43 protein-coding genes, 1 pseudogene and 2 riboswitches are annotated in these 42275 nt (G+C 26.4%); of the genes and pseudogenes, 6 read left to right on the top strand and 38 right to left on the bottom strand.

Annotated features, from left to right (window positions below; translation table 11 throughout):
* Nucleotides 1-255 precede the first annotated feature (255 nt).
* The 3 genes from ACYUEW_RS07030 to ACYUEW_RS07020 form a co-directional block, all read right to left on the bottom strand.
* Complete coding sequence (locus tag ACYUEW_RS07030) at nt 256-768, bottom strand: DUF2179 domain-containing protein (protein WP_003488581.1); 513 nt, start codon at nt 766-768, stop codon at nt 256-258.
* 400 nt (nt 769-1168) lie between these two features.
* The gene (locus tag ACYUEW_RS07025) at nt 1169-2035 is read right to left on the bottom strand and encodes a DegV family protein (protein ID WP_003488579.1); all 867 of its coding nucleotides are present in this window, start codon (nt 2033-2035) and stop codon (nt 1169-1171) included.
* 353 nt (nt 2036-2388) lie between these two features.
* Nucleotides 2389-2652 (bottom strand): hypothetical protein, encoded by a 264-nt coding sequence (locus ACYUEW_RS07020; protein WP_042386160.1) that lies wholly within the window; start codon nt 2650-2652, stop codon nt 2389-2391.
* Between the two features lie 264 nt (nt 2653-2916).
* Nucleotides 2917-3018, top strand: a riboswitch (purine riboswitch).
* Between the two features lie 95 nt (nt 3019-3113).
* Here ACYUEW_RS07020 and ACYUEW_RS07015 point away from each other — a divergent pair.
* Nucleotides 3114-4528, top strand: a pseudogene (locus ACYUEW_RS07015) (NCS2 family permease).
* Nucleotides 4529-4617: 89 nt separating this feature from the next.
* Here ACYUEW_RS07015 and ACYUEW_RS07010 read toward each other — a convergent pair.
* Entirely contained in the window at nt 4618-4902 is a 285-nt protein-coding gene (locus ACYUEW_RS07010) for a YciI family protein (protein ID WP_003488573.1), read from the bottom strand.
* A gap of 104 nt (nt 4903-5006) precedes the next feature.
* Between ACYUEW_RS07010 and ACYUEW_RS07005 the strand changes: the two genes are divergently transcribed.
* A complete protein-coding gene (locus ACYUEW_RS07005) occupies nt 5007-5600 on the top strand; it encodes a TetR/AcrR family transcriptional regulator (protein ID WP_003488571.1) in 594 nt (197 codons plus the stop codon).
* Between the two features lie 156 nt (nt 5601-5756).
* Here ACYUEW_RS07005 and ACYUEW_RS07000 read toward each other — a convergent pair whose 3' ends face one another.
* The 21 genes from ACYUEW_RS07000 to ACYUEW_RS06900 form a co-directional block, all read right to left on the bottom strand.
* Complete coding sequence (locus tag ACYUEW_RS07000; RefSeq protein WP_242850907.1) at nt 5757-6149, bottom strand: GNAT family N-acetyltransferase; 393 nt, start codon at nt 6147-6149, stop codon at nt 5757-5759.
* Nucleotides 6150-6763: 614 nt separating this feature from the next.
* A complete protein-coding gene (locus tag ACYUEW_RS06995) occupies nt 6764-7444 on the bottom strand; it encodes an ABC transporter ATP-binding protein (RefSeq protein ID WP_003488567.1) in 681 nt (226 codons plus the stop codon).
* A 14-nt stretch (nt 7445-7458) separates the two neighbouring features.
* The gene (locus ACYUEW_RS06990; RefSeq protein WP_043031377.1) at nt 7459-9927 is read right to left on the bottom strand and encodes an ABC transporter permease; all 2469 of its coding nucleotides are present in this window, start codon (nt 9925-9927) and stop codon (nt 7459-7461) included.
* A complete protein-coding gene (locus ACYUEW_RS06985) occupies nt 9924-10403 on the bottom strand; it encodes a GNAT family N-acetyltransferase (RefSeq protein WP_460276511.1) in 480 nt (159 codons plus the stop codon). The genes ACYUEW_RS06990 and ACYUEW_RS06985 overlap by 4 nt, the downstream gene beginning before the upstream one ends.
* 22 nt (nt 10404-10425) lie before the next feature.
* The gene (locus tag ACYUEW_RS06980; RefSeq protein ID WP_460276510.1) at nt 10426-11175 is read right to left on the bottom strand and encodes a DUF4097 family beta strand repeat-containing protein; all 750 of its coding nucleotides are present in this window, start codon (nt 11173-11175) and stop codon (nt 10426-10428) included.
* A 97-nt stretch (nt 11176-11272) separates the two neighbouring features.
* Nucleotides 11273-12985 carry an ABC transporter ATP-binding protein gene (locus ACYUEW_RS06975; protein ID WP_460276509.1) on the bottom strand — a complete coding sequence of 571 codons (1713 nt, stop codon included), beginning with the start codon at nt 12983-12985 and terminating at the stop codon, nt 11273-11275.
* A gap of 34 nt (nt 12986-13019) precedes the next feature.
* Nucleotides 13020-13517 carry a GNAT family N-acetyltransferase gene (locus ACYUEW_RS06970; RefSeq protein ID WP_043031372.1) on the bottom strand — a complete coding sequence of 166 codons (498 nt, stop codon included), beginning with the start codon at nt 13515-13517 and terminating at the stop codon, nt 13020-13022.
* A 36-nt stretch (nt 13518-13553) separates the two neighbouring features.
* Nucleotides 13554-14144, bottom strand: coding sequence for a M1 family aminopeptidase (locus tag ACYUEW_RS06965; RefSeq protein ID WP_045517466.1), 591 nt, complete (start codon nt 14142-14144; stop codon nt 13554-13556).
* Nucleotides 14137-15489 (bottom strand): radical SAM/SPASM domain Clo7bot peptide maturase, encoded by a 1353-nt coding sequence (gene ctpM / locus ACYUEW_RS06960; protein WP_043031369.1) that lies wholly within the window; start codon nt 15487-15489, stop codon nt 14137-14139. The genes ACYUEW_RS06965 and ctpM overlap by 8 nt, the downstream gene beginning before the upstream one ends.
* A 327-nt stretch (nt 15490-15816) precedes the next feature.
* Complete coding sequence (locus tag ACYUEW_RS06955) at nt 15817-15927, bottom strand: Clo7bot family Cys-rich peptide (RefSeq protein ID WP_078983337.1); 111 nt, start codon at nt 15925-15927, stop codon at nt 15817-15819.
* 188 nt (nt 15928-16115) lie between these two features.
* A complete protein-coding gene (locus tag ACYUEW_RS06950; protein ID WP_003400449.1) occupies nt 16116-16235 on the bottom strand; it encodes a Clo7bot family Cys-rich peptide in 120 nt (39 codons plus the stop codon).
* 42 nt (nt 16236-16277) lie between these two features.
* Complete coding sequence (locus tag ACYUEW_RS06945) at nt 16278-16424, bottom strand: Clo7bot family Cys-rich peptide (RefSeq protein ID WP_003400447.1); 147 nt, start codon at nt 16422-16424, stop codon at nt 16278-16280.
* A gap of 139 nt (nt 16425-16563) precedes the next feature.
* A complete protein-coding gene (locus ACYUEW_RS06940; RefSeq protein WP_003493127.1) occupies nt 16564-16668 on the bottom strand; it encodes a Clo7bot family Cys-rich peptide in 105 nt (34 codons plus the stop codon).
* Between the two features lie 73 nt (nt 16669-16741).
* Nucleotides 16742-16849: a Clo7bot family Cys-rich peptide gene (locus tag ACYUEW_RS06935; RefSeq protein WP_071647788.1), complete on the bottom strand. Its 108-nt coding sequence runs from the start codon at nt 16847-16849 to the stop codon at nt 16742-16744.
* A 267-nt stretch (nt 16850-17116) separates the two neighbouring features.
* On the bottom strand, nt 17117-17242 hold the full coding sequence (locus ACYUEW_RS06930) for a Clo7bot family Cys-rich peptide (RefSeq protein ID WP_003488547.1): 126 nt from the start codon (nt 17240-17242) through the stop codon (nt 17117-17119).
* A 39-nt stretch (nt 17243-17281) separates the two neighbouring features.
* Complete coding sequence (locus ACYUEW_RS06925) at nt 17282-17401, bottom strand: Clo7bot family Cys-rich peptide (protein WP_003359862.1); 120 nt, start codon at nt 17399-17401, stop codon at nt 17282-17284.
* Nucleotides 17402-18012: 611 nt separating this feature from the next.
* The gene (locus tag ACYUEW_RS06920; RefSeq protein WP_021107374.1) at nt 18013-18714 is read right to left on the bottom strand and encodes a LytR/AlgR family response regulator transcription factor; all 702 of its coding nucleotides are present in this window, start codon (nt 18712-18714) and stop codon (nt 18013-18015) included.
* A gap of 931 nt (nt 18715-19645) precedes the next feature.
* Nucleotides 19646-20254, bottom strand: coding sequence for a signal peptidase I (gene lepB / locus ACYUEW_RS06915; RefSeq protein ID WP_045517461.1), 609 nt, complete (start codon nt 20252-20254; stop codon nt 19646-19648).
* Nucleotides 20255-20306: 52 nt separating this feature from the next.
* Entirely contained in the window at nt 20307-20744 is a 438-nt protein-coding gene (locus ACYUEW_RS06910) for a hypothetical protein (RefSeq protein WP_003488541.1), read from the bottom strand.
* The gene (locus ACYUEW_RS06905) at nt 20734-20946 is read right to left on the bottom strand and encodes a helix-turn-helix transcriptional regulator (RefSeq protein ID WP_003488539.1); all 213 of its coding nucleotides are present in this window, start codon (nt 20944-20946) and stop codon (nt 20734-20736) included. The genes ACYUEW_RS06910 and ACYUEW_RS06905 overlap by 11 nt, the downstream gene beginning before the upstream one ends.
* Before the next feature lie 141 nt (nt 20947-21087).
* Entirely contained in the window at nt 21088-21438 is a 351-nt protein-coding gene (locus ACYUEW_RS06900) for a tRNA-binding protein (protein ID WP_003488537.1), read from the bottom strand.
* A 331-nt stretch (nt 21439-21769) separates the two neighbouring features.
* On the opposite strand from ACYUEW_RS06900, the gene ACYUEW_RS06895 reads away from it, so the two are divergent.
* Nucleotides 21770-22624 carry a pentapeptide repeat-containing protein gene (locus tag ACYUEW_RS06895; protein WP_460276508.1) on the top strand — a complete coding sequence of 285 codons (855 nt, stop codon included), beginning with the start codon at nt 21770-21772 and terminating at the stop codon, nt 22622-22624.
* Nucleotides 22625-22937: 313 nt separating this feature from the next.
* Here ACYUEW_RS06895 and ACYUEW_RS06890 read toward each other — a convergent pair whose 3' ends face one another.
* From ACYUEW_RS06890 to ACYUEW_RS06880, 3 genes are all read right to left on the bottom strand, one after another.
* On the bottom strand, nt 22938-23942 hold the full coding sequence (locus ACYUEW_RS06890; protein ID WP_460276507.1) for a CPBP family intramembrane glutamic endopeptidase: 1005 nt from the start codon (nt 23940-23942) through the stop codon (nt 22938-22940).
* A gap of 34 nt (nt 23943-23976) precedes the next feature.
* Nucleotides 23977-24414, bottom strand: a complete 438-nt coding sequence (locus ACYUEW_RS06885) for a GNAT family N-acetyltransferase (RefSeq protein ID WP_003488531.1) — start codon at nt 24412-24414, stop codon at nt 23977-23979.
* A gap of 480 nt (nt 24415-24894) precedes the next feature.
* On the bottom strand, nt 24895-26145 hold the full coding sequence (locus ACYUEW_RS06880; RefSeq protein ID WP_460276506.1) for a dicarboxylate/amino acid:cation symporter: 1251 nt from the start codon (nt 26143-26145) through the stop codon (nt 24895-24897).
* Between the two features lie 386 nt (nt 26146-26531).
* Here ACYUEW_RS06880 and ACYUEW_RS06875 point away from each other — a divergent pair, with 386 nt between their 5' ends.
* Nucleotides 26532-27401, top strand: a complete 870-nt coding sequence (locus ACYUEW_RS06875; protein WP_096044688.1) for an AraC family transcriptional regulator — start codon at nt 26532-26534, stop codon at nt 27399-27401.
* Nucleotides 27402-27717: 316 nt separating this feature from the next.
* Here ACYUEW_RS06875 and ACYUEW_RS06870 read toward each other — a convergent pair whose 3' ends face one another.
* The 8 genes from ACYUEW_RS06870 to ACYUEW_RS06835 form a co-directional block, all read right to left on the bottom strand.
* Complete coding sequence (locus ACYUEW_RS06870) at nt 27718-29562, bottom strand: extracellular solute-binding protein (protein WP_172819811.1); 1845 nt, start codon at nt 29560-29562, stop codon at nt 27718-27720.
* Nucleotides 29562-30521, bottom strand: a complete 960-nt coding sequence (locus ACYUEW_RS06865) for an ABC transporter permease (protein ID WP_003488527.1) — start codon at nt 30519-30521, stop codon at nt 29562-29564. The genes ACYUEW_RS06870 and ACYUEW_RS06865 overlap by 1 nt, the downstream gene beginning before the upstream one ends.
* Entirely contained in the window at nt 30521-31603 is a 1083-nt protein-coding gene (locus ACYUEW_RS06860) for an ABC transporter ATP-binding protein (RefSeq protein WP_043031350.1), read from the bottom strand. Before ACYUEW_RS06860 ends, ACYUEW_RS06865 begins: the two co-directional genes overlap by 1 nt.
* A gap of 664 nt (nt 31604-32267) precedes the next feature.
* On the bottom strand, nt 32268-33965 hold the full coding sequence (locus ACYUEW_RS06855) for a methyl-accepting chemotaxis protein (RefSeq protein ID WP_460276505.1): 1698 nt from the start codon (nt 33963-33965) through the stop codon (nt 32268-32270).
* 337 nt (nt 33966-34302) lie between these two features.
* Entirely contained in the window at nt 34303-35064 is a 762-nt protein-coding gene (locus tag ACYUEW_RS06850) for a hypothetical protein (RefSeq protein WP_025776265.1), read from the bottom strand.
* On the bottom strand, nt 35064-35759 hold the full coding sequence (locus ACYUEW_RS06845) for an ABC transporter ATP-binding protein (RefSeq protein WP_460276504.1): 696 nt from the start codon (nt 35757-35759) through the stop codon (nt 35064-35066). Before ACYUEW_RS06845 ends, ACYUEW_RS06850 begins: the two co-directional genes overlap by 1 nt.
* Nucleotides 35752-36132, bottom strand: a complete 381-nt coding sequence (locus ACYUEW_RS06840) for a GntR family transcriptional regulator (RefSeq protein ID WP_043031348.1) — start codon at nt 36130-36132, stop codon at nt 35752-35754. The genes ACYUEW_RS06845 and ACYUEW_RS06840 overlap by 8 nt, the downstream gene beginning before the upstream one ends.
* A gap of 332 nt (nt 36133-36464) precedes the next feature.
* Complete coding sequence (locus ACYUEW_RS06835; protein WP_460276503.1) at nt 36465-37601, bottom strand: YecA family protein; 1137 nt, start codon at nt 37599-37601, stop codon at nt 36465-36467.
* A gap of 593 nt (nt 37602-38194) precedes the next feature.
* Here ACYUEW_RS06835 and ACYUEW_RS06830 point away from each other — a divergent pair.
* Nucleotides 38195-38425, top strand: a complete 231-nt coding sequence (locus ACYUEW_RS06830) for a ground-like protein (RefSeq protein ID WP_460276502.1) — start codon at nt 38195-38197, stop codon at nt 38423-38425.
* Between the two features lie 94 nt (nt 38426-38519).
* Here the strand turns inward: ACYUEW_RS06830 and thiT are convergent, their stop codons facing one another.
* Nucleotides 38520-39203 (bottom strand): energy-coupled thiamine transporter ThiT, encoded by a 684-nt coding sequence (gene thiT / locus ACYUEW_RS06825; RefSeq protein ID WP_460276501.1) that lies wholly within the window; start codon nt 39201-39203, stop codon nt 38520-38522.
* Nucleotides 39204-39258: 55 nt separating this feature from the next.
* A riboswitch (TPP riboswitch) is annotated at nt 39259-39364 on the bottom strand.
* Nucleotides 39365-39439: 75 nt separating this feature from the next.
* The gene (gene mscL, locus ACYUEW_RS06820; RefSeq protein WP_003359836.1) at nt 39440-39841 is read right to left on the bottom strand and encodes a large-conductance mechanosensitive channel protein MscL; all 402 of its coding nucleotides are present in this window, start codon (nt 39839-39841) and stop codon (nt 39440-39442) included.
* A 635-nt stretch (nt 39842-40476) separates the two neighbouring features.
* Here mscL and cplR point away from each other — a divergent pair.
* Nucleotides 40477-42135, top strand: a complete 1659-nt coding sequence (gene cplR, locus ACYUEW_RS06815) for an ABC-F type ribosomal protection protein CplR (protein WP_460276500.1) — start codon at nt 40477-40479, stop codon at nt 42133-42135.
* The last annotated feature ends 140 nt before the right edge of the window (nt 42136-42275 follow it).

Raw genomic sequence — 42275 nt, 5'->3', positions numbered from 1 at the left:
AGCATAAAATTTCCCTATGTATATGGTTTAAATAAAATATTAAAATTTCTTTAATATTTCTCCCTTGATTATTATATATGTTTATATATGGATTATGCAAACTATAAATAAAACCTTATACATAAACATAAGGTTTTTTATGAAAAAACTACCTAAAAATATATTTAATTTTAATATAGCAAATAAAAAATACACTAATAAACATATGAGTTTATTAGTGTATTTTTTATTTGCAGTGTTAAAACTAAATATATTTTATTTTCTTATACCATATCCCCCATAAACGGTCTTTATATCATTTATAGATATCATTGCATTTATATCGCTACCTTCTATGGTTCTTATGATTTCCTCTCTTCTCTTCCTCTTAGCGTGTATTATAAGCATTTTCTTTTGTTCTATTTTCCCTTCTGCATCTACCATGGTTACTCCTACATTTTCATCTCTTAATATTTCTGCCAATCTTTTACCATCTGATTCTGAAGTTATAACATTTATAGTTAATAGGCCTATAGCTAATTTTTCTTCTATAACACAGCCCATATAATTACCACAAGTAAAACCTAAAGCGTAAACTACCATTCTTATAGGGTCATCTTTAATTCCACTTAAAACAGAACTAGTTACATAAAGCCATATAGTTACTTCTATAAAACCTATAATTGACCCATATAATTTTTCACCACGAGTAATTAAAACGGTTCTAACCGTCATTAGTGCCACTTCCATAATTTTAGCAAAAAATATAAATGCATAATATGATAACATTTAACCAGCCCCCCCTATCTCCTTATTTTTAATACAAAATATAATTCCTAGTCATCAACCATAACATATTATATATGGAAAATGATTAATTGTTAATAGTATTTTTTAAAAATATATGTTAATTATTTAAAATAAAAAATTACTATCAACACTAAATTTATATAAATTTTAAATATGAATTAAAAGCTTCAAACATACCATTAAAACAAGTGTATAAACGCAAGTTTTAGGTCAAATTTAATCCATATTTCCAACCAACTGCTATACTATAACACAAAAAAACCTTAATATAAAGTACTTTTTTTAAAAAATTCACTTTATGATTAAGGCTCCTAATTTATTTAGTTTTTCATTATATTTACTTAGATAATTTACTAATATTTTTATTTGTAAATCTAAATTAATTTCCACAATAATCCATATCTCTAAGACATGCAACACCCACTAAACCTGGACCACTATGGGCACCTGAAACTGGGCTTATACATCCTCCAAGCATAGCAAAAGTAACATTAGGTAAATTTTTAAGAACTTCAAAAACTGTCTTAGCTTCTTCTTCTGCATTTCCATGCATAACATAAATTTTACATTTACCCTTTTCCAAAAATTCTTTAGCTATATCTATAAGTTTAGCTAGAGATTGTTTTCTTCCTCTTACTTTTGTATATGTATAATATTTACCGTCTTCATTGTCTATAGAAATTATAGGTTTAATATTTAAAAGCTCTGCTATAGTTCCAGCAACTTTTCCTATTCTTCCACCTTTTTTTAGATATTCAAGGGTTCCAACTACAAAAAATGTTTTAACACTTTCTCTTATTTTAGGGATAGCTTCAACTATTTCATTAAAACTTTTACCCTCTTCTAGCATTCTTGCAGATTCCATTAGTAATACGCCTTCACCTAAGGATATAGATTTAGAATCACATATATATGTTGTAAGTTTTGGATGGTTTTCACTTACTATTTTCATTCCATTATATATTCCTGATAATCCACTGGATAAAACTACAGCTATTACATGGGTATATCCTTCTCCCTCTAACTGTGTAAAAAGATTATCCATATCCTCCATAGATGGTAGTGAGGATGTAGGAACTTCTACTTCTAAATTTTCATAAACCTCTTTGGAGCTTATATCAAATCTATCTTTAAGTTCCCTATCTTTATATATTATTCTAAAAGCTAGCTGCTTTATGTTATATTTTTCTAGTATATCTTCTGGTAAATCACTAGTTGTATCAGTAATCAATGCAATTTTTTCCAATTGAAATTCCTCCTAAATAACCATATATGAATATAGGTTAATTATAACACTTTAATATTATATGACAATAGATTCAAAAAAAATAAGATATAATAAATTTTATATCTTTATTATACCTTAATTTCTTTATTTTATTATTTATTATAAAAAATATAGCCTATGTAAAAATTTAATTAATTTTATTATTACAAAAATAATTAACATAAACTATATTAACCACTCACTATATTAATCAATTATTAACTAGGCTTAAACTAAGTTTTCTCATTGCTCTTTTAAATGCATTTTACTTATGCTTAAAGGCCTCTTTATGGCTACTAAATCATTTATATAAATTAAATTTTTATTATAGCTTAATTTAATATTTTAGGTACTGCTAACAACTTGTAGCTAACATCTTTTTCACTACTTATTTCCTTTATGTCCTCTATACTATTTATTTTTAAAATTAGTGTTGATCCGTTTCTATTTAAAATTCCACCTCCAATAAGATATCTTTCACCTAATACCTTATTGTTTAAATGAGTTTTTATTTTGCTTAATATTTTGTCATCACCAGATTTATAATTAATTTTAACGAATAAATTATAATTATCTTTCACTTCACAAATATTCATTTTTTCAACCCCTAATTTCATAATAATTTTTATTACAATCCTATTGTATCGAACATATGTTTAATAGTCAACTTTTTTTATCTATTTTTAAATATTTTATTTTAATAATGTAAAAAATTCGTACTTTTTTTAGAATTATGTACATTAATAWTATAGGAATTAATAATTATAAAAATTACTTTTTTACTTTTATTTGTTAGCATTTATTAAATTTTTCTTTAAATAAATATTGACTTATTTATTATTAAATGTTATTATTTCTACTAAAATTGTATAGATATCATCCATATAATTCTGATAATAAGGTTCAGAAGTCTCTACTTAGGTACCACAAATACCTTTTCTATGGGTGAATCCTTTATATATTATATTTATATATACATATTTATATGCATAAAACTATCAAGGATTTACTTATATCCTGGATAGTTTTTTTATGTTTATTATTTAGGAGGACAAAAATGGAATCAAAACAAAAGACAAATTCTTTATTTGAAAAAATTTTTAAACTTTCAAAAAACAAAACCAATGTAAAGACAGAAATTATTGCTGGCTTTACAACTTTTATTACTATGGCCTATGCTTTACTTGTTATTCCTAACATCCTAAAATTTTCTGGAATGAATTCTTTAGGATTAAAAGGAGATGAAGCAGCTAAACTTTCTACTTTAAATGATCCTGTAGTAGCTGCTATATTTACAAGTATGTGTATTACATCAGCTATAGGAACTATAATAATGGCCTTTTATGGTAACTTGCCCTTTGCTGTAGCTCCTGGTATTGGACTTACTGCATTCTTTACTTATAGTGTATGTTTAACATTAGGATATACTTGGCAACAAGCTTTAGCAGCCGTATTCATCTCTGGAATTATATTTATAATTATTACTGTTACCTCCATAAGAGAAAAAATAGTAGAAGCTTTACCTGAAAATTTGAAAATAGCCATAACAGGGGGTATTGGTCTTTTTATTGCTTTAATAGGGCTAAAAAGTGGTCATATTATTATTTCCAATCCAGGAACCCTTATTAGCTTTGGAAGCTTTTCTGATTCTAAAGCTATATTAACTCTTATTGGAATATGTTTAATGGGAATATTAGTAGCAAGACAGGTTAAAGGTGGTATGCTTATATCTATAATTATAACTACTATTATAGGAATACCTATGGGAATAACTAATCTTTCTGGACTAAAAATATTAAGCACTCCTGCTTCTGTAGCACCAACATTTTTAGCCTTTGATTTTAATGGACTTATAAGTCATAATGGTACTGGATTTATAGGAGCCTTAACCAGTATAATAATGGTTATATTAACTTTTAGTTTAGTAGATTTATTTGATACTATAGGAACTTTAGTAGGAACAGCCCAAAAGGCAGATATGATTTTACCAAATGGAAAAATTAAAAATATGAATGAAGCCCTTTTATCAGATGCTATTGCTACGACTGTAAGTTCTATGTTTGGAACTACAACTACAGCAACCTATGTAGAATCTACAGCAGGAATTGCAGAAGGTGGAAGAACAGGATTAACTTCTTTAGTAGTAGGAATATTATTTTTACTATCCCTATTCTTTAGCGGATTAGTAGGGATAACCCCTGCTGAAGCTACTGCCCCAGCATTAGTAATAGTAGGGGTGTTAATGGTAAGCTCCATTAAAAATGTAAACTTTGATGATTTTACAGAAGCTCTTCCAGCCTTCTTTACCATAGCAATTATGCCTTTTAGTTATAGTATAGCTAACGGAATCGCCGCAGGTATAATATTCTATCCAATAATGAAGCTACTGGAAGACACAAAGAAGTACATCCTATAGTTTATATATTAGCTGTATTGTTTATAATAAGATTCATAATGCTACCAAGTGCATAAAATAAGGAAAGTGCGTCGCACTTTCCTTATTTTATAACCTAAAGATTATTTATGAAGTTGTCAAACAAGCTGTGAATTTTTCATTGCCCTTAAATAAAATATTTGAAATTAGTTGCATATTTGGTGGGAATAAATTCTATAATTTCATAACTAGCGATTTTTTCTTTGTAAAAGGGGTCTTCACTTAGTATAGAATTAACTTCATTAATGTCTTCAGCATTACAAAGAATAATTCCACCTGTACGTGGATTTTTTCTTCCAGAACAAATAAATTTTTCTGCATTATAATACTTGTCTAGAAATAATATATGATTAGGCAAATATTTTTCCACTTCCGTAATAGGTTTTATGTATGTAATATTTACTATAAACATGTTGATTTTCTCCTTTAAATAGTTTATTATAATAATGACTATGGTCAGTGACTACAGTCATTATTATACACTTACAATGAAAAACCGTCAAGAAAGGAATAAATATGTTAAGAAAAGAAAAAGCTATTCTTACTAAAAACAAGGTTTTTGAAACCGCTATTGAACTAATTAAAGAAAAAGGATATAACAATGTTACCATAAGCCAAATATGCCAGAAAGCTGGAGTTGCAAAGGGTACTTTTTATGTTCACTATAAATCCAAAGAAGATATTATAAAAGAAAGTTACTATTCCGATATGGGGCAATTCGTTCTAGAACAATATGAAAAGTTAATTTCAAAAGATAAAAATATGAATATTAAGGATAAAATAGAAAAATTTCTTATATCAGAACTTATATTTACTAATTATGCTGGACATGAAATGACATGTCGGGCTTATGTAACTAATTTAACAGAAAGTATATCAGAAGATAGCAAACATTTTGAAAGAAGAGGATTTACAAAAGACTTAAAACTATTAATTTTAGAAGGTATTAACCAAAAGGTATTTGAAACAAAACAAACAGCAGATGGCATATTTTTATATTTAGAAAGTTTTGTAAGAGGACTTATGGCTTCATGGTGTTTTTCCAACGGAGAATTTGACATTGTGGAAAAAGGAGAAATATATATTCATGAAATTTTAAAAAAGTTATAAGCATATTTTATGCTTAAATTTAAAGTTAGATAAAAGTATCAAATAGTAACTTCCCTATTTGATACTCTTTTCTTATACATCATATTTGTTCCTATATCTTTAAAATTAACTCACACCACTATATATATTAGTTAATTAAAAACTTTGGACTTATGTTTATAGCACACATCTCATAGTCTGCATTGCATTTTTAAATTCCTGTTTTTCATATAGCTTTATTGCATTAATATTTTCTGGTAGGACGTTTAATTCTACATATTCTAAATTACGATTTTTAGACCATTTCTTCACTTCATTTATTAAAATTGTGCCAATACCACTGCCACGGTAGGACCTTTTTACAATCAGATCCATTAAATAGGTATACTGATGTTTTACTAAGCAATTAAAAGGCGGTGTTTCCTGTTCCTGAATAAGAGCGAACCCTAAAATAACTTCATCATTATCAATGGCCATTAAAATATCAGATTTTTCACTAGCAATAATACCTTCTAAAAATTCTTTATCCTGCTTTGCACTCTGAAAGTAGGTTGGCTGTAAATTTCTCATATCTCAAAATAATTCTTCATACAACTTACGAATATCTTCTATATTATTTTTTGTAGCAACTCTAATTTCCATTTTTGCATCCCCCATTCTTTATAAACAGATTTCTTAGCTTCAGAGGGAGTTTTTACCCCGGCTAAAGTTCAGAAATCGTTATCCGAATACGTAGGCTCATCACTCTCACTTTGAAGAATATGGGAGTATCAGAGCGGGTAGTCATCAGATAAAATATAAATAATTTTTATTTCTAAATATTGTACAAATGTACAATATTTAATAATTCAATTGTATCCATTATAAATATTAATTTCAACAACTCACCTAGAAAACTGCCCCGTAAGAGAAGTTATACCATATCCTATTAAAAAGGGATATGTACCCAGAAGCTAAGACATTCTAATTTGTTTTTTCATAAAATATAATTTCCTGTGAGAAAGAAGATCAAAATCATCCTTTTGCAGGGTTCCCTTTTAGTTAGAAATTATTATAACAGCTTTTAAAGTTATTAAAACAAGAAATACTTTTAGAGAAAATAGATATCTAGAAAAATAATTAGAATACTTTATTTTTATAGCTATCTATTGACTAAAAGTATTTCTTGTTTTAATTCTTACTCTTTATTTATTACTAATATCAATCTTTCCATCTTTTATTTCTATAATTCTGTTACTAAATGAAGCTGCATGCTTATCGTGAGTAACCATCACTATAGTTTTCTTATCATTTACATTCAAAGATTTTAATATTTCCAACACATTGTTACCAGAGTTGGAATCCAAACTTCCTGTGGGTTCATCTGCAAATATTATTTTAGGATCTGTAATTAATGCTCTAGCTATAGCTACCCTTTGTTGCTGCCCTCCTGATAATTGATATGGATAGCATTTTCTTTTTTCATATAGTCCAACTTTATTAAGTAAAAAATCTAATTTTTCCTTATACTTTTTTTTAGGAACTCCTTCATATTCAAATATAATTGATATATTATCCTCAACATTTAAACCTTCTATTAGATTATAAAACTGAAAAATAAACCCAAAATTTTCTCTTCTTAACTTACTAAGCCTGCTATCCTTCATATTGAAAATATAATCATTTTCAAACAATACGCTACCTTCGCTTGGTTTGTCTAAGCCACTAAGAATATATAATAATGTACTTTTGCCAGCTCCAGATTGTCCCATTATACTTAAAAATTCTCCCTCATTAATTCCTAAGTTAATACCCTTTAATATATCATAGGAATTATCTCCTATATTAATTTTCTTTTTAATATTAATACCTTTTAATATACTCATAATCAATCACCCTATTATTCATCTGACTTTATTTCATCTATTATATTTATTCTATATATTTTTCTCATAGGATAAATATAGCTAATAACAGTAATACCTATAGAAATCAGAACTAAAATCACCATTATTTTGTAATCCTTAATAAACATCATATCTCCAATGTAATAAGATAAGATTTTATTAATATAATTACTTAATGTAACTCCTAAACCTAATCCAAATATTCCACTATAAGAACCTAAGATTATAGCTTCGAATAAAATACATTTACTCAAATAACCTTTAGATATGCCTAAAGCTCCTTTAGTTGCATATACTTTTTTTCTAGATAAAAGATTTATAGTAACATTGTTGCTCATGCTAATTATGCATATAATTGTTGAGATACATATTAAGACATTTACTATGGTAAATGTTTTTTTGTTATTATTATTGTTTTCTTCATTAAGAACAGTTAATTCTTGTATAGAATATTTATTTTCATATTTGTCTTTAAATAATTTTTCTATTTCATTTGTTGTAGACTTTATTTGTTTACTATTAACTTTTATAAGACATAAATCCTTATCCTTTACCTTTATGTCCTTATTGAAATTATCTTTGGATAGGAATAATACTTTTCCCATATTTTCAAAACTACTAACAACTCCAATTACCTTATAATTAACTTCATTGATTTTTAATGAATCATTTAAATTAATGCCAGTATTCTTACTAAATGTTGTTGTTATTATAATGTTTTTTCCATCATCAAGTTTATCAAATATATTATTTCCACCTTTTTTAATAATTTCTGTTGAAAAATCTTTCTTATACTGAGATCCATCTATTCCTGCAATATCTACCTTTGTATCTTTTATGACCTCTGTTGTTCTTGATTGTAGTAGAGAGTTCTTAATATATTTTATATTCTTTATTTTATCTGTAAAATCTTCCTCTACTGTCCCATCAATACTTAGCATTAAATCTGCATTACCGTATACATTCATTACTCCATTGTTTATCATATTTTTAAGTGTAACACTTACATAAATTGAACAAATAATTATTGATGTAATTATTACTATATCTACTATATTAGAAAATTGCATTACAAGCTCTTTAAACAAAATGCTAACCGAACCTTTAAATGTAGAAAATATTTTTTTGTAAATCCAATTAAACATTATAAGTAGCAGTTTTGCTAAAAATACAAAAGAAATAATAAAGAAAAGAGCCCCTAAAATTAATGCTAATGTTCCATTTTCTCTTTTATATTCACTAATTAAAATAACTATGGATACAATTAATAACACAACTCCAAAAGAAGATTTAAATATTTTCCCTATTTTATTTATATAATATTTTTTCCCAATACCTTTTAAAAGATTTATAACAGACATATTTAATATCTTCCTTAAAGAAACTAATATTACTAGTACACTAAAAATCATAATTATTAAATCAATGAATAAAAATTTTCTCAAATCTAAAGTAAAATATCCATCCCGCACTATATAGTTTAAAATTAGCTTTACGAAAGGAACAGTTAATATACTCCCTATAACTATTGAACTTAATACTATAAGTAAGTTTTCTACTATAACACTTACTTTAATATCCTTCTTTGATATACCTAAACTTCTCAATATACCAATTTGATGCAACCTTTCATAAATTATAAGTGAAAATGTTGAATAGGTTAGAAACAATGTTATAAATATAGACAACACACCAATTATCTTTAATGCCATATCTATAGTTCCTACATAGGATTTAAAATAATCCATATCATATCGTTGTTGGATTATAAATTTTGATGATACTTTAGGCTTTATTTTCTCAATCATATTATTTATATCATCTAAATTTTTTATTGTTATTCCAATTGAATAAGCATTATCCTTTTGGTCTAAAAGGTACTGGGCATTATCAATACTAATCATTGCAGTATTCATACTAGGATCAAATACCCCTGTATTTTTTGATATTCCGCTTATAATAAATTCTTTATTCTTATTTCCGATTACTAGTTTTATCTTAGATCCTACTTTTAAATAATTTTCCTTTGCATACTTTTCATTAATTATAATCTCATTTTCTTTATCTTTAACCTTATATTTATCTATCAATTCTATTGGGAATGCTGCTTTCTGTTTATTAAGATCAACCCCAATAATATTTACATCTTTTAAAGTTTTATAATCCTTTGCCATACCTCCTATTCTAGGTACAATATGACTTATTCCATCTATATTCTTGATAGAATTTATAATATCTTTAGGATTGAAAAAAGGGTTTTTTTCATCTGCAGTTGTTATCACCAGTTGGCTATTTAAAGTTGTCTTTCTTAGCTGATCTTCTCTGATTTTAATTGCAGAATCTTTTATTATAGATGTAGATAACATAATAATTGTAGACAAAACTAAGGTACAAGTTAATAGTATATATCTAATTTTATTTTTCCTTATACTGTTAAATGCAATTTTAAAAAACAACTTCATATTTTTCTCACCATTCGTGTTTTATATTTAGATACTCCTACTCTCTTTAAAAATTTAACTATTCTCTCATTATGTTCAAAAGCATCCGAAATTACATAAGACTTTCCTTTGCCTATGGCCCACTCTTCCGCAATTTTATAAAGATGATATATAATAGAGAAAATATTTCTTACATTTCTACCTTTTTCATTTATATAGTAATGTAATATATAAGCATAATCATTATGTTCAAAGGAAAAATCCTTTCTATTTATCCATACTTCTACAAATCCATGAATTTCTTCATTATACTCTACAACAAATATTCCACAATTATCATTTATTATAGACTCTTTAATTTGACCATCTCCACAATTAAATTCTAAACTTCCTTTGTAATAGTTATCCTTTCCTAATTGATCTACAGATAGCTCTCTCCATAGTTCTAATATATTATCTAAATCAGATAATTTTGCTTCTCTAACTATAAAGTCCATAAGCGCTCCCCCTTATCTTCTTTTAGTTTTCTATCTTTACATTGCCTGTTTTTACACTTATATAAAATACCGCACCATCTTCACTAATATTTCCTACATCTTTAACTTTAACTTTATTAGCCATAGATCCTATCAGGTTAATTTTACTTTTATTTGGTACTTTAATATTTACATTTACAACTTCTCCATTAATCTTGTACTGATAATTACTTTCTAATTGTTGCAAATTCAAATTAATATTTCCTACTTTAGAACTTATATTAGATTTCTCTAACTCTCCTTTGTATGATATATTTCCATTTTCCATTTGAACTTTCAAATCTTTATAATTACCTTCTAACTCAATATTTCCAATATTATTTTCTATATTTAATGAACTAATCTTTTTAGGGATAACTATAGTGGTCTCTATGTTTACAGAACTGATGCTAGACTTGTCTTTACTGGATAAATTTATCTTAATAGTCTCATCCTCTAAAGTGCAACTAATAGAATTTAATGCTTCTTGTAATTTATCCTCACTTTTTCCACCAACAAGTTTTTCTATGGTAACTTTAACTTCATCAACATTACCTTTTTTAATCTTTAGATTTCCACAATTGCTTTTTATTCTTACTGTGTCACTAATGATTTTATAACTAAACTCATTAGTTTCCTTTTTTGTATAGGGGGCTATTTCATCGTCAAATTTTATCTTATTCTTCTTAGAACATGAGGTTAATGTTAAAGTGGCTATAATAATCAGAGCAAATCCTATAATGATTTTATTCATTTCTTCCTCCTTTCCATAACCTAACTGCTTGTACTATTTTTAGACAATTCTTCATGAGTTTATTAATCCATTTAGAAATACCTCTTCATTCCAGATACTATTTCTTAGACAGTTCTTTCATAAGCTTAGAAAAATATGAGTCTTTTTTTGTTAAATATTCATAATCTCCTTCTTCAACTATTTCTCCTTGCTTAATTGTATAAATACACTGAGCCTTATTTAATAAACTCAAATTATGGGTTATTATAATTACCAGTCTTTCTTTTGATAACTCTTCTAGTATATCTTTTACTCTCTTTTCATTTATAGTATCAAGAGCTGCTGTAGGCTCATCAAAAATATAAATTAATGATTCTTTTACTAAAGCTCTAGCAATGGATAATCTTTGTTTTTCGCCACCTGATAAATTTGCTCTTTCATTAACTATAGTGTCATAGCCTAATTCTAATTTTTCTATAGTTTTTTCTAGGCTTAGTGACTTTACAACTTCTTTTATTTTTGAATCTTTTATATCTCTACCCATCTTTATATTATTTTTAATGGATTCATTCACAAGCTCTATATCCTGTGATACTAAGCTTATAACTTTTCTTATATCTTTTGCTCCATATTCTTTTAACTCTTTTTCATTAATTTTTATTTCTCCTTGGTATGAGTCGTAAAAAGCACTCAATAATTTTATTAAAGAACTTTTCCCTGCTCCAGAATCCCCAACTATTGCGAAGATTCCTTTTGATGGTAGCTTAAAGTTAATATTATTTATAGCCTGACTTCCATTATTATATTTAAAACTAACATCCTTAAATTCTATTTCTTTAAGAAAACTAAGTTCATTATTTTCTTTATTAACTCTTTCAGTTTTTAAATTAATATACTCATTAATTCTATTAAATATGGGAACTATTGTGTGTATATCTATATTACTATTTAGTAGCTCATATATTGGTTGTACTAATAGTTGAAAATACAGCCCCATGGCCACAACTGTTCCTATTGTTATTTTTCCATCCATAACAAGTAAACTTCCCATTCCATATACAATAGATAATGATGCTATCATTATTCCATTACTAATGCTATTCATTAACATGCTCAATTTTCTAAACTTTAAATTATTTGTATAATTTTTTTCTATTATTTCTTTAAATTCTCTCTTTACTTTCTCCTCTTGATTAAACGCTTTGATAGTATTAATTGATCCAACACTTCGATTAATTTTTATACATATTTGGTCATAACTTTCTTGAATACTCTTAGACATAGGATTAAATTTACGTGATATTTTCCAGTTAATAAAAAAATATATTACATATAAAAAAATAACCATTAGTGTAATTTCTTTAGATAACATTAGCATTCCAATGATAATCATGATTATTAACACTATATTTTTCACAACAACAACAAAAAAGTTGGTAATAAATTCACTTACACTTCTTCCATCATTACTTATTCTAGATACAATAGCTCCATTACTACATCCATCGAAAAATTCCATAGGTGCGTCTATTACTTTATTAAACATTTTTTCTCTAAACATTATTGTTATATTTTCACTTATTCCCATGAAAACCCTATTTTTTAGATATCCAAATATAGGTTGGCATATGCATCCACCAAAAAATATTAATATGCCTATTTTTAGCTTATAAATTGAATTACTTGGAATAACACTATCAATTAAATACCTAGACACCATTGGAGATATAAATATAGCAACTGTATATAAAATAGTAAAAATTAACCCAATTAATTCTTTGCCTTTATATTTTTTTGCTACTTCCCATACATTGTTTAATATTTTCTTCATAATTTCTCCCTAAATTAAACTATGAATAAAAGATCTACATAGTATTTATTTTTTTGTACAATCTATTTTTATAGTTTTTCATATCATTTATTTCAAATAATTCTCTTATTTCATCTTCTTCACTTAGTACATCTCCACATATATACTTAAATCCATGCTTCTTAGCTTCACTTATTGATGCTTCAAATAATTTTTTAGCAATATCTTTATACTCTTGTGTATCTATGAATTTATCTTTATCCACATATAAATACTTTATATATAAAAACTTATCAATAAAAAACAGATAATCTGAATCTCTAAATGACAGATTTATCATACCTATAAAATTTTCTTTGTTTCTAGCTATGAATATCATTTCATTTTTATTCTTACCATTTAAAACTTCCTTTAAAGAATTTTTAGAATGATAAAAATTAAAATCATCATATTTTGTAATTTTCGTCTTTTCTTCATTTATAGATACTATGAGATCGGCTATCTTTTTCATATCACTCATTCCTGCTCTATATATTTCTATGTCTTCTCTCATAATCACCTCTCCTTTAAATCATTAAAAATGTATAAATCATAACAATTCTAACAAGCTTTCATTGCTAAACATTTTGCTTTGTTTAAAATTTTTAGTTTTTAATGTTTCATCAATAACTTTATTTATGCTGTACTTATCAATCAATTTCATAATAATATAAATGGATATATCATAAAGTTTTTCATTATTATAATTGACATTATAAAAATCAAAATCTTCGTTTATATTAGGTTTTTTCCCCTTATAATTACCATACTGATCTGAAAGATAAACAGCTAGCCCTTCATTTAACCATATAGGCAATGGTGATTGTGTCTTTAAATTTAATACTACATGAACAAATTCATGTAATATTAAATTTTCAACACTCTCATTATTTGATTTTTTCCATTTATCATGATCTAATATTAGAATTACATCTTCAAAGCTTGTCCCGATAACCCATTTGGGGACTTTAACTTCTAGTATTTCTGATAATTCTTCTAAACTATCTATTACATCTACAATGACTTTATCATTAAAATTAAATAGATTTTTTATATTCATTGCTCTATTATAAAAATCCAAATAGCTTTCAATGTCTCTTAATACTCTTAAATCTTTAATATGGAAATTAAGATTATTCACAGCAACATCCCTGCTGACTACATTCAGCCTCATTTTTTTGGTTATATGTTGCTATTATTGTTTCTTCAAGGTTATATATCCATTTTTCACATTCAGGCTTCTCATTCATTGTTCCTTTATATGGACATCCTCCCATGCATATTGGTAATATGGTACACTCCTTACACTCTTCATATTCAAATGGAGACCATAATATATATTCCATATTTCTTGCATACATTTTTTCATCTACTTTGTCTTTAATTGTAGTAACATTTCCAACCGCCCTATCAACATTTCCAACATCATTCCAACATTTATACATATATCCTTCAGAATCAATTACATAAGCTCCAACATTATCAGCACAACAATAATTTGCTTTTACGCTTGGATAGAAAGGATATGCTCCTGCCACCTTATATCCTCTTTCAAAAAGTACTTTCTGATATTTAGTATCACTTTTTGCATATTCTTTTGTGTTTAAACAATTATTTGCAATTCCATTACAGCTATCTGTATATGCAGTAACATGTCCTAGATTAACAACAACATCTTTCAATCCATTTTCTTCTAATATATCTAATAATTCCTCCACATGATCAACATTTGTTTTATCTACATTTATTCTAATAGCTATATTTTTAATTCCACCATCTATAAGTTTTTTTACATTAGCCATTATTGTAGTAAAAGTTTCCTTATCTGAATTCTTTAATATTCTTCTTTTATTATGAATACTTGGAGGGCCATCCACTGTAATTTGCGCCCCTGTTATTTTAGCTTTTTTCATATTTTCTATAGTTTCTTCATCTATCAAGTATCCATTGGTTACAATATATGCACTATATTTAACATTTTCTCTTTCACATATTTCTATAGCCCTTTGAGAAAAGTCAAATATCATCTCCTTTGCTAATAATGGTTCTCCACCATACCAGGTTATACTTATATTATTTTTATTTTTAGCATTTTCTTCTATCATTTCTATTAAACTATCTTGAACTTTTTTGTCCATAAGGCCTGCTTTTGGAGTTTCATAACAATAAGGACAAGCAAAATTACAAGCTAGTGTAGGAGCAATAACTAGTCCTAGTGCGCCACTTGAAAACTTTCCATTGTAATTTCTATATTTTAATAACTTTAATTCATCCATATCATCATGAACTATATAATTACCCTCTGACATGTTTTCAACTAACTCTCTCTTTTTTTTATCTAAATTTTCTATATCTAAATTTTCTATGTTTTCTAATACATCTAAAAAGTCCTTATCTACTTCTGCGAGCGCACAAGTAACACTATTAAAAGCTATAGTTTTTCCATCTTCTAGTTTAATTATTTTATTGTATTTAGATTTTTTCATAATTTTTGCCCCCTACTTTGTTAAATTTTTAATAATCCAATGTATAACAGTCTAAATTTATTTTATTAATTACATTATTTGTTCCCATATCATTTAGTTATTCCCTTGACTGTCTTTCTCTCACATTTCTATATTCATTGAAATATTTATCCGATGACTACCCGCTCTAATACTTCCCTCTTCTTCAAAGTGGGAGTAAAGATCAGTTACGTCCCTGGATAACGATTTCCCCTAAAGGATAACGACTTCTAAGGAGTAAAACTCCTAAGAATTCTGTTAATAAGCTTTAGTTGGAGTAAAAACTCCCTTTGAAGACAAGAACTCTGTTTATATCCTTGAGTGATATACTTCACAGTTATTACAATTCACACATACGTTGCAATCAGAACAATAACAATACCAATTTTTATTTGATGATGGCTTGATTATATATTTCATATTATTCCCCCTATTTATTCTCAACGTTCTGTAAAGTTATATTAAAATTGATTTCTCTTTTCTCCCAATTATAATGATTTGATTTTAAAACATTTTTCTTAGAAGAAAAGAGAAATCAAATTAATAATTTTAAAATCATTTTGGGAATTTATAGTTATGAACTAAGTATTATGAAAGTAAATATGATATTAATGGTAATAGGTCTTACATTGAGTTCCACAATTTTCATGACAATTATCGCAATTACTACAGTGACAATATCCAGAAACATATTCCCATTCTTTCTTTCTATAAATTATATATTTCATGATAAAACTCCAATCTAAAATTTAATTCATTTAAAATTATTTTTATGATGCTTCTCCTCCATTAAGTGCACAATCTACTACACATACCCTTAAACAATTATTTACACAAACACTACTACACCCGTTTTCTCCACAGCCTACAACACAATATCCATCTTTAAAATTTACTCTTTTAATAATATATCTCATCTAATCCCTCCTTCCCATTTCCCCTTAAATTGTAAGGTATATTATATTAACCATACTAAAATTTGACTATTTCTCAAAATATAGTTCGAATTTTCTGAACAATTATTTTAAATTTTTAATATCTAACTTTAGTAAGTTTCTATCCCCACACACTTTGGCCTACACAGTTATTTACGCAATTTCCAGAGCATACAACACAATATCCTTGTGAAAATTTTTTAGCAGGCTCTTTTATATATTTCATGACTTTCCTCCTCTCTCCCTAAATTAACCGTATTATGTTAATATTAAATAGTATCTTAATAAACTTTTTTATATTACGTATAAATGCCACATCTGCTATTACATTTTAAAGAACAATAGTCACACTGATCACAATAACATAAGCCTATTCTAAAACTTTTAGGTTTTACTATAAATTTCATAATATTAATACCCCAAATTATTATAATTTTGGTCCTAGTCTACCTATACTAATATTGAATTGTTAAATATATTAAAGATAATTGATGTTATATATATGAATGATAATTTCGAGGAATTTACAAAGCTGTAATAGAATTTAAATTAATTCTCATCTTAATACATATAACTATTCTTCTTAAATATAACTACCTATTATTTTTAAATTAAGATAATTAAGACTCTTAGTATAGATAGACTAGGAGTATTCTATTCTTCATTTCCTATTTTTAAACACCATATGATGCGCAATATCCACATCCTGATTGCTTAGAACAATCATTGTGACAATTTTCTGAACACGCATTACAAAATCCTAATACATATTTTGATGATGGTTTTTTTATAAATCTCATTTGATCCACCCCCCATTAATTATTCTTCTAAATTCTCTATTAGTTACTATTAGGTTGTACAACTACGCATTGATCTGCGCATCTGTTATCACAGTTTGTAGAACAAGCTACACAGAATCCTAATTGAAATTTTTTAGATGGATTTTTTATAAATCTCATAATTTCCCCCTCCTTTAACTTCTAAATTATATGAACATTAACTCTTATTTTCTTTAAAAAACAAATAAATTTCTAAAGAAAAAGAGAATAATGTACAAAACTAAATTATATTATAGATTTGATTTGGTTAGTTTTTATAGAGTTGATTAAATTTTTTATCTTTTTAATATAGTCTTATTAAATCTTATAAATTATTTAATGGATGCATTTAGTATAAGTTTTTTATTTTTATATCCTAGATAAAATAGATGCCCTATTTTATAGGGGCTTAATTAAAATCTAAAAAAATTCCAAAGTTATATAGTTTTCAAAGATAATATAATTAAAAGAATAAATATAATTATAGTGGTTTAACAGATTCTATTAATCAATATTAAGTTTAAAATATAGTAATATACATTCTAAATTTAATATCATTAAAGTATGAGAAAATATTAACAATCCATCACCTAAAATAAACTTCTTATTTTTAATAATAGATTTTAATGTATTCTAATCGGCTTGTCCCATGTGTTTTAATTTAACTTTAAAGAAATTCTACTATCCTTTGATTCTTTTTTCAATATGATTGGCATGAATAACACCTGTACTAGAATAAATAGATTTTTTCTTCAAAGCCATATTGAATTTTTTAATATTTTTGTTAATTTATGTCTAAATTCTTTAGACCTATATTTACTTATTGGTATATAGGTATCATTAACATTGATTATGTTGTCCTTAAATTCTTTTACTTTATTAAGATTAACTAAAAAACTTTTGTGGCATCTAAAGAAATCATGTTGAGATAATTTTTTTTCAAATTTTGATAAGGTCATTTTAAATATATATTCTTTCTCTTTAGTATGTATAGTTAACATCTTTTGCATAACCTCTATATATGTAATTTCATCTATATTCAAAATTATAATTTCACCTTTATATTTAATAACTAAATTCTTTTGTGCTTCAATACTCTTAATACAGTTCAACGTAACATATTTTATAATTTCATAATTTATAGGTCTCAGCAAATACCTATACGCTCTTACTTCATACGCTTGATGAATATAATTGACAAGCTTTGTTACAAATATTATTTCTACTACTGAATCAAACTCTCTTATTTTTTTAGCTATTTCTATTCCATTTATTTTTCCCATATTTATATCTAAAAATATAATGTTCATTTTTTTATAATTTTGTAGAAGCTCTTCTCCACAATCAAATTCTAATAATTCACATTCTAATTCCGTTTCTTTAATAATTTTTATTAGATGATCTTTCAAATAATTTCTTTGTTCAACATCGTTTCCACAGATTCCTATGCGCATATATAATGTCCTCCCTTTTATTAGTTTTTTAGTATTCATGGGCAAGCAAATTCTAGAAGCTAATAAAAAAGGTGATGACAGTATTTAATATAAAAACAATCAAAAAAATTTTCATCATTTGTATTTTTCTTGAATATAAGCCTAAAAAAGTACATAAATAAAAATAAATTTTGAAACAAAATTTATTTTTAAAACTTTCTAGGATTAATAAATTAAATCTGTTATATTTTTAGAATCTGTTATTTATTACTATATATACCACATAATGTAAACCTTTTAAGAAGAACTAAAAAATATTTAATTAAATATTTAAATATACGAATTAATAATAACCACTATCATTATAATTTTATTTAACAAAACACATTATAATTTAATCCATAAAAAGAATTAAATTTCTAGCCTTTTATACAATGCATACCTATAATACTTCACCCTTATTCAAAGTGGTGTTAAATCACGACTATATCTCTGAATAGTTACTTTAAGTTTTAGATAAATTAAAAACTCTAACCTAAGCACAAAATCATATCCATATTAATTTAGGTTTTATTATATCATAAAAATTAGGTTTAATTTTTATATGATAAGTAATTTTAAAACAAAAATAATTTTATGTTAACAATTATTACACAATTAACCTACAAATATAGAAAATGTACAAATATAGAATTCATTAGTAAAAGCTTTAATTTTTTATAAATCCAACAAGGTCCAGAAACAGAAATTTTTAAAATATTAACAAGCAATTAAAAGAATTAATTTAAATTTGTGGTATTCTTAAAATGAGAATAAGGGAAGCTATTTAACTTCCCTTAAAAATTATTAATTATTATATAAAAATATTCTTTTAAAACGAAACTTAAATTATTATTGTTATAATAAAATCTAAGAAAATTATATTACAGCAACATAATATTTATAGAAAATTCTACTTTACCTTTCCCACGTGATTGAAAGGATATACCCTATATATTGCCTTACCTTCTACTTGTTTATAATCAATAAGTCCAAACATTCTACTATCTTTACTTATAATTCTGTTATCACCCAAAACAAACAATTTGTTTTCTGGAACCTTAATAGGAAGTTTAAATTCTCTTTCAATAGTTTCCCCTTTTACATAAGATTCTTCAAGTTTTTTGCCATTTAAATATAAATGTCCATCTTTAATATCAATTTCATCCCCCGGAATACCAATTACTCTTTTAATTAATCTATCATCTTTTTCTATAGAATCATTGTTATTATTAAATATGGATATTATATTATCTACCATTTCTAAAGTGTCCTCGGCTATAGTTCCCTTTTCTTTATTTTCATGAAAAATAATTATATCTCCTTTTTTAGGTTCTGCAAAATTATAACTTAATTTATCTACTACTAATTGTTCATTAGTAAGCAAGGTGTTCTCCATAGAATTTTGTTGTACTCGAACCTTTGCAAAAACCTTACTATTAACTAAACCTGCAATAAGAATAGCCCCTAAAATAGAGAAAATCCAACTTTCAATCTCTTTTTTAACTTTTCTCTTATCCATAATGTTTTTCCCCCTCTAATTCAAAAATTAAATCACAATGCTATGATAGTAATTAATTTCTCTTATCATAATAAAAATAACTAAACATTTCAATAATTATCATAATGGTAGGAACAATGCCTACACCAATAAAAATACCAATGAAAATATTATTTTTTGTCACTTTAAATGCAATTCCAGATAGTATTGCAATAATAGCACAAATTAAAAATGTAATATCAAAAGCCCTACTTTTGGATTTAATAGTAATAAACTTTTCTCGTTCATCATCATTTTGCTCGTCTTCTTTTGTGCATTTGCTATTTAAGCTTCTATATACTTCTGTTACTCCAAATAAGATACAAAATGTATCTATTATAATAGATTTGACAATTCTTAAGGTGTCTAGATTGCTAAAGCGTGTAATTATAAATGGAATACTAATTGCTGCTAATAATAAAAATGTCATACCACTTAAAAATTTCTTTTTATTATATATTTTAATATTCATTTTCCAAATTCTCCTTTAAACAATATAACTCTTCAATAGTGGTGTTAAAAAGGCGGGCTATTTTATATGCCAACATAATTGAGGGATTGTATTGTCCTTTTTCAAGTGAAATAATGGTTCTGGAAGAAACTGAAACTAAATCGGCAAGTTGCCGTTGCGTCATATTCGATGCTGTTCGTAATTCTTTTACTTTATTTTTCACCTATACACCTCCCCAAAATAAAAAATATGAAGCCAACTTCATGTGAAGTTTACTTCATATTATCATTGTATAGATATATTGTCAATTATTAACTAATAAAATTTACTTTGCACTTTGAGAATGTTACGTACTATTAAGTATCTATCCCACTCTTGTGCCATTAGGTATTGGTTTTTCAGGTTGTGCTAAAACAGGTATAATACCATCAGCATATCCTATATCAAAAAGCATCCCTTCAGAAACTTCACCTGCCATTTTCTTTGGAGCCAAATTAACTACAAATAATGCCTGTTTACCTTCAATTTCTTTAGGGTTATCTCTTTCCCCCTTCATTCCTACTAATATAGTTCTGTTGAATTCACCGAAATCAACAGATAACTTAACTAATTTATCTGATTTCTCAACATCTTCAACTAATTTAATTGTTCCCACTCTAATATCAATCTTGTCAAGTACATCCATATTGATATTTGCTTTAACTGGCGCAACCATATTGTTTCCTCCTTTACATCCTATTTTAACTAATTATACCATAATATAAACTCTTCTCTATTTTATTAAATTTATTTTTTCTCTATTCATTATAATTTGTTTTCTGTTATCTTAAATTTAAATAGCTTCTGATTAAACTTGAAAATTCAATAATACAGTGTTTTAAATTTGCATGTTTTCTACTTAACTATAAGATTTATAGAAAACATGATATAATTTTAATATTCGTTAAGTCGTAATTGTAAACTAAATTATCTAAATAAATACTAATGAATCATATCACAAATTAATTAAGAAAATAAAGGCTGATATAAATGGAGTGATAATAATTATGATACATAAAGATAAAGATAGAGAACTACAAGAGAGTTTAAAAATTGATTGTAAAAATTGTTTTGGGTTTTGTTGTACTGCATTATATTTTTCTAAGTCAGATGGATTTCCAAATGATAAAGAAGCAGGGAATCCCTGTATAAATTTAGATGAAGAATTTAAGTGTAAAGTCCATAAAGAGCTTAGAAAAAAAGGGTTAAAAGGATGTACTGCATATGATTGTTTTGGAGCAGGACAAAAAGTTGCTAAAGTTACTTACAAAGGTGAAAATTGGAGAGAGAATCCTGGAATTTCTCAGCAGATGTTTGATGTATTTTTAGTTATGAGGCAAATTCATGAAATGTTATGGTATTTATCAGAGGCTTCAAGAATGCAAGATGATTTAAATATTAAATATAAAATAAATAATATGATTATGGAAATAGTTAAAGTCTCTAATTTAGATGGAGTTTCATTAATAAAGTTAGATTTAGTTGTATATAGAAGTAAAGTAAATGCACTACTTTTAGAAACAAGTAAATTTATAAGAAATAAATATAAAAAAGGTAAAAGTTCTAATATAAATCATAAGAAATTAATAGCAGGACGATTAAATTTAATTGGGGCAGATTTAAAAAAGAAAAGATTAGTAGGAGAGAATTTAAGTGGTGCACTTTTAATTGCAGCAGACCTTAAAGGAATAAACTTAAGTGGAGTAGATTTCTTAGGCGCTGATTTAAGAGATACTGACTTAAGAGGTGCAGATTTATCAAGAAGTATTTATCTTACACAACTTCAACTAAACTCTGCCAAAGGTGATACAAACACACAATTACCAATATCATTAAGTCGTCCAGAACATTGGTGTGATTAAATATTTATAAATAATATTCTTATTTAATATCATAACTGAAAAACGAATGATTTACAAAAACACCGTATTATTAAGTTCTGATATGCTCTCCTTAAAGTGGACGGATTTAAAAATAAAAATCTGTTACTGAAAAAGGTAGCATATCAAACCTAAATTTTACGGTGTTTTTACTTACCATTTCAAAATATTAAATAATAAAATCAATTTAAATAGTCTTTAATCCCTATGATTTTACAAATGTCTACTGAATGATTGTTTCTAGTTTAATTATATACAGTCCCCTTACTTTCTTAAAGTAGCTAAAGATTTCTACCTAAGCACTATAATTAGAAACTTCAGCTTCTTTTTTACTATATTCTTTAGTAAATAAGAAAGGTAAATAGACTACAAAAATACAAAACAAATTTATTAAGACTGCTTTCCCGCTAAGAACAACATCTGCTCCTGTGCCACCATAAAGAATAGCACCAAGATTATTATTGATAAAATGGATCATAGAAACAGCCCATATGTTTTTCGTCTTCATATATACAAATCCAAAGAATACACTATAACCAATGCAAATAATAAGCTGATTTATAACAGAATAAAAAGAAGTTTTTGGACTATAATAAAATAAGTTCAATGGCAAATGCCATATCCCCCAAATAACTCCTAAAAGAATTATTCCTTTTCGTTTCCCTAATCTCTCCTGAAGGGCTGTTTGAAGAAAATATCTCCATCCATATTCCTCTCCAAAAAATATAATAAAGGTAAGAGGAAATAAAAGTGGTAATAAAAACATTCCTAACAATCTCTTTGGATCTTTGAAAGGAGCAATGAAATCTTTAACGTCACCAAAAATAAGTTCTCCTAAAAGAATTGCACATAGATACAAAATAACAAATAACAAAGTATACCTGATAGATTCTCCAGAATTTTTACCAATCTTCAATCCGAAAGCATCTATCTTGTCTTTTTCATCTGAAAAATACATAGTTATTAAAGCAAAGCTTCCTATAATGGTATAGCATTCCACATACCAGCCTGGATTTTTATGAAATATAAATATCTGTACCAAAATATACAAAACTAAAGTAATAGTAAAAAACAAATAGACTCCATAAAATTTTATTGGTAACTCTTTACGTCTGTTCTTGTTTAGCAATAAAGCTATCATAACACCCGTAGCTGGATAGCACATTTGTACCAGCGGAAAAGCATCTATTTTATATTTAGAATATGCAAATGCCATAGCAATTCCCATAACTGCAGTAAAGCCAAAGGTTACTACCAAAAATAAAATAAGATCTTTCTTTGAAACACTGTGCTCAGACATTTTTTACCCCCTCATAAAATATATAAGAATGTAATTAAAGTTCTTTCCCCATAACAACCATTTCATTATTTGATTGTAATCCTCTTTTTTTATAAAATCCTTCTGTCCTATAATCCTTTGTAGTAACTAATGTAATCTCAGTTATACCTTTACCTTTTAAGCGATTTTCAAATTCTTCAAAAATTTTTGTACCAAGCCCTTTATTCCGTATATCATTCCTAACACAGAATTCTTTAATATTAAAAACAACACCATCATAGAACTGCTCTTCACTTCCTAAAATCATGCCGCAAATTAACTCATCCTCATATGCTACAAGCCCATATGAAGATTCACAATTTATCATTTGATATAAACGTTTTGAAGCAGTTTCAATTGTCCACTTGTCATTCCAAGGTGGAGAGTTAAATGTATGCACATATATATCTACAACCTCTTTTATATCTGATACTGTCATCTCTTTAAAATTCACAACTAGTCCTCCTTATATGTTTTATTTAAACATATATTTACTTATAAATTACATTTTTTTATTCAATATTTTCTGCCATTCTCTACTTAACAATAGTTTAATTATATCCATTATAAACATTATTTTAAATATAATATATATTTTTACTTATTATAAAAAAGCACTAAAATATATTTTAAGAAAAAACAGACATTCCAATTCTCATCCTTCCTTCTCCCTATTTAAAATTACCACAAGAGCTTTTAAAGGTATTAAAACAAGAAATACTTTTAGAGAGTATAGATATCTATAAAAATAATAAGAATACTTTATTTGTGGATTAATAAGTAAACAGAACGTTTACTTAGCTCTGCTGCCACAGGACGTGGCATTAGAGCGTTAGCTTAAATATTAAGGAACAAATATTAGTATTCTTTATTTTTATAGCTATCTATTGACTAAAAGTATTTATTGTTTTAATTATCAACCTTTAAAGACTTTTTAAGCTGTAATTTTCTTAACCCAATCTTTTCCTTCTACAAGTCTTGTTATCATCATAGCACATACTGTATTTCCTGTGGAATTTAACAAAGTTGCTGGAGCATCTATTATAGTGCTTATAACTGCCACTATTCCTAAAACTTCAGGGGCAAAGCCATATATACTTATGATAAGCATTGCACCTATTAATCCTCCGCCAGGAATAGCTCCCATAACAGCTCCTATTAAATAAGACACTACAATTATTGTAATTATTGCTTTGAAACTAGTCATATCATGACCAAATAATCCAAGTAAGAAAGTTATTTTTAAAACTCCCCCTATAACAGATCCATCTTTATGAGTGTTTGCTCCTAAGGGTATAACTGTCTCTCTAATATCCTTTGGCACCCCCATATTTTTTGTGCTTTCTAAATTAACAGGAATAGATGCTGCACTAGAGCACGTAGCAAGGGATGTTATTGAGGGTGCTAATGCATTTTTCCAAAATACTTGTATCCCTGTTTTTCCTGCTGCCATATATGCATATATAGTAAACATAATAAAATAATATACCAAAGTAAGTACCAAATATAATATAAATACTCTCACATATCCTTCAATTATTTGTGGTCCAAGCTGTCCTATTACTGAAGCAAAATAACAACCAAGTCCTATTGGTGCTGTATACATTATTATATCTATCATTTTTATCATTACAGTTGAACCAGCTTCTAAAAACTTTGCAACGGGTTTGCCCTTTTCTCCAACCATAGCTGTAGAAATACCAAAGATTATTGAAAATATAATAATTTGTAGCATATTTTTTCTAGAAAATAATAATGCAAAATCCGATACTGTAACTGTATTTACAATCTGTTGTAACATACTTACCTTTTCTTTATTTTGAACTTCGTTAACTGTATTTGCCATTATTTTTTGCATAGTAGAAGGATCTACTCCCTTTGTAGGGTTTATTATTAAAGTTCCTATAACACCAATTACAGCTGCAATTAATGCGGTAAAAGTAAATACTATAAATACACTTAATAAAATCTTTCCTAATCTTTTCATATTAGCCATATTAGCAATGGCTGAAGCCACACTAAAAAATACTAAGGGTACAATTGCAGTAAACATTAAATTTAAAAATAAATTACCTAAAGGTTCCACTACTTCAGCTCTTGGTCCTATAATTAATCCAACTATCCCTCCTATAATTACAGAAATCAGTAATATTATAGACCATTTATAATTTTCCCATAGTTTCATTTTATCTCCTCCAAATTTATACATAACTTTATAAAATCTATTTTTACTTTCATATTTTAAGTCATATAAACAAATTCTTAGATTCATGTTAAATTTTAACTTCAATTTAAGGTTATAAATTGCTTATGTAGAAAAGTATTGTACCTTATACATAGTATAAGAATTCTAAATATCTAAAGTTCAAAAATTATAATATCTCCAGCTTTAAAAATAAGAATATTAGCTATATTATAGTTAACAGATAAAATAGATTATTTAAAACTATTAAACAAATAAAATCTATAATATATTATATATATAATTTTTACTATTTTTGTTGTTAAAACTGCTATTAATGTTGCAAAAACTGCTATAATATATATATAAATTTTAAGGATGGGATAATAATGGATATAAAAAACTCCTCATCAAATATAAAGAGAGGATATTTAAAAGAAGATTTTAGATTTTTTCATTTAAAAGATAAAAAAGATATGGAATTTGAACTTCATTATCATGACTTTAACAAAATAATCGTTTTTATATCTGGTAATGTTAGTTATCTTATAGAAGGGAAAGCTTATAAACTGAAACCTTGGGATATACTTTTCGTAAGCAGTAATGATTTACATAAAGTTATAATAAATAATGATGAACCATATGAAAGGATAATAATATGGGTTAATTCAAAATTTTTAGAAATGCATAATAAAAATAACAACAACTTACTTACTTGCTTTCAATTATCTTCTAAGCTTAAAATTAATCTCTTCCGTATGGAAGAACATAATATTTCCTTAATAAAACATACTTTATTTTCTCTTGAATCTGCTACAAAAGATAAGGAATTTGGCAACATTGTATTAAAAAATTCTTTATTCATTCAATTAATGGTATACCTAAATAGATTATTTATGAATAATACAAACCACATAGAAAAAAATGATATAGAATATGATAAGCAAATAGAAGAAATTATAAATTATATAAAGGAAAATCTTCAAGAGGATCTATCTATAGATACTTTATCCTCTAAATTTTTTATAAATAAATATTATCTTATGCACAAATTTAAATCCCAAACAGGCTATACTCTTCATAAATATATACAGCAAAAACGATTAGCTTTTTCTAAATCTCTTATATTAAAAGAACACAAGATTACAGAAATATATATAAAGTGTGGATTTGGGGACTACTCAAGCTTTATACGTGCATTTAAAAAAGCCTACGGAATCTCTCCTAAGGATTATTACAAGAACTTTAAGAACTATTAGAATTTAAAATTTCACCATATTAGCAGTAAGATAAGATAAAAATATGAATAACCTTTAGCAGTTTTTGATCTGGAGTAATTTAAAATTAACCTGATTTTTTATAAAACGTGATAAGGCATCTCTGAAACTTAAAATTAAAAGTGAATAGTTTTTAGTTATAGAAGTTTTACTTAAACTTTGCTTAACCAAAATTTAGAAATTTCTTCCTTAACTCTTAACTATCCACTTTTTAATGCTTTTATATTTACGGCTTTTAAATTAAATCTATTTTATTTTAAACAAATTTCTTAAAATTATACCTAAAATTTAACTGTATTTATTTTTTACTATTTTTAATTTCAGTCCATATGTCATCATATAATTTTGTAGTTTCTCCTACATCCTTAATAAGCTCATTTCCTTCTACCGCTTCTCTTGGTGGATAAACAGCTATATCCTTTAATTTATCTTTATCCATCAAAGGATATGCTGCCTTATTTGGATTTGCATAAGGAAATTCTTCAGACACTTGGGCACTTATTTCTGGTTTATATATGAAATTTATAAATTCCTCTGCTAACTTTTTATTTTTAGCCTTTTTAGGTATTACAAAGTTATCATATTGAGGAATTACACCCTCTTTTGTTAAAACTACTTCTAAATTAGGATTTTCAAGTTTAGCAAGATATGCTTCTGTTCCCCATACATATCCTATAGAAGCCTCCCCATTTATAAGTAAAGTCTTTGGTGATTCACTATCAAAGGCTTTTACATTTGGCATTAATTTTATTAAATCCTCTTTAGCCTTTTGAAGTTCCTTTGGATTTTTTGAATTTATAGAGTATCCATTCTTTTGTAGAGCTAGCCCTATCATAACCCTTGGATCATCTAAAATTACCATAGAATTTTTAAACTGACTATCCCATAGATCATCAAAAGAAGTAATTTTTTTAGTTATTTTAGTCTTATCTATTACTATATTGTTGCCTCCCCACATATAAGGTAAGCTATAAGTATTTTTAGGATCAAAGGCTAAATCAAGTACATTTTCATCTATATTAGCTAGGTTTGAAATATTATTTTTGTCTATTGGTTGAACTAATTTTTGTTTAGTCATTATTTCAATAGCATAATCACTGGTAACTACCAAGTCATAAGGCACATTACCTCCCATTAACTTTGCAAGCATTTCTTCATTAGATGAAAAAGTCGAATAATTTACCTTTACATTGTATTCTTTTTCAAACTGTTCAACAACAGACTGCGGTAAAAATTCTGACCAGTTAAATATATTTAGCACTTGCTTTTCTGTTTTAGCTGTATTACTGAAAATAGTAAAGCCCATACCAGTAACCATTAATAATATTACTATAAAGGATAGCGCCTTTTTTACTTTTTTATTTTTAAGCATATTTCTTCTTATACCTTCAGCTATAACTACCATACTTAAAGTAAATACCATCATCACAGTAGATAGTGCATTTATTTCAGGGGTTACACCAAACTTAACCATAGAAAATATTTTAAGTGGTAAAGTATTACTATCTGGTCCTGCCGCAAAAAAACTTATAATAACATCGTCTAAAGATAGTGTAAAGGCAAGCAGTGCTCCTGATATAATTCCTGGTGATATTACAGGTAGTGTAACCTTAGTTAAAGTTTGCCAAGGTGTAGCACCTAAATCTTGAGCTGCTTCTTCTAGTGCAGAATCAAATCCATCTAACCTAGCTCTAACTACTATAATAACGTAGGAAATACAAAAGGTTATATGAGCAAGTATTAAAGTTATAAGTCCTGCAGGCAAATTAAGGGAAGAGAAAAAAGCAAGCATAGATATGCCCATAACTATTTCAGGAATAACTACTGGAATATAAAGTAGTCCCTCCATAGCCCTTTTCCCCTTAAATTTATATCTATACATACCTATAGCAGCTAAAGTTCCTATAATTACTGCGAAAAAAGTACTTATAAAAGCTATTATTAAGCTGTTTTTTAGTGCTTCTAATATCTGAGTATTATTTATTAAATTTTTATACCAATCTAATGTAAAGCCTGTAAAGGTAGCATTTAGTTTAGACTTATTAAAAGAAAATACTACTAGAACAAAGATTGGCAAATATAAAAAAATATAAACTAAAGTTGCATATATTTTACTTAGTAACCCTTTATTGTTTTTCATCATTAGCTAACCTCCTTTGTTCCCTTCTTTGGTTTATTTCCTTTAAAATAAAAACCTATAGCTATAAGCATTAAAATAATTAATATTACTGCTATAGCTGAACCAAAGGGCCAGTCTCTAGAGGTTAAAAATTGATTTTTAATTAGGTTTGAAATTAACATAGTTTTACTTCCACCCATTAAATCAGATATAAAGAAATAACCTAAGGTTGGTATAAATACAAGCATACATCCCGCTATAATACCCGGTAGAGTTAAAGGTAATGTTATTTCTTTAAAGGTTTTGTAAGGCGATGCTCCAAGATCATTGGCAGCTTCTATATAACTCATATCTAATTTTTCTATGGAAGTATAAATAGGTAGCACCATAAAAGGTAGCATTATATAAAGCATTCCTATAAATACAGCACCATCTGTATAAAGCATTTGCATTGGAGCATCAATTAATCCAAATCTCATAAGATATGTATTAATTACTCCCTCTGTCTTTAAAAGTATTATCCATGCATAAGTACGTACTAAAGAATTAGTCCAAAAAGGTAATATAACTAATAATAATAATAGTCCTCTATGTTTTTTATTTGCTCTTCCAATAAAATATGCAAAGGGATAACCTATAAGCAAACACCCTAAAGTAGTACTAATAGAAATTATTAAGGTTTTAATTAAAATTTGTCCGTACATAGGATCCATAAGCCTTTTATAATTTTTTAGTGTGAAAGGTAATCTTACGTCTCCATATTCACCTCTTGATAAAAAACTAACCACTAATACAAGAAGTAAGGGAACAACAAAAAATGTAATGAGCCATAGGGCAACGGGCCCCACTGTTTTAAATATAGGGGTAGATTTTTTTACTTTACCTTTTATTCCTTCTTTGTTTTCTAAAATAATATCCGTATTTTTGTTATGCAATTGCTTTTTAAAAATATTTGAAAAAGCATTGCTAAATTTCCCCCACATTAGTGCATCACCACAGCATATTTAGGATTCCATGTGGCAAATACATAGTTTTCATTGTGGTTATCTAGAGAATACACATCACTTATAGGCTCTGATACCACAAACTCTCTTCCATTTTGGGTAACAACAACGGTTTTAATCACAGATCCATTATAAATTCTTTCTTTAACACTTACTCTTATTCCTACCATTCCATTATCCACATTATTGGAAAGTTTGATTCTCTCTGGTCTAATAGCAAGGCACACTTCTTGTGTCATAGATGTAGGAGATCCAGTTATTAAAATTTCTTCTCCGTCATCTTCATCTAATAGATATTTATTATTATTCTTTTCCAAAATTTTCCCTTCAAATAAGTTAGTTTCTCCAATAAAGTTTGCAACAAACTTAGTTTTTGGTCTTTCATATATATCCGCTGGGGTTCCAACATGTTCTATAACACCTTTATTCATAACCACAATCCTATCTGACATAGTTAATGCCTCCTCTTGATCATGGGTTACATAAATAAAAGTTATCCCTAACTTTCTTTGAAGTTGTTTTAGCTCTAGTTGCATTTGTTTTCTAAGTTTTAAGTCTAATGCTCCTAAAGGCTCATCTAATAAAAGCACCTTAGGATTATTTATAACAGCCCTTGCTATAGCCACTCTTTGCTTTTGCCCACCGGAAAGTTCACTTGGCATTCTATTCTCATACCCTTCAAGTTGCACCATCTTTAACATTTCTGTTACTCTTTCTTTGATTTGACTTTCTGGTACATTTTTAACCTTTAACCCAAAAGCTACATTTTCAAAAATATTCATATGTGGAAATAATGCATAACTTTGAAATACAGTGTTAACACATCTCTTATATGCAGGCATCTTTGAAACTTCTTCACCATCTATGAAAATTAATCCATCACTTTGGTCTTCAAAACCTGCTATCATTCTTAATGTTGTTGTTTTACCACATCCACTTGGACCTAAAATAGTTAAAAATTCTCCTTTGTTTATATCTAGAGAAACTTTATCAACAGCTAAAGAATTATTCTCCAAGAATTTTTTACTAACATTTTTTAATTGAACCATTACCTCAATCAAGAAAATCACCTCTACCTTATAATATTTATTTATATAGATTTAAGTTAATTATTTTCTAAATTCATTGCTTTATTTTAGCTACATTCAATTCTATAAATACAAATTATGTAAAATTTATTACTACTTTTATAAAATTAAGTTGATCAAATAGAAATTTATAAATAAATAACCCCTGTGTAAAAATCACAGGGGTAAAGATTTTGCAATAATAATTTATAGCATAAGTAAACAATCTTTTTATATGGATTTGGAGTTAATTTAAGTCCTAAAAAAGTCATAAATAATTCCTTAATACAGTTTTTCATATATACATGAAAACTGAAGTATTTTTTTATCCATCCGCCCCTGTTTTTTCTTTATTTTTTGCTAATATAAAATTCCTACTTAGCAACTTGTCCGTAATCATAACATCCCTCTTAACAATTTTTTTATTATTTACAAAGTTAAATTCATAAATTTATGAATTATTTTTTAAATCTATCAGATTAGATTATAGCAAAGCTATAGAGAAAATTCTACAATTTATTTCATATAAATTGAAATAATTATGAGAAAAATTCCTTTATAGTAATTAATACTATGCTTAACCTGTCTATTATGACAATAATGAGCTATATTAAAGAAAAACTGTGCAATTTAAAAATTTACACAGTTTTTTATAATATTATTTTACTTTAAACTTTTTAACCATATTACTTAAATTATCGGATAACTCTGATACCTTAAGTGCATTTTGAAATACAATTTCTATAGAATTACTTTCTTCCTGAACAGAAGCTGTAGTTTCCTCAATACCTGCTGAGGTCTCTTCCGATACTGATGCTACTCTTTGAATTTCTTCTTCTATCTTTTTACTATTTTGCTGTATATTATCGAACTTACTAGATACATAATCAATTTTGTCTACTATTTCTGAAATATTCACATCTATAATTCTAAAGGTTTCTCCTGTCCCTTTAATTTGATTTGTTCCTTTTTCTACTTCTTCATAACCTTTTTCTAAAGAGCTTGCTACAGTTTTAGATTCATTTTGAATAGATATAACTAATTCGGTTATTTCATTAACTGAATGACCAACTTCTTCAGCTAATTTTCTAATTTCATCTGCTACTACAGCAAATCCCTTTCCTGATTCCCCTGCTCTTGCAGCTTCAATTGCAGCATTTAAAGCTAACAGATTAGTCTGCTCAGATATACTTTTGATAACCTGAACCAATTTAGATATCTCTTGAGATTGAAAGTCTAATCTATTTACTTTTTGTACTGATTCTTTAACAATATCATTTATGGAAATAATTTGGCTAACAGAACTCTCCATTTCATTTTTTCCCTCTTTAGTTATACGTAGCACTTCCTTTGATGATATTTTAAGAGATTTCTCACTTTCATTTGCCTCTTCAATGATATTGTTTAAATTTTGTGAGGAACTAGCAACTTCACTAGCGGATACCGCTTGTTCTTCTACACCTTCTGACATTTCCTCCATTGTAACTGTTATTTGCTCGCTTCCTTCTTTTATTCCTTGGGAAATTCTAATAAATTCATCACTTTGTTTCTTGATATCTAAAGTTGTATTTATTATTTGAATTATTAAATTTTGTAAACTTTCTAGAAGATTATTGAATGAAGAAGCTATTTCCCCTACTTCGTCCTTACTGTTGCTTTGTATCCTAGAAGTTAAATCCCCCTCATTATTAGAAAGTTCTTTTAATTTATCTGATATTTCAGCTAGGTTAGATATTTTTTTTACTAATACTATAAAAGTAAATATAATTAATCCTATAAGTATAATAATTAACCCTATTGTAATATTAAATAGCATATTAGATTTTTTTCTTTCTGCTTGTACATCAGATTCATTTCTAGAATTCATTTTTTTTTGAAATTCTAGAATTGGTTCCTCTATTTTTGCTTTATTATTATCATAATTCGAATCAAACATTAGCTGCCTTGCCTTATTAAAATCCTTTTTCTCAACAGATTTCATGGCTTCATCTTCTATCTTTACTAACTCATCCGAATTATTTTTTGACTCTTCAATTAAATTTAATTCTTCTTGTGGTGACCCTAATTCCTTCAATCGTTCTACCACGTGATCCCTTGTTTTTGTCTCTTTTACCTCTTTCCAATAATTATCATAAAACTTTTGTTCCCCAAATTGTACATATCTTCTCGCTTGATTTGTTAAATAGTCTGATGCATTTCTAAGATCTATTCCTAATTGTTTAAATTCCTTTTGCCTTTCAATAGTTAGTCTTTCATTTTTAAAACTTTGCCTTAGAGAATATACACTAAAAATATTAGCTAAAATTATAACAGTAAATATTGCACCCATGATTTTTAAAAATTTTGAAATTTTCATTTTATCACCTCTACAAAAATATTTTTTTAATTTTTTAAATATATTTTAGATTCTGTAAATTTCTCTTAGAATAATATTATCTCTATTAAATATTCCTTATATTAATTAATTCGACATTTATTGATATATTTCCTTTATTTTCTTAATGTTATAATTTCTTGTTTTTTATTTTATATTTTTATACATATTTTTTTAAATTCGTTAATATATGGGGTTAGTTCTTTAAAGTTTTTCACATATACAATACTCGTAAATTAAATATATAAAGGCTATGAATTCAGAAGTATAATATTCCAAATTCATAGCCTTTTAAATTTAAAATGAAGTTTTTATTTCATCAAAATTCAACTTTCTCTTGTAACAAATATGATACTACAATAAATAATGCCACTGCAAACACTACATCAAATATTGTAGAAGCTATATTAACATTTACAAAATCTAAAGAAGCCTTAGCACTATTAACTGTATTTGATATAACTATACTAGGTCTTATAGCTAATTGTATAGTTTGAGGAAAAATTTTTGTTAACCATATGGATAACTTACCTACAATTATGCATATACCAACAAATATACCGAATGATCCTAATTTTCCAAGTTTCTTCTTTCTAATAGCAACTCTAGATAATGCTATGGATACATATATAGTTAATAATAAACTTACATACTCAAATATTCCTACAATGGTTACAAGGGAAATGTTTTTAAAAGTTAAATATGATACAATATGTTGATGTATTAAAGAACTATTCATAAAATTCATATATATAAATATTCCTGCTACTATATTTACTAATATAATTTGAATAACTGATGTTATTAATTTAGCCCCCAGTATACTTCTTCCCTTCACTGGTAGTGTAAATATTAAATAAGAAGTATCTGAATAAAGATCCTTACTAAACATATTTATATTCCATATTAAAACTACTAAACAGGCAAAAGAAAATATCATTATTGATAATAGAAATATTATTTCTCTTGGCCATTTATTTATTTTATAAAAAAGACCTAAATTAGATAAAACTACTAAACTTAATAATATCAAAATTTCTTTATAATAACATTTCAAATTATATTTTATAAGCTTCCCCATTATTGAAATACCTCCTTATATAATTCATCTATAGACATTCCTTTTTCCATTCTAAGTTCTTCTGCTATACCACTTAATGCTATCTCTCCCTCAGATATAAAGAAAACCTCATCAAAAATTCTTTCTATATCATTAACTAAATGAGTAGTAACTATTATAGTGCTATCTTCACTATAATTATTTACTATGGCATCTAATATTTTATCTCTACTTACTGGATCTACTCCACCTAAAGGTTCATCTAATAAAAATAATTTTGCTTTTCTAGATAAGGTTAATGTAAGAAGTAATTTTTCAAGCATCCCTTTAGATAGTGAAGTAACCTTACTTTCTCTATCTAAATTCATAAATTCTAAAAGTTCGTTACATTTTTTCTCATCAAAATCTTTGTAAAAATCTTTATAAAACCCTACAGCATCTTTTATTTTCATCCATTTATACAAAAAGTTTTTATCTGGTAAATATGCAACTTTAGCCTTTGTGCTTACCCCTGGAGCCTCTCCATCTATTAATATTTCTCCTGAACTATATCTTAATATTCCTGCTGCTATTTTTAAAAATGTGGTTTTTCCACTGCCGTTAGGTCCTAATAATCCTACTATTTTTCCCTTCTTTACTTCCATCGCAAGTCCATTTAATGCATTTTTATTAAAATAACCTTTCTTTAAATTAGAACAAGTCAATATCTTATCCATTATTTATATCCTCCTTTTCTAATTCCTTTCTCACTAAATTTAATATTTCTTCTTTTTTAAAACCTATTTTTTTCATACCTTCTAAAAAATTTTGTACTATTTCTCTACTCATTTCCTCTTTTAGCCTTTCTATTATTTTTTTATCTTTACTAATAAAGGATCCCATTCCCCGTTGAGTAAAAATTATACCTTCTCGTTCTAGTTCCTGATAAGCTCTTTGTAATGTATTTGGATTAACAGTAAGCTCCTTAGAAAATTCTCTAACAGATGGAAGTTTATCTCCCAAATGAAAGCTACCATTAACTATATTTTGTTTTACATAATTCATTATCTGAATATATATTGCTATTTTATCATCGAATTTAATTTTCAAAACTTCACCTCCAAAGTTCTACTGTACTATTTAAATAGTACACTAGTGTTATAGTATTGTCAATATAATTATAAAATTTATTTTAAAAATAATCATTTTTTTCTCTTTTTATATTGTTTAAAGTTTTATGGCGAGTACTTATATAAAAAATATTTATTTCTAATTCTATATAAATTAATATTTTATTGTACATAAAAATGCTCCCCTTACGGTATACAGATCTTTATTTTTTAATCTATCTACCTTAATGGGAGCATATAATCTTTTCTTATTTATCTACTCTACAGTACACTTTATTAAAAATTCTAATGGTACTCTTTATTTTAATTTTACTACTTATTTAAACAACATTTTTTGTACTTTTTACCACTACCACAAGGACATGGATCATTTCTACCTATTTTACCCTTATGATTAACTTTTTCTACTTTTTCATATATTTTATCTTCTTTTAATTTTATTTCAGTTATACTGTGACCTCTTAAACACCATTTTTCAATATTATTATTTATTTCAGTTATAATATCTTTTATGTCTCTTTCTATTTCCTCATTCTTCAAATATATTCTTCCTTTTATATCTTCAAATATATAATCTACAGAAAAAGCATTTTTCATAAGGCAACTTGTAGAATACATTAGTTCATTTAACTTTTCTTCCTTAATATTTAGATTTTCTTTCATATATTTCTTTAATTTTTCTAGTGGCTTTATATAAAATTCTTCTTTATTAAATTTTCTTATATAATTAATACTTAACTCTTTGTAATCTAAATATTGTATTGCTTTATGTCCTTGTAGCACATAAGATAAATTAATCACATCTTCCACATAATAAGTATTATCTTGTTTCTTTATTCCATAATAACTTCTATTATTATCACTTAATAGATTAGTTAAGTAGCTTCTATCGAATTCTATTTCTATATTTCTATCTTTTCCATAATTTAAGTTGGAAGACATACTATGTATAATTTCATATAATTCTTCTAAACTTAGGGCTCCATAATAATGAAGCAAAACTTGAACTACTTTAAGTATATCCTTTGATATATAAAATCCTAAGTTAAATTCTTCCTCTTCTATAAAGTTTTCTCTTATATTATCTTTTAATTCTTCTGGTATAACAACTTTATTTTTGTCCTCATCTATTTGAAATATTATGCCTTTTTTCTTTAAATCATTAATTGCATTATCAAATTTATTTGTATTTTTATTTATATATTCTATCTCATCAAAATATCTATCTAAAAAAATATATTCATAGAAACCAATATTACTTATTACTTCATTTAAATTATTTTGTAATTCACTTTCTAAAACATGAACTAGTTCCTTTTTATTTAATTTACTTGCTCCTTTTACATCTAAGGATTTTCTTATATCTGTTAAATCACTTTTAGTTAAATTATTTAATAATGTTTCTAAATTGTTTTTTTCATTTAATTCCGGTATGTTATTACAACTCACAACCATTCTCCTATTCTGTATATTTTATTTTGTATAATGACACAATCTTAATTGTATATAAATAATAACTTTTTTTCAATACTCATCATAGGCTGTCATAGTAATATAAAGTAACATTTTTTTATATTTTTCATATACTACTATTATAACTAAAGATAATATCTTGATATACAAACTCTAACGTTATAAGTAGAGGTGATGATAACATGGGACACACACATCATAACGATGAATGCTACGAACGTAGCTATGGATACAATGGCTTTGGTTGTGGCGATAATAATATTTTAATAATTTTAATATTATTATTTCTATTGTGCAACCGCTAAGATGAACTAAATAGACTATATAGCCTATAAAAGACTTTTAAAAATATAAAAAAGGGGTATTTCAAAGTGATTTTGAAGTACCCCTTTTTAAAATTATAATGACACAATCTTAATTGTATATAAATAATAACTTTTTTTCAATACTCATCATAAGCTGTCATAATAATATAAAGTAACATTTTTTTATGTTTTTCATATATTACTATTATAACTAAAGATAATATATTGGTACACAACTCTAACGTTATAAGTAGAGGTGATAACATGGGACACAAACGTCATAAACACAAATGTTGTGGTTACGAAAAGTACGAATGTTGCGGACCTAGCTGCGGATGCAACAATTTATTCGATGGTTGCTGCAATAACAACTGTGGTTGTGGATGCAATGGCTTCAGCAATTTATTTGGAGGTTGTTGCGGTAACAGCTTTGGTGGTGGTTGCAGTAATCCTTTAATACTTTTAGTATTATTAGGTCTGTTCTGCAACCGCTAAAATAAACTAAATAGATTATATAGCCTGTCAAAAGTTATAAAAATATAAGAAGGGGTATTTCAAGATAAACTTGAAATACCCCATTTTTTAATTTTTACTCTTGAGCTGCTAATAAATATTTAGGATTTATACTTTTTAATAGCCTATGAACTGGAATTAATTTAAATATTACTATACAAATTATAGCTTCAGCTCCTATTATAGGTATATTCACTGATAATGAGTATATAATAGGTCCCATTCCCTCTGGGGCAAAGGAACCAAAAAATACTACTCCAGATATAAAGTGACATAAGAATTTAACAAAAAAAGCAAATAATATACTTAAAGTTCTATTATTTCTAAAATATCCTGCAAGACCTATGGCCAAATATGGTAATGGATAATCGAACAACATTTGGATTGGATGTAATATAAAAGGATCTGTTATAAGAGAAATCAATCCATATAAAAATCCTGTTAAAAATCCAATTTCTTTTCCATAAGCAAATGTAAGTAACAGAATAGGAACCATAGAGCCTAGAGTCACACTGCCACCTTGTGGAAACCTATATATTCTAAAAATATTGAGAATAGTAGAGAGAGCAAGAGCAATTCCAATTTGAGTTATTGTTCTTGGGTTTAATTTAATTTTTTTCAGTTTAAATACAGAAATAAATATAACTAAAAAAGCTATTATTGCTAAAATTGATAATGGACTTTTTAATATTTCTGCCATTTTGCCCGAAAATCCAGAAAAAGTTTGAAAAAATCTTTTTCCCCATTCTAATGATTGCATAAAAAAACCTCCTATATTGTGCTATAAGGAAGTTTGAGTTTAAAAATGTTTAATTTTATTAACACTCAAGCTTTCCTACGCTGGTATTAACCAGATCAGGTTAGAGGGTTAATGAATTTATCATTTCTCAGCCATAACTTTTGGCACCCCTAGCACTTAATTTTATTTACATAATAATTTTATTACTAATAATTATAAGTGTCAACAAAGAAAACCTTCACATCATAAATAAATTATTAGGATTTATTTTCCTTTAACAAATCCCTTATTTCTGTTAATAAGATTTCTTCATTACTTATTTTAGGTTCTTCTTTTACTTCCTCTTCCTTTTTCTTGAACTTATTTATTAATTTAATAAACAAAAAAATAGAAAAGGAAATTATTAAAAAGTTTACTGCTGCCTGTATAAAATTACCGTATTTTATAGAAACTACTGTTTTTTCTGAAAAACTCATTGTAAATTTTAAATTAGTAAAATCTATACCACCTATTAACAATCCTACTAAAGGCATTATAATATCCTCTACTAAAGAAGTTACTATTTTACCAAAAGCTCCACCTATAACCACACCTACTGCTAATTCCACAGCATTTCCTTTTACTGCAAAGTCTTTAAATTCTTCAATTATATTTTTCAAAATTAAAACCTCCATATTTAACTATAAACTATTATGTATATTATAATAAAGATGATTTATTTTCAAGAATTTTATTCTAGTAAAATATTCATGCATTGTTACTTATATCATTAAATTCAAAATCATTGTTTGCTCCTTATCTTTAGATAATTAGTTATTTTATTTTGTTTAGCAAATTTTCTAACTATATGTGACTTATTATGTTAGTAACAACATGAATTTATTTTCAAAAATGCAATTATATGCTATAATAAAATAAATTAAGGCACATGAAAATAAATAACAAATCAAAGATGGCAGTATATTTTGTGTTAGACAAGGAAGCAGGTTCCGTCGCTAGTAGTGCTATCGGCGGGTTCTGCTAACGCAGTATAGCTCAAAATAGACTGTCATACTGACTTGTTATTTATTTAAATGTGCCTAAAGAAAGAACGAGGTAGTTTCACCAATGAGAATGTAATTTACACTTTTATTTTATTAAGTATGACAAATCAAATTAATTTTAAAAGATTCTATGAAATTAGGCTTTTTTGTTGTACTTAAAACTTGAGAGAGTAAATTATTCTAGGGGATACTTATACCTTTTTACGGAATTATTATATACTCTCTCCTAAATTTAAGGAGGGATTTTTTTTATGGTATTAATAAAATTAGATAAAGTAAAAAAATATTATGAAGATAAGTTAATTTTAGATATAGACAATTTAGAAATAAAAGAAAATAGCAGAATAGGAATTGTTGGAGAAAATGGAGCTGGTAAAACAACTCTTATTAAAGTTATTTTAGGTGAACTAGATATTGATGAGGGAAAAGTATTTTTTCATGCTAATTATTCATATATAAGCCAAAGTGAAAATTATGCTGGCTCCTGCGATGATAGCAGAATCAAGAGTATATTAGGTGCACCAGATAATTATAATGAATTTTTATCCGGTGGAGAAAAGGTGAAAATTGGTATTAATCAAGCTCTTAGTTCTAATAGCAACTTTCTTATAGCAGATGAGCCAACAGCTAATCTTGACACTAATACTATAAAAAGCATTGAAAAACTTATAAGTGAATATAAAGGAGGACTTTTATTAGTTTCTCATGATAGAGATTTTTTAAATAATCTTTGTGATAATATATTAGAAATAGAAAATGGAAAAGTTAAATTATATAAGTATGGTTATTCAAAATATCTTAAACTAAAAGCTGAAGAAAAAGAAGTTGAAAAAAGAGAATATGAAGAATATATAACTGAAAAAAAGAGACTTGAAAAAGCTATGATGGCAAAAGAAAATCAACGAGATTCTATTAGAAAAGCACCTAAAAGAATGGGAAATTCGGAAGCAAGACTTTTTAAAATGGGAGATCAGAAATCAAAAAAACACTTAGATGGAAATATAAAATCTTTAAAAAGTAGAATTAATCATCTTGAAGTGAAAGAAAAACCTATTTCTAGCAAAGATATTAAAATAAAAATTACTGAAGGTAATAAAACACCTTCCAAAACAGTAATAGAAGTAAAAGATTTAGATTTATATATAGGTAATAAACTTCTTATAAAAGATGGAAATTTTAAAATAAAAAACGGTAAAAAAGCAGCTATTATTGGTGAAAATGGCTGTGGTAAAACAACTTTAATAAAAAAAATATTAAAAAGAGATACAGAAAACATTAGATTATCAAAGTATATTTCTATAGGATATTTTGATCAAAATCAAGACATTTTAGATAAAGACAAAACAATATTAGATAATATAAAATCAACTAGTTCTTATGATGAAAGCTTTATGAGAATACAATTAGCTGGATTTGGGTTTAAAGGAGACACTATATACAAAAATGTTTCTATATTAAGTGGAGGAGAAAGGGTTAAAGTTGCACTTTGCAAAATAATTTTAAGTGATACTAATACTTTGATTTTAGATGAACCTACCAATTATTTAGATATAAAATCTATTGAAGCTTTAGAAAAGGCACTTATTAATACAGACAAAACAATTGTAATGATATCTCATGATAGAGCTTTTATTTCTAGTATATGTGATTATATAATTGAAATAAAAGATACTAAGCTAAATTGTTTTTCAGGTACTTATACTGATTTCACTGAAGAAAAGGTAAACTATGAAACTAAAAAGCATGAAAACCATATTGAGCGTGAAAAGAAGGAAAAATTATTAATCTTAGAAAATAGACTTTCAAAAATAATTTCAGAAATATCTTTGGAGAAAGATTTGATAGTTAAAGAGAATTTAAATGAGAAATATATTAAATTATTAAATGACATTAAATTATTAAAAAAGTAACCAAATTAAATTATAAAAAAATAACTAAATTTCTATTATAAAAAAAGTGCATATTAAAATAGATTTAATTTTAATCCGCAGATAGAAAAAATATATTCATAAACCATTCATTTTGCTAAGTAGTTCTAAATATGGCTACA

Source organism: Clostridium sp. CTA-1, from assembly GCF_054768215.1.
This window is presented reverse-complemented; position numbering and strand designations above follow the sequence as displayed.

What these genes read in the sequence shown, in the direction of transcription:
- ACYUEW_RS07030 (WP_003488581.1), bottom strand. Translation starts at nt 768, where the DNA reads ATGTTATCATATTATGCATTTATATTTTTTGCTAAAATTATGGAAGTG.
- ACYUEW_RS07020 (WP_042386160.1), bottom strand. Translation starts at nt 2,652, where the DNA reads ATGAATATTTGTGAAGTGAAAGATAATTATAATTTATTCGTTAAAATT.
- ACYUEW_RS07010 (WP_003488573.1), bottom strand. Translation starts at nt 4,902, where the DNA reads ATGTTTATAGTAAATATTACATACATAAAACCTATTACGGAAGTGGAA.
- ACYUEW_RS07005 (WP_003488571.1), top strand. Translation starts at nt 5,007, where the DNA reads ATGTTAAGAAAAGAAAAAGCTATTCTTACTAAAAACAAGGTTTTTGAA.
- ACYUEW_RS07000 (WP_242850907.1), bottom strand. Translation starts at nt 6,149, where the DNA reads ATGAGAAATTTACAGCCAACCTACTTTCAGAGTGCAAAGCAGGATAAA.
- ACYUEW_RS06995 (WP_003488567.1), bottom strand. Translation starts at nt 7,444, where the DNA reads ATGAGTATATTAAAAGGTATTAATATTAAAAAGAAAATTAATATAGGA.
- ACYUEW_RS06990 (WP_043031377.1), bottom strand. Translation starts at nt 9,927, where the DNA reads ATGAAGTTGTTTTTTAAAATTGCATTTAACAGTATAAGGAAAAATAAA.
- ACYUEW_RS06985 (WP_460276511.1), bottom strand. Translation starts at nt 10,403, where the DNA reads ATGGACTTTATAGTTAGAGAAGCAAAATTATCTGATTTAGATAATATA.
- ACYUEW_RS06980 (WP_460276510.1), bottom strand. Translation starts at nt 11,175, where the DNA reads ATGAATAAAATCATTATAGGATTTGCTCTGATTATTATAGCCACTTTA.
- ACYUEW_RS06975 (WP_460276509.1), bottom strand. Translation starts at nt 12,985, where the DNA reads ATGAAGAAAATATTAAACAATGTATGGGAAGTAGCAAAAAAATATAAA.
- ACYUEW_RS06970 (WP_043031372.1), bottom strand. Translation starts at nt 13,517, where the DNA reads ATGAGAGAAGACATAGAAATATATAGAGCAGGAATGAGTGATATGAAA.
- ctpM (WP_043031369.1), bottom strand. Translation starts at nt 15,489, where the DNA reads ATGAAAAAATCTAAATACAATAAAATAATTAAACTAGAAGATGGAAAA.
- ACYUEW_RS06955 (WP_078983337.1), bottom strand. Translation starts at nt 15,927, where the DNA reads ATGAAATATATAATCAAGCCATCATCAAATAAAAATTGGTATTGTTAT.
- ACYUEW_RS06950 (WP_003400449.1), bottom strand. Translation starts at nt 16,235, where the DNA reads ATGAAATATATAATTTATAGAAAGAAAGAATGGGAATATGTTTCTGGA.
- ACYUEW_RS06945 (WP_003400447.1), bottom strand. Translation starts at nt 16,424, where the DNA reads ATGAGATATATTATTAAAAGAGTAAATTTTAAAGATGGATATTGTGTT.
- ACYUEW_RS06940 (WP_003493127.1), bottom strand. Translation starts at nt 16,668, where the DNA reads ATGAAATATATAAAAGAGCCTGCTAAAAAATTTTCACAAGGATATTGT.
- ACYUEW_RS06935 (WP_071647788.1), bottom strand. Translation starts at nt 16,849, where the DNA reads ATGAAATTTATAGTAAAACCTAAAAGTTTTAGAATAGGCTTATGTTAT.
- ACYUEW_RS06930 (WP_003488547.1), bottom strand. Translation starts at nt 17,242, where the DNA reads ATGAGATTTATAAAAAAACCATCATCAAAATATGTATTAGGATTTTGT.
- ACYUEW_RS06925 (WP_003359862.1), bottom strand. Translation starts at nt 17,401, where the DNA reads ATGAGATTTATAAAAAATCCATCTAAAAAATTTCAATTAGGATTCTGT.
- ACYUEW_RS06920 (WP_021107374.1), bottom strand. Translation starts at nt 18,714, where the DNA reads ATGCGCATAGGAATCTGTGGAAACGATGTTGAACAAAGAAATTATTTG.
- lepB (WP_045517461.1), bottom strand. Translation starts at nt 20,254, where the DNA reads ATGGATAAGAGAAAAGTTAAAAAAGAGATTGAAAGTTGGATTTTCTCT.
- ACYUEW_RS06910 (WP_003488541.1), bottom strand. Translation starts at nt 20,744, where the DNA reads ATGAATATTAAAATATATAATAAAAAGAAATTTTTAAGTGGTATGACA.
- ACYUEW_RS06900 (WP_003488537.1), bottom strand. Translation starts at nt 21,438, where the DNA reads ATGGTTGCGCCAGTTAAAGCAAATATCAATATGGATGTACTTGACAAG.
- ACYUEW_RS06895 (WP_460276508.1), top strand. Translation starts at nt 21,770, where the DNA reads ATGATACATAAAGATAAAGATAGAGAACTACAAGAGAGTTTAAAAATT.
- ACYUEW_RS06890 (WP_460276507.1), bottom strand. Translation starts at nt 23,942, where the DNA reads ATGTCTGAGCACAGTGTTTCAAAGAAAGATCTTATTTTATTTTTGGTA.
- ACYUEW_RS06880 (WP_460276506.1), bottom strand. Translation starts at nt 26,145, where the DNA reads ATGAAACTATGGGAAAATTATAAATGGTCTATAATATTACTGATTTCT.
- ACYUEW_RS06875 (WP_096044688.1), top strand. Translation starts at nt 26,532, where the DNA reads ATGGATATAAAAAACTCCTCATCAAATATAAAGAGAGGATATTTAAAA.
- ACYUEW_RS06870 (WP_172819811.1), bottom strand. Translation starts at nt 29,562, where the DNA reads ATGATGAAAAACAATAAAGGGTTACTAAGTAAAATATATGCAACTTTA.
- ACYUEW_RS06865 (WP_003488527.1), bottom strand. Translation starts at nt 30,521, where the DNA reads ATGTGGGGGAAATTTAGCAATGCTTTTTCAAATATTTTTAAAAAGCAA.
- ACYUEW_RS06855 (WP_460276505.1), bottom strand. Translation starts at nt 33,965, where the DNA reads ATGAAAATTTCAAAATTTTTAAAAATCATGGGTGCAATATTTACTGTT.
- ACYUEW_RS06850 (WP_025776265.1), bottom strand. Translation starts at nt 35,064, where the DNA reads ATGGGGAAGCTTATAAAATATAATTTGAAATGTTATTATAAAGAAATT.
- ACYUEW_RS06845 (WP_460276504.1), bottom strand. Translation starts at nt 35,759, where the DNA reads ATGGATAAGATATTGACTTGTTCTAATTTAAAGAAAGGTTATTTTAAT.
- ACYUEW_RS06830 (WP_460276502.1), top strand. Translation starts at nt 38,195, where the DNA reads ATGGGACACAAACGTCATAAACACAAATGTTGTGGTTACGAAAAGTAC.
- thiT (WP_460276501.1), bottom strand. Translation starts at nt 39,203, where the DNA reads ATGCAATCATTAGAATGGGGAAAAAGATTTTTTCAAACTTTTTCTGGA.
- cplR (WP_460276500.1), top strand. Translation starts at nt 40,477, where the DNA reads ATGGTATTAATAAAATTAGATAAAGTAAAAAAATATTATGAAGATAAG.